This window comes from Acrocarpospora sp. B8E8, from assembly GCF_039871605.1.
Taxonomy (GTDB): Bacteria; Actinomycetota; Actinomycetes; order Streptosporangiales; family Streptosporangiaceae; genus Acrocarpospora; species Acrocarpospora macrocephala.
Genome location: NZ_JBDPLV010000059.1, coordinates 1 through 57,518 on the forward strand (window position 1 = coordinate 1; position 57,518 = coordinate 57,518).

General features: G+C 68.9%; 51 protein-coding genes, 1 tRNA gene and 2 rRNA genes (1 of these 54 running past the window's edge). 48 read left to right on the plus strand and 6 right to left on the minus strand.

Annotated features, from left to right (window positions below; genetic code table 11):
- Positions 1–124 (plus strand): 23S ribosomal RNA (locus tag ABGB08_RS40075); the annotation flags it as partial.
- A 166-nt stretch (positions 125–290) separates the two neighbouring features.
- Positions 291–407: ribosomal RNA gene (gene rrf / locus ABGB08_RS40080) — 5S ribosomal RNA — on the plus strand.
- A gap of 89 nt (positions 408–496) precedes the next feature.
- On the opposite strand, the gene ABGB08_RS40085 is transcribed toward rrf, so the two are convergent.
- A complete protein-coding gene (locus tag ABGB08_RS40085) occupies positions 497–1,339 on the minus strand; it encodes a hypothetical protein (protein ID WP_347601668.1) in 843 nt (280 codons plus the stop codon).
- A 747-nt stretch (positions 1,340–2,086) separates the two neighbouring features.
- On the opposite strand from ABGB08_RS40085, the gene ABGB08_RS40090 reads away from it, so the two are divergent.
- The 20 genes from ABGB08_RS40090 to ABGB08_RS40185 all read left to right on the plus strand — a co-directional run bounded on the left by ABGB08_RS40090 (position 2,087) and on the right by ABGB08_RS40185 (position 24,901).
- Positions 2,087–3,322 (plus strand): folylpolyglutamate synthase/dihydrofolate synthase family protein, encoded by a 1,236-nt coding sequence (locus ABGB08_RS40090; protein WP_347601768.1) that lies wholly within the window; start codon positions 2,087–2,089, stop codon positions 3,320–3,322.
- Positions 3,323–3,324: 2 nt separating this feature from the next.
- Complete coding sequence (locus tag ABGB08_RS40095; protein WP_347601670.1) at positions 3,325–3,663, plus strand: DUF4233 domain-containing protein; 339 nt, start codon at positions 3,325–3,327, stop codon at positions 3,661–3,663.
- An 11-nt stretch (positions 3,664–3,674) separates the two neighbouring features.
- Entirely contained in the window at positions 3,675–5,192 is a 1,518-nt protein-coding gene (locus tag ABGB08_RS40100; protein WP_347601672.1) for a hypothetical protein, read from the plus strand.
- Positions 5,193–5,275: 83 nt separating this feature from the next.
- Positions 5,276–5,686, plus strand: coding sequence for a nucleoside-diphosphate kinase (gene ndk / locus ABGB08_RS40105; protein WP_155347590.1), 411 nt, complete (start codon positions 5,276–5,278; stop codon positions 5,684–5,686).
- Positions 5,687–5,860: 174 nt separating this feature from the next.
- Positions 5,861–6,892: a rod shape-determining protein gene (locus tag ABGB08_RS40110; protein ID WP_347601674.1), complete on the plus strand. Its 1,032-nt coding sequence runs from the start codon at positions 5,861–5,863 to the stop codon at positions 6,890–6,892.
- A gap of 9 nt (positions 6,893–6,901) precedes the next feature.
- Positions 6,902–7,816: a rod shape-determining protein MreC gene (gene mreC, locus ABGB08_RS40115; RefSeq protein ID WP_347601676.1), complete on the plus strand. Its 915-nt coding sequence runs from the start codon at positions 6,902–6,904 to the stop codon at positions 7,814–7,816.
- A 1-nt stretch (position 7,817) separates the two neighbouring features.
- Entirely contained in the window at positions 7,818–8,321 is a 504-nt protein-coding gene (gene mreD / locus ABGB08_RS40120; protein ID WP_347601678.1) for a rod shape-determining protein MreD, read from the plus strand.
- 5 nt (positions 8,322–8,326) lie between these two features.
- Positions 8,327–10,363, plus strand: a complete 2,037-nt coding sequence (gene mrdA / locus ABGB08_RS40125; RefSeq protein WP_347601770.1) for a penicillin-binding protein 2 — start codon at positions 8,327–8,329, stop codon at positions 10,361–10,363.
- On the plus strand, positions 10,360–11,532 hold the full coding sequence (gene rodA / locus ABGB08_RS40130) for a rod shape-determining protein RodA (protein WP_347601680.1): 1,173 nt from the start codon (positions 10,360–10,362) through the stop codon (positions 11,530–11,532). The genes mrdA and rodA overlap by 4 nt, the downstream gene beginning before the upstream one ends.
- Positions 11,533–11,672: 140 nt before the next feature.
- The gene (locus ABGB08_RS40135; protein ID WP_347601682.1) at positions 11,673–11,918 is read left to right on the plus strand and encodes a hypothetical protein; all 246 of its coding nucleotides are present in this window, start codon (positions 11,673–11,675) and stop codon (positions 11,916–11,918) included.
- A 54-nt stretch (positions 11,919–11,972) separates the two neighbouring features.
- On the plus strand, positions 11,973–13,385 hold the full coding sequence (locus ABGB08_RS40140) for a hypothetical protein (protein ID WP_347601684.1): 1,413 nt from the start codon (positions 11,973–11,975) through the stop codon (positions 13,383–13,385).
- Positions 13,382–14,266 carry an aminoglycoside phosphotransferase family protein gene (locus tag ABGB08_RS40145; protein WP_347601686.1) on the plus strand — a complete coding sequence of 295 codons (885 nt, stop codon included), beginning with the start codon at positions 13,382–13,384 and terminating at the stop codon, positions 14,264–14,266. Before ABGB08_RS40140 ends, ABGB08_RS40145 begins: the two co-directional genes overlap by 4 nt.
- A 19-nt stretch (positions 14,267–14,285) precedes the next feature.
- Entirely contained in the window at positions 14,286–16,211 is a 1,926-nt protein-coding gene (locus ABGB08_RS40150) for a TIGR03960 family B12-binding radical SAM protein (protein ID WP_347601688.1), read from the plus strand.
- Positions 16,212–16,352: 141 nt separating this feature from the next.
- The gene (locus tag ABGB08_RS40155; RefSeq protein WP_246268843.1) at positions 16,353–17,087 is read left to right on the plus strand and encodes a TIGR03936 family radical SAM-associated protein; all 735 of its coding nucleotides are present in this window, start codon (positions 16,353–16,355) and stop codon (positions 17,085–17,087) included.
- A gap of 103 nt (positions 17,088–17,190) precedes the next feature.
- A complete protein-coding gene (locus tag ABGB08_RS40160; protein WP_347601690.1) occupies positions 17,191–20,019 on the plus strand; it encodes an Rne/Rng family ribonuclease in 2,829 nt (942 codons plus the stop codon).
- Between the two features lie 394 nt (positions 20,020–20,413).
- Entirely contained in the window at positions 20,414–20,728 is a 315-nt protein-coding gene (gene rplU / locus ABGB08_RS40165; protein WP_155347580.1) for a 50S ribosomal protein L21, read from the plus strand.
- 6 nt (positions 20,729–20,734) lie between these two features.
- Entirely contained in the window at positions 20,735–20,992 is a 258-nt protein-coding gene (gene rpmA / locus ABGB08_RS40170) for a 50S ribosomal protein L27 (RefSeq protein ID WP_155347579.1), read from the plus strand.
- Positions 20,993–21,157: 165 nt separating this feature from the next.
- Positions 21,158–22,507: a GTPase ObgE gene (gene obgE / locus ABGB08_RS40175; RefSeq protein WP_347601693.1), complete on the plus strand. Its 1,350-nt coding sequence runs from the start codon at positions 21,158–21,160 to the stop codon at positions 22,505–22,507.
- Positions 22,508–22,549: 42 nt separating this feature from the next.
- Positions 22,550–23,638 (plus strand): glutamate 5-kinase, encoded by a 1,089-nt coding sequence (proB, locus tag ABGB08_RS40180; RefSeq protein ID WP_347601772.1) that lies wholly within the window; start codon positions 22,550–22,552, stop codon positions 23,636–23,638.
- A gap of 15 nt (positions 23,639–23,653) precedes the next feature.
- Positions 23,654–24,901 carry a glutamate-5-semialdehyde dehydrogenase gene (locus tag ABGB08_RS40185; protein WP_347601695.1) on the plus strand — a complete coding sequence of 416 codons (1,248 nt, stop codon included), beginning with the start codon at positions 23,654–23,656 and terminating at the stop codon, positions 24,899–24,901.
- A 125-nt stretch (positions 24,902–25,026) separates the two neighbouring features.
- Here the strand turns inward: ABGB08_RS40185 and ABGB08_RS40190 are convergent, their stop codons facing one another.
- Positions 25,027–25,677 (minus strand): response regulator transcription factor, encoded by a 651-nt coding sequence (locus ABGB08_RS40190; protein ID WP_347601697.1) that lies wholly within the window; start codon positions 25,675–25,677, stop codon positions 25,027–25,029.
- A gap of 129 nt (positions 25,678–25,806) precedes the next feature.
- On the opposite strand from ABGB08_RS40190, the gene ABGB08_RS40195 reads away from it, so the two are divergent.
- From ABGB08_RS40195 to ABGB08_RS40205, 3 genes are read left to right on the plus strand one after another with little or no spacing between them, the layout of a single operon-like run.
- Positions 25,807–25,989, plus strand: coding sequence for a hypothetical protein (locus ABGB08_RS40195; protein ID WP_155347574.1), 183 nt, complete (start codon positions 25,807–25,809; stop codon positions 25,987–25,989).
- A complete protein-coding gene (locus tag ABGB08_RS40200; protein ID WP_347601699.1) occupies positions 25,986–26,429 on the plus strand; it encodes a DoxX family protein in 444 nt (147 codons plus the stop codon). Before ABGB08_RS40195 ends, ABGB08_RS40200 begins: the two co-directional genes overlap by 4 nt.
- 54 nt (positions 26,430–26,483) lie before the next feature.
- Positions 26,484–28,379 (plus strand): serine/threonine-protein kinase, encoded by a 1,896-nt coding sequence (locus tag ABGB08_RS40205; RefSeq protein ID WP_347601701.1) that lies wholly within the window; start codon positions 26,484–26,486, stop codon positions 28,377–28,379.
- Positions 28,380–28,406: 27 nt separating this feature from the next.
- Here ABGB08_RS40205 and ABGB08_RS40210 read toward each other — a convergent pair whose 3' ends face one another.
- Positions 28,407–29,426, minus strand: coding sequence for a M48 family metallopeptidase (locus tag ABGB08_RS40210; protein WP_155358062.1), 1,020 nt, complete (start codon positions 29,424–29,426; stop codon positions 28,407–28,409).
- Positions 29,427–29,502: 76 nt separating this feature from the next.
- Here ABGB08_RS40210 and nadD point away from each other — a divergent pair, with 76 nt between their 5' ends.
- From nadD to yjfF, 20 genes are all read left to right on the plus strand, one after another.
- Entirely contained in the window at positions 29,503–30,126 is a 624-nt protein-coding gene (gene nadD / locus ABGB08_RS40215; protein ID WP_155358063.1) for a nicotinate-nucleotide adenylyltransferase, read from the plus strand.
- A 229-nt stretch (positions 30,127–30,355) separates the two neighbouring features.
- The gene (locus ABGB08_RS40220; protein WP_347601774.1) at positions 30,356–30,823 is read left to right on the plus strand and encodes a recombinase family protein; all 468 of its coding nucleotides are present in this window, start codon (positions 30,356–30,358) and stop codon (positions 30,821–30,823) included.
- Positions 30,820–32,784 carry a zinc ribbon domain-containing protein gene (locus ABGB08_RS40225; protein ID WP_347601704.1) on the plus strand — a complete coding sequence of 655 codons (1,965 nt, stop codon included), beginning with the start codon at positions 30,820–30,822 and terminating at the stop codon, positions 32,782–32,784. The genes ABGB08_RS40220 and ABGB08_RS40225 overlap by 4 nt, the downstream gene beginning before the upstream one ends.
- 101 nt (positions 32,785–32,885) lie before the next feature.
- Positions 32,886–33,290, plus strand: coding sequence for a ribosome silencing factor (gene rsfS / locus ABGB08_RS40230; RefSeq protein WP_155358064.1), 405 nt, complete (start codon positions 32,886–32,888; stop codon positions 33,288–33,290).
- Positions 33,287–33,907, plus strand: a complete 621-nt coding sequence (locus ABGB08_RS40235) for a histidine phosphatase family protein (RefSeq protein ID WP_347601707.1) — start codon at positions 33,287–33,289, stop codon at positions 33,905–33,907. The genes rsfS and ABGB08_RS40235 overlap by 4 nt, the downstream gene beginning before the upstream one ends.
- A 238-nt stretch (positions 33,908–34,145) precedes the next feature.
- A complete protein-coding gene (locus tag ABGB08_RS40240) occupies positions 34,146–35,804 on the plus strand; it encodes an ABC transporter ATP-binding protein (protein WP_347601709.1) in 1,659 nt (552 codons plus the stop codon).
- Positions 35,801–37,621 (plus strand): ABC transporter ATP-binding protein, encoded by a 1,821-nt coding sequence (locus ABGB08_RS40245; RefSeq protein WP_347601711.1) that lies wholly within the window; start codon positions 35,801–35,803, stop codon positions 37,619–37,621. The genes ABGB08_RS40240 and ABGB08_RS40245 overlap by 4 nt, the downstream gene beginning before the upstream one ends.
- Before the next feature lie 386 nt (positions 37,622–38,007).
- Complete coding sequence (locus ABGB08_RS40250; RefSeq protein ID WP_347601713.1) at positions 38,008–39,102, plus strand: glutamate--cysteine ligase; 1,095 nt, start codon at positions 38,008–38,010, stop codon at positions 39,100–39,102.
- 122 nt (positions 39,103–39,224) lie between these two features.
- Positions 39,225–40,415, plus strand: coding sequence for a histidine kinase (locus ABGB08_RS40255; RefSeq protein ID WP_347601715.1), 1,191 nt, complete (start codon positions 39,225–39,227; stop codon positions 40,413–40,415).
- Between the two features lie 312 nt (positions 40,416–40,727).
- Positions 40,728–41,345, plus strand: a complete 618-nt coding sequence (locus ABGB08_RS40260; protein WP_347601776.1) for a response regulator transcription factor — start codon at positions 40,728–40,730, stop codon at positions 41,343–41,345.
- Between the two features lie 307 nt (positions 41,346–41,652).
- Positions 41,653–42,006, plus strand: coding sequence for a hypothetical protein (locus ABGB08_RS40265; RefSeq protein WP_347601717.1), 354 nt, complete (start codon positions 41,653–41,655; stop codon positions 42,004–42,006).
- An 83-nt stretch (positions 42,007–42,089) separates the two neighbouring features.
- A complete protein-coding gene (locus tag ABGB08_RS40270; protein ID WP_347601719.1) occupies positions 42,090–42,446 on the plus strand; it encodes a hypothetical protein in 357 nt (118 codons plus the stop codon).
- A 199-nt stretch (positions 42,447–42,645) separates the two neighbouring features.
- On the plus strand, positions 42,646–43,959 hold the full coding sequence (locus ABGB08_RS40275; protein WP_347601721.1) for an MFS transporter: 1,314 nt from the start codon (positions 42,646–42,648) through the stop codon (positions 43,957–43,959).
- Positions 43,960–44,211: 252 nt separating this feature from the next.
- Positions 44,212–45,249, plus strand: a complete 1,038-nt coding sequence (locus tag ABGB08_RS40280) for a LacI family DNA-binding transcriptional regulator (protein WP_155358073.1) — start codon at positions 44,212–44,214, stop codon at positions 45,247–45,249.
- 148 nt (positions 45,250–45,397) lie between these two features.
- Entirely contained in the window at positions 45,398–46,051 is a 654-nt protein-coding gene (locus ABGB08_RS40285; RefSeq protein ID WP_155347550.1) for an L-ribulose-5-phosphate 4-epimerase, read from the plus strand.
- On the plus strand, positions 46,048–47,529 hold the full coding sequence (araA, locus tag ABGB08_RS40290) for an L-arabinose isomerase (RefSeq protein WP_347601724.1): 1,482 nt from the start codon (positions 46,048–46,050) through the stop codon (positions 47,527–47,529). Before ABGB08_RS40285 ends, araA begins: the two co-directional genes overlap by 4 nt.
- A 20-nt stretch (positions 47,530–47,549) precedes the next feature.
- Positions 47,550–48,533 (plus strand): ABC transporter substrate-binding protein, encoded by a 984-nt coding sequence (locus ABGB08_RS40295; protein ID WP_347601726.1) that lies wholly within the window; start codon positions 47,550–47,552, stop codon positions 48,531–48,533.
- Positions 48,534–48,592: 59 nt separating this feature from the next.
- Complete coding sequence (locus ABGB08_RS40300; RefSeq protein ID WP_347601778.1) at positions 48,593–50,092, plus strand: sugar ABC transporter ATP-binding protein; 1,500 nt, start codon at positions 48,593–48,595, stop codon at positions 50,090–50,092.
- Positions 50,089–51,123: an ABC transporter permease gene (locus tag ABGB08_RS40305; RefSeq protein WP_347601728.1), complete on the plus strand. Its 1,035-nt coding sequence runs from the start codon at positions 50,089–50,091 to the stop codon at positions 51,121–51,123. The genes ABGB08_RS40300 and ABGB08_RS40305 overlap by 4 nt, the downstream gene beginning before the upstream one ends.
- Complete coding sequence (gene yjfF, locus ABGB08_RS40310) at positions 51,120–52,229, plus strand: galactofuranose ABC transporter, permease protein YjfF (RefSeq protein WP_347601730.1); 1,110 nt, start codon at positions 51,120–51,122, stop codon at positions 52,227–52,229. The genes ABGB08_RS40305 and yjfF overlap by 4 nt, the downstream gene beginning before the upstream one ends.
- Here yjfF and ABGB08_RS40315 read toward each other — a convergent pair.
- The 3 genes from ABGB08_RS40315 to sigJ are packed head-to-tail and all read right to left on the minus strand — an operon-like array spanning position 52,180 to position 55,023.
- On the minus strand, positions 52,180–53,364 hold the full coding sequence (locus tag ABGB08_RS40315; RefSeq protein WP_347601732.1) for an FAD-dependent oxidoreductase: 1,185 nt from the start codon (positions 53,362–53,364) through the stop codon (positions 52,180–52,182). The genes yjfF and ABGB08_RS40315 overlap by 50 nt on opposite strands.
- Entirely contained in the window at positions 53,357–54,139 is a 783-nt protein-coding gene (locus tag ABGB08_RS40320) for a DUF429 domain-containing protein (RefSeq protein WP_347601734.1), read from the minus strand. The genes ABGB08_RS40315 and ABGB08_RS40320 overlap by 8 nt, the downstream gene beginning before the upstream one ends.
- Entirely contained in the window at positions 54,136–55,023 is an 888-nt protein-coding gene (gene sigJ, locus ABGB08_RS40325; protein WP_347601780.1) for an RNA polymerase sigma factor SigJ, read from the minus strand. Before sigJ ends, ABGB08_RS40320 begins: the two co-directional genes overlap by 4 nt.
- 89 nt (positions 55,024–55,112) lie before the next feature.
- On the opposite strand from sigJ, the gene ABGB08_RS40330 reads away from it, so the two are divergent.
- The 3 genes from ABGB08_RS40330 to ABGB08_RS40340 form a co-directional block, all read left to right on the plus strand.
- Positions 55,113–55,185: transfer RNA gene (locus ABGB08_RS40330), tRNA-Ala, on the plus strand.
- Positions 55,186–55,430: 245 nt separating this feature from the next.
- Positions 55,431–56,462, plus strand: a complete 1,032-nt coding sequence (locus tag ABGB08_RS40335) for an AraC family transcriptional regulator (protein WP_347601736.1) — start codon at positions 55,431–55,433, stop codon at positions 56,460–56,462.
- 102 nt (positions 56,463–56,564) lie between these two features.
- Positions 56,565–57,518, plus strand: the 5' portion of a protein-coding gene (locus tag ABGB08_RS40340; protein ID WP_347601738.1) for a styrene monooxygenase/indole monooxygenase family protein. Its footprint extends 270 nt past the window's final position; 954 of the gene's 1,224 nt are visible here — the first part of the coding sequence; it begins with the start codon at positions 56,565–56,567; the stop codon falls past the right edge of the window.

Below are 57,518 nucleotides of genomic sequence, written 5' to 3' on the forward strand. Positions count from 1 at the left end.
AGATGAGGTCTCCCACCCTGTGAGGGGGTAAGGCTCCCGGTAGATGACCGGGTTGATAGGCCGGGTGTGGAAGCGCGGTAACGTGTGGAGCTGACCGGTACTAATAGGCCGAGGACTTGACCATAAAGCAGTCTTTTGCTGCGAGTGGGTTGTGCTGCGTCTTGAAGGTGTTGTGTCTTCGAGGCTGCGCGAACTTTTTGTAGCGATGTTTTGCTCGCGTCCACTGTGTGATTCTGAGACAACAAGCAGATACGCGTGCATGTGTGTGTTGGTTGTTTGTTTCATAGTGTTTCGGTGGTTTTAGCAGTGGGGAAACACCCGGTTACATTCCGAACCCGGAAGTTAAGCCCTCCAGCGCCGATGGTACTGCACCGGGGACGGTGTGGGAGAGTAGGACGCCGCCGGACAATCTTTATCGAAGGGCCTCAGCCGAATGGTTGGGGCCCTTCGTGTTTTCGGCCCAGGAATCACCCGAGGAAATCACCCGAGTTCCCTGTCAAGGAACAAAGAGACGTTCCGTCGGGGCGTTCAAGACGTTCAGCATCATGCCCGAGAAGAACACCGTTCCCAGGCTGAGCACACGTTTACCCAACCCGCTCAAGAACGTCGGAGTGATCTCTTCCTCGTCGACGATCGGCCATTCGTCGGGGAGCGCCTTGGTGAAACTGAAATGCGCGTCGGAGAGCCGTACAAATGTGACCGGATAGTCGGCGAGTTCGATGATGGCTCCCTCCACGTCCTTGTGGTCGGGCAGGCACAGCAGAACGTGGTCGATGGTGTCCCAGCGCTGGTGCGCCATTGTCAAAGCGGTGGCGATTCCCACACGGCTGATGGCTGAGTCAATATAGACCTCCGTTTCGCTGTCCGGGACGACATGGTGGGACAGTCGCCCAGGCAGTCGCACGGATTCGAGCACCCGCTGGAGATCCCCCGGAGCTGGGGATTCCCTGCCCAGGAGCGACACCATCGTGCTCGCCGCCGCGCAGCCGAGTTCGGCATTCCATCTGCCGTACGAGGGGGGCAGCAACTCCGCCGAAAGGGCACCCGCGGCGAGGACGTCGAGTTTCAGGTTCGCCTTTTGCCGGACGACCATCTCGATGGCTTCCCGCACCGAGGGCTGCTGGGGTAGCGACACGACCGCCTTGGTCTGACTGGACACGACGGAGGCCTTCTCCTGAGCGATTTCCACGGGCGTGTCGCCGAGCACGCCCACATGCTCGGCGAAGATCTCCGCGATCGCCACCACCATCGGGGGAAAGATCGATACCTCATCCGACCCGCCACCCATTCCGGCTTCCAGCACGAGGTAATCGGCTTCGACCTGCTCCGCGAACAGCACACCGGCGATAGTGAACAGCCCCGCGGGGGCCAGATAGCCAGGGAGGCGGTCCCGCCCAGGCAACCGCTGGAGGCCGTGACCGATTCGATCCCCGAGTGAGGTGAGTTCCGCGGCGGAGATCGCGGCTCCGTCCAACCTGATCCGTTCCCGGTTGGACCGGAGGCCGGGACTGGTGACCATGACAACGCGGGAGCCCGACGCGGCCAGGAAAGCGGACGCGTAGGTCGCCGCCGTGCCCTTTCCTTTCGAGCCGACCACCGTGAGAACGGGCATGCCGGCGCCAGAAAGGCCGATCAGGCGGAGCAGGTGTCGCGCTCGCTCCAGACTTCGACGCGAGGCGTCGGGACGCGACCGCCAGTCCGCGAAGAAGGCACTGTCAGAGCTCACCGCGCGAGTCTACGCGGTCCATCAGCGGCGACCTCCGAGCACGCGACGTATGCGTAGGGGGCTGATGATCATCGATAACTGCTCAGAGCGCCAAACAGAAGGAGCAGGTCGCCGAGGTGCTCGCCGTTATTCGGCGCCGTTTACGCGGGTGGTGCTCCTCGCCGCACCGGCGCCAAGTGCGGTAGCGGCATTGCTGTCTGATGATTCTTCACCGGGAGGCCGGGGAGACACGGCCGCAGGGGAGGGCGGTTGGGGCGGCATTAAACTGGCTCGGTGACAGCAGCGCAGGACATCCACACAGTCGAGGCCGCGATCCGTGCGCGCGGTGTCGAATGGGACATCGACCCGACCCTGGATCGGATGGTCGGCCTGGTCGACCTTCTGGGCCAGCCGCAGGCGGCGTTTCCTGTGATCCACATCGCCGGCACCAACGGCAAGTCGAGCACGGCCAGGATGGTCGAGGCGCTGCTGCGGGAACGGAACCTCCGGGTCGGGCGCTACACCAGCCCTGAGTTCGCCTCCATGCGCGATCGCATCTGCGTGGACGGTGCCCCCCTGGACGAGGACCGGTTCGTCGAGCTGTTCCACGAACTGGAGCCTCACTTCGGGATCGTGGACCAGAAGTACGGGCAGTTGAGCTTCTTCGAAGTGCTCACGGCGATGGCCTTCGCCGCATTCGCCGATGCCCCCGTGGACGTGGCCGTCATCGAGACCGGCATGGGCGGCACGTGGGACGCGACCAATGTCGTGACCGGGGCGGTGGCCGTCATCACCGCCATCTCGCTGGACCACACCGACTACCTCGGTCCCGACGTGGAAACGATCGCGGCGGAGAAAGCGGGCATCATCAAGCCGGGCGCGACGGCCGTGCTGGAGCAGCAGGTGATCAGCGCCGCCGAGGTGCTGATGCGGCGGTCGGCCGAGGTCGGGGCGACCGTGGCGCGCGAAGGGCTGGAATTCGGGGTGCTCCACCGCGAACTGGCCATGGGCGGTCAGCTCATCCACCTCAAGGGACTCAAGGGCTCCTACGAGGAGGTCTTCCTGCCCCTCTACGGGGCGCATCAGGCGAGCAACGCCGTAACCGCGCTGGCGGCGGTGGAAGCCCTGACCGCGGGGGATGATCCGCTCGCCGACGACCTCGTACGTCAAGCCTTCGCCCAGGTGACCAGCCCAGGACGCCTGGAGGTGGTCCGCAGAGGCCCGACCGTCATCATCGACGCCGCGCACAACCCCGGCGGCATGGAGGCCTCGGCGGACGCGATCACCGAATCATTCGGCTTCACCCGGCTCATCGCCGTGGTGGCCGTCATGGCCGACAAGGACGTCGACACCATCCTCGAACTCCTGGAACCCATCGTCGAAGAGATCGTGATCTCCAAGAACTCCTCGCCCCGATCGATGGACCCCGAAGAGCTGGCGCAACGCGCGGAGAGCGTTTTCGGCCAGGACCGCGTCCATCTGGCTCCCCGCCTGGACGACGCGATCGACCTCGCGATCAGCCTCGCCGACCAGGGCGACGAGTTCGGCGCCGGCGTGCTCATCACCGGTTCCGTGGTCACCGCCGGCGACGCCAGGCTTCTGCTGAAGGTCGGGTGAACATGTTCGACGTCACCCCCGGCATGCGCCGCCTGGGCGCCACCGTTCTCGGCATGGAAGCGATCGTCGTCGCCCTGGCCACCCCGGTCGCGATCACGATCCAGAATGTGGAGCCCGGCGTCGCGGCCACGATCGGCATCGGGATGGCGGTGCTCTGCGTGATTGTCGCGGGCCTGCTCAGATACCCGGCCGCCTTCATCGCGGGCAGCTTGCTGCAGATCCTGGCGATCGCGACAGGTTTCCTGGTCAACACGATGTTCTTCCTTGGGGCAATCTTCGCGGCTCTATGGATAACAGCGATATTCGTCGCTCGCCGTGTCGAGGGCGCGACGAAGCGCTAAAGTCGGCCACCATGGCCGTCCCTCCAATTCAGCCGCTGCACCCTCCGCTGGACGTCGTCCGCGCGCCCGCGGTGGCCATCGTGGTCGACATCCTGGTGGCCCTTCTGATCGTGGCCACGCTGCCGCTGGCGATCTTGGCGATTCCGAACACGATCTCCGTCGTCGCGGCGCTGCTGCCGCCGGACGTGTCGCAGATCGCGATGATGCGCGCCCACGGCCTGGCCCTGCCCGCCATGCTGCTCACGGTCCCGGCCGCCGCGCTGGCGGTGCGCCGGTTCCGGGCCGCGCCCGTGCTGGTCGCCGGTCTGACCGTGCTGGCTCTGGCGGACGCAGGGGGTGGATTCGCGGACGGCCCGGTGACGGTGGGCGTGCTGCGGGTGCTGCATGGCGTGGGTGCGGGCCTGCTGGTCCCGGCGACGCTGGTGGCGGCGATGGAGCGGCCGTCCCGGCGAATCCTGCTCCCGGTGTGGGCCGGCTCGCTCGCGGTGAGCCTGCTGGGCGGTCAGGCGCTGGCGCTCTGGCCGCTGGACGCGGTCTCCTCCTGGCAGGTCACGCTCCAGCCGTACCCGCTGCTGACCGGGGTGGCGCTCGCGCTGGCCGCCGTCTTTCTGGTGTTGTGGTTGGTGAGCGACAAGAAGGGCGCCGGGGGTCCGCGGCTGTCGGCGACCGAGCGGACGCGGCTGGTCATGGCGGCGGTTCCGTCGGCGGGGATCGCGCTGCTCGCGGTGGGGACGACGTTCGACTGGCCGCCGCTGATGGTGATCGCGGTCGCGTCGGTCGCGGTGGTCGCGATGCTCGGTCTGGGCTCGGTGGCGACTTTCGACGGTCCTGGTGGCCGGGTGCTGGCGTTCACCAATGTCGGTGTCGGGCTGGTCGTGTTGCCGACCGCCGCGCAGATGACGTATGTCGAACTCGGCGGTCTGGGCGGGCCTGGGCTGACGGGCATGTGGGCGCCGTTCGGGGTGGCCGCCATCGTCGCCCTGCTGGCCGCGCACGCGGCGATGCGCGTGAACGAGGAGCTGGCGGCTCGGCTGGCCGCCGCCGGGCTGGTGACGGTGGTGGTCGGTCTGTGCGCGGTGCGACTGCTCGTGCCCACCATGGGCGGCTCTCTGCTGCTGGTCCCGTTCGTTCTGCTCTCGACCGGAGCGGCGGTCGCCATGGTGAGCGCGCTGCGCCTGGCGGGGCAGGTGGCCGCCCTGTTCGGCCTATCCCTGCTCTTCCCCGCGGTCCTGGCCGGGTTCCTGCTCGGCACCGGCATCCAGGTGACCCGGCTGCGCGCGGTCAGCGAGGCGGAGGACACCACCCGTCAGGCCATGGTGGATGGGTTCGTGGGAGCTTTGCACCTGTGGGCGCTCATCGGTGGGTTCGTTCTCGTGCTGGTGCTGCTGCTCGCGTCCTTTCTGGCCCGCCGGTCCGCGCTGGCCGTACGGCCGGAGGAGCCGGCAGCGGGCGAGCCGGAACCGCCGGTGGTTCCGGCGCCCACGCCCTCTCCGGAGGACAGGAGCGATGACGCGGGAGCCGACCGGTAAACTGCGGCTTGCGCGCGTGCGCGCCCCGAGTCTTCCTTCCGCGGCCGTCCCTGCGCACGCGGATCGCATCAAAGGAGAAACCCGTGTCCGAGCGTACGCTTGTCCTGATCAAGCCGGACGGTGTCCGTCGTGGCCTCGTCGGCGATGTCATCGGCCGCATCGAGCGTAAGGGCCTCAAGATCGTGGCGATGGAGCTGCGCACGCTGGACGCCGACACCGCCAAGGCGCACTACGCCGAGCACTCCGAGCGCCCGTTCTTCGGCGAGCTGGTGGAGTTCATCACCTCCGCGCCGCTGGTGGCCATGGTCGTCGAGGGTCCGCGCGCGGTCGAGGCGTTCCGGGCGCTGGCGGGTCTCACCGACCCGGTGAAGTCGGCTCCCGGCACGATCCGCGGCGACCACGCTCTGGAGATCGGCGAGAACGTCGTGCACGGTTCCGACTCGACCGAATCGTCCGCCCGGGAGATCAAGATCTTCTTCCCCGACCGTTTCTAAGAGCCGCACCCGCGAAAGCCCCGGGAAACCCGGGGCTTTTCGTGTTTCCGCAGGTAGATGTGGATAAACGTGAGAAATCTGAGGGTCAGCGTGCTCGGCCATGGGTACAACACGTTACGATTCGAATGCGATGCGTTATCACCTGCGGACCACCTGAAGGGAGGCCTCCTTCCCATGGGCAGTAAGCTTGCGTTTCTCGGCCGCGACATGGCTGTCGATCTCGGCACGGCCAACACGCTGGTCTATGTGCGCGGGCGTGGCATCGTGCTCAATGAGCCGTCGGTAGTGGCTATCAACACCACCTCGGGCAAGATCGTCGCCGTTGGCATCGAAGCCAAGCGCATGATCGGCCGTACGCCAGGAAACATCGTGGCGGTCCGCCCGCTGAAGGACGGCGTGATCGCCGACTTCGACGTCACTGAGCGCATGTTGCGCTATTTCATCCAACGTATTCACAAGCGCCGTCATTTCGCCAAACCGCGCATCATCGTCGCCGTGCCCAGCGGGATCACCGGCGTCGAGCAGCGCGCGGTCAAGGAAGCCGGCTACCAGGCCGGCGCCCGCCGCGTTTACATCGTCGAGGAGCCGATGGCCGCGGCCATCGGGGCGGGCCTGCCGGTGCACGAGCCGACCGGCAACATGGTCGTGGACATCGGCGGCGGCACCACCGAGGTCGCGATCATCTCGATGGGCGGCATCGTGACCAGCCAGTCCATCCGGGTCGGCGGCGACGAGCTCGATCACGCGATCATCACGTACGCGAAGAAGGAACATTCGCTGATGCTCGGCGAGCGGACCGCGGAAGAGGTCAAGATCGCGATCGGCGCCGCGTGCGCGATGCCGGAGCAGTTCCACGCCGAGATTCGCGGCCGTGACCTGGTCAGCGGCCTGCCGAAGACGATCGAGGTGTCCGCCGACGAGATCCGCGCCGCCATCGAGGAGCCGCTCAACTCGATCGTCGACGCGGTCAAGTCGACCCTGGACAAGTGCCCGCCGGAGCTGTCCGGCGACCTGATGGACCGGGGCATCGCGCTGACCGGCGGCGGCTCGCTGCTGCGGGGCATGGAAGAACGCCTCCGCGACGAGACCGGCATGCCGGTGCACCTGGTCGACAACGCGCTCGACTCGGTCGCGCTCGGCACCGGCCGGTGCGTGGAGGATTTCGACGCGCTCCAGCAGGTTCTGGTCCCCGAACCGAGGCACTGAGGCACGGCGATGAAGGACACACGGCGGACGCGGATCGTGGTGGGCTCGCTGCTGGCGACGGCGCTGCTGCTGATCACGCTCGACCACCGCAGCGGGGACAGCCCGGTGCTCGGGCCGATCCGGGGGGTCGCCGCCGGGGCGTTCGGGGCCGCGGAACGGGCCGCGGCCTCGGTCACCGAGCCGGTCGGCTCGTTCTTCCGGGCGCTGGCGGGCGCGTCGGGCGCGCAGCGGAAGATCGCGGAACTGTCCGCCGAGAACGGCAGGCTGCGCGGCGAGCTGACCGCGCAGCGGCTGGACCGGCAGCGGTCGGCGCAGCTGAACGGCATGCTCGGCCTGGCCGGCCGGGGCGGCTACCGGGTGGTGCCGGCGCAGGTGATCGCGCGAAGGTCCGCGCCGGGGTTCGAGGACGCGGTGGAGATCGACGCGGGCGCCAGGGACGGCATCCGCGCCGAGATGACCGTGCTCAACGCCGACGGCCTGGTCGGCCGGGTGGTGCGGGCCGAGGAGCACACCGCGACCGTCGTGTTGTTGTCGGATCCGGCCTCCTCGGCGGGGGCGCGGCTGGAGGGCGGCAACGAGCTCGGCGTGGTCAACGGCCTGGGCGAGAACGGCAGCGCCGGGCGGTTCCTGCGGTTCCGGCTGCTGGACTCCTCCGCGCCGCTCACCGTCGGGCACCGCATCGTCAGTTTCGGGTCCATGCGGGACACGCCCTATGTGGCGGGAGTTCCCGTCGGGGTGATCGAGCGGGTGGAGGCGACCCCCGGCGAGCTCACCCGTACGGCGTATGCGCGGCCGTTCGCCGATCTGACCTCGCTGGACGTGGTCGGCGTGGTGGTGAAGGCGCCGACGCGGCCGCCGCGTGACTCGGTCCTGCCGGGCGGGCGGCCGGATCCGAAGCCGCTCAAACCCGTCCCGAGTGTCTGACATGGCGCGGAATCTGGGCACCGCCGCGCTGATCTTCGCCGCGCTCGTCGTGCAGATGACTGTGATCAATCGGATGGGTTTCTCGGTGACACCCGATCTGGTGCTGCTGGTGGTGATCGCGCTCGCCACGCTGCGCGGCGAGACCGCGGGCGCCGTCATCGGGTTCCTGGCCGGGCTCGCCGCCGACCTCACCCCGCCCACCGACCACGTCCTGGGGCAGTACGCGCTGGTGATGTGCCTGACCGGTTACCTGGCCGGGCGGTGGGCGGCCCGGGTGCCGCTGCTGTCGGTGGCCGCGTGCGCGGTGGGCGCGCCGGCGTTGGCGGTCGGGGTGGGGTCGTTGCTGGGCGACCCGGGCGTGGACTGGTCGACTTTCATGGCGATCTGGCCGGGCACGGCGGTGTGCAACCTGCTGGCGGCGCCGATCGTGGTCTGGGCGGTGCGCGGGCTGTTCCGGCCGGCCCGATCCAGGGACGTGCTGTTCGTGGGAAGGAGACGGCCGTGAACCGGATGCGGACCCGTTTCGTGGTGTTGCACGTGCTGGTGTTGTCGTTGCTGGCGGTCCTCGCCGTCCGGCTGTGGCAGGTCCAGGTGGTGCGCGGGCCGGAGTTCGTGGCGGTGGCGACCGAGACGCGGACCAGGGATGTGGTGGTGCCGGCCATCCGGGGGCAGATCCTGGATTCGGCCGGGCGGCCGCTGGTGCGCAACCGCACCGGTCTGGTCGTGTCCATCGATCGCACCCGCCTGGATCGGATGCCGGACGCGGGCGACGCGGTGCTGAAGAAGCTGGCGGCCGTGCTCGGGTCGACCCCGGAGTCGTTGCGGGAGCGGATCCGCTCGTGCGGGCCCGGGGTGGCGCGGCCGTGCTGGACAGGCTCGCGATACCAGCCGATTCCGGTGGACGACGCGGTGACGACCCGGGAGGCGCTGCAGATCCTGGAGCGCCAGGAGGACTTTCCCGGGGTGACGGCCGAGGTCCAGGCGGTGCGCGACTATCCCGGCAAGACGCACGCGGCGCAGGTGCTCGGGTATCTGCAGCCCGTGACCCAGCAGGAGCTGGAGCGCCGGCAAGGGCTCAAGGCCAGCTATTCGGGCGTCGACCTGGTCGGGCGGGACGGGCTCGAAGAGATCTACGACCAGGCGCTGCGCGGCAAGTCGGGCCTGCGCCGGGTCCAGGTGGACCGGATGGGCAAGGTCATCGGGGTCGAGCAGCAGGTCGCACCGATCACCGGGGACACGCTGATCACCAGCATCGACGCGAAGGTGCAGGCCATCGTGGAGAAGGCGCTGGAAGGGGCGATGCAGCGGTCGCCGCAGGCGGACGGCGCGGCGGGGGTGGTGCTGGACGTGCGGACCGGGCGGGTGATCGCGATGGCCAGCATGCCCACCTACGACCCGTCAGTGTGGATCGGCGGGATCTCCGAGAACGAATACCAGCGGCTGCTGTCGGACAAGTCCGGCCGACCGCTGGTGTCCCGCGCGATCAAGGGCACGTTCGCGCCCGGCTCGACGTTCAAGGTCACGTCGGTGTCGGCGATGGTCAAGGACGGCTACCCGCTGAACGGCACCTACGACTGCCCGGGCGCGTTCATGGTCGGCAGCCGGCCGTTCCACAACTTCCGGGGGATCGGGCTCGGCCCGATGAACCTGCACACCGCGCTGGTGAAGTCGTGCGACACGATCTTCTACCGGGCGGCGTACGAGATGTGGCTGCGCGACGGCGGCATGAAGCCCAAGCCCAAGCCCAAGGACCCGATGGCGGCGATGTCCCGGGCGTACGGATTCGGGAAGCTGACCGGGATCGACATTCCGGGGGAGTCGGCGGGGCGTATTCCGGACCGGTACTGGAAGAAGAACCTGTGGGCGGCCACCCGGGCGACCAACTGCATTCGCGCCAAGAAGGGGTATCCGGAGGTCAAGGACGGGAACAGGGCGGCGTTCCTGAAGCAGCTGGCCTACGAGAACTGCCTGGAGGGCTTCCAGTGGCGGGCGGGTGACGCGGCGAACTTCTCGATCGGGCAGGGCGACGTGCTGGTGACGCCGCTGCAGCTCGCCAACGCGTACGCGGCGCTGGTCGGGGACGGGAAGGTGCGCAGCCCGCGGATCGCCTGGGCGCTGGTCCGGCCGGACGGCACCAAGGTCAAGGAGATCGTGCCGCCGGTGATCGGCAAGCTGCCGATCGACGAGACCACCCGCGCCTACATCAAGAACGCGCTCAGCCAGGTGCCCTCCGACGGCACCGCGGCCGGGGCGTTCGGCGGCTGGCCGATGAACCTGGTCAGCATCGGCGGCAAGACCGGCACCGCCGAGGTGTACGGCAAAGCCGACACCGCCTGGTTCGCATCGTTCGCCCCCACGGCCAAACCCCGCTTCGTGACCGTCGTCATGGTCTCCCAGGGCGGCATGGGCGGCTCGGCCGCCGCCCCGGCGGTCCGCGAGATCTACGAGGGCATGTTCGGGTTCGGCAAGGACCACGCGCCCGCCGCGCTCACCGAACCCGCCAAACGCCTGCCGGTGATCAAGCCCGATGGCACGGTGAACCGGTGATCCCCGCTTCGGCGGTGCCCCGGCGCAGGTCGCTGGCCAGCCGCGCGGTCGGCGAGGGCTCCGCGATGCGCCGGATGGACGGGGTGCTGCTGATGGCCGTGGGCGCGCTCTGCGTGCTCGGCACCCTGCTGGTCTGGTCCTCCACCAGGACCTGGATGTCGGTGGAGCCGACCGGCCTGGTCAAGAAGCACGTGCTCAACCTGGGCATCGGCGCCGTCCTGCTCAGCGCGGTGGCGATGGTGGAGCCGCACCGGCTGCGGGCGTACGCGCCGGTCGTCTACCTGATCGCCATGCTCGCGCTGATCCTGGTGGTGACCCCGGTGGGCACCACGGTGAACGGCTCGCACTCCTGGATCATGCTCGGCGGCGGCTTCGCCATGCAGCCGTCCGAGCTGGCCAAACCGGCGCTGGTGCTGCTGCTGGGCATGCTGCTGGCCGAACCGGCGGAGGGCACCGACCGGCCCAGGACGCTGGATCTCCTGCTGGCGCTGGCCGCGTCGGGGCTGACGATGGCGCTGGTCATGCTCCAGCCCGACCTGGGCACCACCATGGTGCTCTCGGTGATCACCGGCGGGGTGCTGATCTTCGCGGGGGTGCGGAAACGCTGGATCGGCGTGGTGGCGGGGGCCGCGGTGCTCGGGGCCGGTCTGGTGTGGTCGTTCGGGCTGCTCCAGCCGTACCAGGTGGCGCGGTTCACCGCGTTTCTCAACCCGGCCAGCGACCCGCGCGGGGTCGGCTACAACAGCACCCAGGCGCTGATCGCGATCGGCTCCGGCGAGGTCTTCGGCAAGGGCCTGTTCCACGGCGGCCAGACCACCGGCCGGTTCGTGCCGGAGCAGCACACCGACTTCATCTTCACCGTGGCGGGGGAGGAGTTCGGGTTCCTGGGCGCGCTCACCGTGATCGCGCTGCTCGGCGTGGTGCTGCTGCGCGGGCTGCGGATCGCCCGGTACTGCGAGGACCGGTTCAGCGCGCTGGTCGCGAGCGGCATCGTCTGCTGGTTCGCGTTCCAGATGTTCATTAACGTTGGGATGACAATCGGCATCATGCCGATTACGGGATTGCCCCTGCCTTTCGTCTCGTACGGCGGGACGGCCACGTTCGCCAACATGATCGGGATCGGGTTGCTGCAGGCCATCCACATCAAGGAGCGAAGCTTCGCGGGGTGAGAGCCGCCCGCAGGATCCTGCGGAGCGCTCTCACTGGCGCGACTTTCGTCAAGCGAACAATCTGGGAACGTACCTTGAATGTGCGATGACGGATGAACTCAGGACGCCATCCCCGAAGATCCCCCGAAGACGGAGGAACGGTGACTCCGGACGACGAGGCGCAGGAGCGCGGGCGCGCTTTGGACCTGCTCCGAAAGGCATTTCCCGACTACCGGATCGTGTACGGCGGCGGCCGATGGGCGGCGGCGGCAGCCGGGAACCCGCCCACGGTGTGGTTCGCCCAGACGGCGAGCAGCCTGTGCGGGCAGCTCTTCCTCGCCCAGCTGCGCAATGGCGGCTCGGTGGGCCCGTTCCGCACGGAGAGCGACTCGCAGTGCGCACGGTGACCCTTTCGTAACGAGTGCCGGGCTAGCGTGGTATCGCCCCCTCTTGGAGAGTCAATGACCTATTCCGCCCGTGACCGTTCGGCCATTCAGTTCGCCGGTGCCATCCGGGACCGCACGCTCGCGGCCCTGGGCGAGGCGCCGTCGACCGCCGTCATCCATCAGATCGCCGAGGAGATCCACCTCAGCTCCCCCCAGACCTCCCGGTTGAAGTGCATGCGGCTGGCCAACGGCTGGACGGTGGAGGAGGCGATCGAGCGGTTTCACGACATGTGCGACCGTTCCCAGATCAAGCGCCGGGGCCTGTCCGAGCGCTCCTGGCGGGAGTGGGAGGCGGGCGCGCGGCCGGACCGCGAGTACACCGACCTGCTCTGCCGCCTGTTCGAGACCGGCCCGGTCCAGCTGGGCTTCGCCCGCGACTACACGCCGGAGGAGGCCCGCCGGGCCCAGGCGGGCGCGGGCGACCCGATCGCGGACGCCGCCACCGAGGCCAGCGAGCACGCCGAGGAGGCCGAGACCAGCGAACTCGGCACCGGCGCGCTGGAACGCCTGCGCACCCAGGTGATCTGGGTGGGCCGCCGGTACGTGTGGGAGACACCGCTGCCGCTCTTCGTGGAGATGCGCGCCCTCCAGGAACAGACCAGGAAGGCGCTGGAACGCCGCATCCACCCGACCCAGGCGGGCGAGCTGTACTTCCTGACCGGCGCGCTCTGCGGTCTGATGGCCAACGCCAGCATGGACATGGGCCGCCGGGTGCCCGCCGACACGCTGGCCAGGGCCTCCTGGACGTACGGCCGGATCTCCGGGCATCCGTCGCTGATGGGCTGGGCCCGCGGCATGCAGGCCTCGGTCGCGCTGTGGGACCGCCGTTACGAGGACGCGGTCAGATACGCCGGCGACGCCCTCACCCACCTGTCCACCGGCAGCGGCGGGGCCAGGCTGCACATGCTCAGAGCGCGGGCCTGCGCGATGCTGGGCCGCTCCGCCGAAGCCAGGGACGAACTCCACCGGGCCTCGCAGGCCCGGGCGTCCGGCGGCCCCGACGAGCTGCACGACGAGATCGCCGGGGAGTTCGCCTTCCGGCCCGCCAAGGAGCATTACTACGCGGCCGTGACCCACCTGCATCTGGGCCAGGCGCCCCGGGCGATCGAGGAGGCCAGGGCCGCCATCGCGCTCTACTCCGCCGACGAGCGGGAGAACCGCTCCTACGGCTGCGAGGCGATGGCCCGCGCCCACCTGGCCATCGCTTACGTGCTGGAGGACGACCAGGAAGGCGCGGAACAGGCGGTCGCGCCGCTGCTGGAACTGCCGCCAGAACGCAGGATCGACAGCCTGGGCGCCACCCTGGCGGCCAGCAGATCGCTGGTGTCGGACCGGATGGCCCGCCAGATCGAGGGCTTCTGCTCGGTCGGCCTGGCGCAGACCCGTGACCTGAGTTTCGAAACCCCGGCCAGGGCGCTGAACCCATGACCGCTCCCACCGTCGCCGGAGTTCCCGCGACGCTCGCGCAAGCCTGCCATGCCGCCGGTCTGGACCCGGCGGGCGCGCGCCTGCTGCGCAGCTTCGCCAACATCGTCTACCTGCTGCCCCGCGAGTCGGTGGTGGTACGGCTTTCCGACGCCAACGCCCTCGGCAAGTACGACCGCCTGGTCGTCTCGCTCAAGGTCACCCGCTGGCTGGTGGAGCAGGGCTTCCCGGCCACCATGCCGTTGGATGTCAAGCAGCCGCTGGCCGTCGACGGCGCGCTGGCCACGTTCTGGCACTACGAGGAGCACGCCGGGCCGCCCCCGGACCCGGCGCCGCTCGGCCTGATGCTCCGGCGGCTGCACGCGCTGCCGCCGGTGCCGTTCGACCTGCCGACCTTCGACCCTTTCGGCACGATCCGGCGGGCCATCGCGGCCAGCCGGGCCATCGACGAGGAGGAGCGCGAGTGGCTGACCGAACGGTGCTCGGCGCTCTCCGACGCCTACTACGAGCGGCTGGAGTTCGCTCTGCCGTACGGGCTGGTGCACGGTGACGCGCACCGGGGCAACCTGCTCCGTACACCTGAGGGACTGCTGCTGTGCGACTGGGATTCGGTGAGCGCCGGGCCTCGCGAGATCGACCTGGTGCCCACGCTGGTGGGGGCCAGGTTCGGGCTGACCGAGGCGGAACGGGACGGGTTCGTCGAGGCGTACGGGTATGACGCCAGGAACTGGTCCGGGTATGGGGTGCTGCGCGACACCCGGGAAATGCAGACGCTGACGGCCGTGCTCAGGAACGCGCACCGGGATCCGGGGTCGCGGGCGGAGTTACGGTTCCGGCTCGCTTCGCTACGGGCCGGTGACGACCGTACCTGGCACGCCTTCTGAAGCGGATACCCTTGGGAGCATGTCTGTCGAGTCCTTGTTCCCCCGCCTGGAACCGCTGCTGCCCAAAGTGCAGAAGCCGATCCAGTATGTGGGGGGTGAGCTGAACTCGACCGTCAAGGATTGGGACGAGGCCACGGTCCGCTGGGCGCTGATGTATCCGGACGCGTATGAGGTGGGCCTGCCCAACCAGGGCGTGCAGATTCTGTACGAGATCCTCAACGAGCTCCCGGACACCATGGCCGAGCGCACCTACGCGGTGTGGCCCGACCTGGAGGCGCTGATGCGCGCCGAGGGCGTGCCCCAGTTCACCGTGGACGCGCACCGGCCGGTGCGCGCCTTCGACCTGCTCGGGGTGTCCTTCTCCACCGAACTCGGCTACACCAACCTGCTGACCGCGCTCGATCTGGCGGGGATCCCGCTGCACGCGGTCGATCGGACCGACGACGATCCGATCGTGCTGGCCGGTGGGCACGCCGCGTTCAACCCGGAGCCGATCGCCGACTTCCTCGACGCCGCCGTGCTCGGCGACGGCGAGCAGATCGCGATCGCCATCTCCGAGGTGATCCGCGAGTGGAAGAACGAGGGCGAGCCGGGCGGCCGGGACGGGGTGCTGCTGCGTCTTGCCGAGACCGGCGGCGTCTACGTGCCCAAGTTCTACGACGTGGAGTATCTGCCGGACGGCCGGATCAAGCGGGTCGTGCCCAACCGTCCTGGGGTTCCCTCGCGGGTGTTCAAGCACACCGTGATGGACCTGGACGAGTGGCCGTATCCGAAGAAGCCGCTGGTGCCGCTGGCCGAGACCGTGCACGAGCGGTTCAGCGTGGAGATCTTCCGCGGCTGCACCCGGGGCTGCCGGTTCTGCCAGGCGGGCATGATCACCCGCCCGGTCCGGGAGCGCTCGATCACGGTGATCGGCGACATGGTGGCCAACGGCATCAAGGAGTCCGGCTTCAACGAGGTCGGCCTGCTGTCGCTGTCCAGCGCCGACCACTCCGAGATCGCCGAGGTCGCCAAGGGCCTCGCCGACCGGTATGAGGGCACCAACACCTCGTTGTCGCTGCCGTCCACCCGGGTCGACGCGTTCAACATCGACCTGGCCAACGAGTTCTCCCGCAACGGCCGTCGCTCCGGCCTGACCTTCGCGCCCGAAGGCGGCTCCGAGCGCATGCGCAAGGTGATCAACAAGATGGTCACCGAGGAGGATCTGATCCGCACCGTCACCACCGCCTACACCCAGGGGTGGCGGCAGGTGAAGCTGTATTTCATGTGCGGCCTGCCCACTGAGGAGGACATCGACGTCCTCGGCATCGCCGACCTGGCCAAGAAGGTCATCAAGGCCGGTCGCGAGGCCACCGGTTCGCGGGACATCCGCTGCACGGTCTCCATCGGCGGGTTCGTGCCCAAGCCGCACACCCCGTTCCAGTGGGCCGCCCAGTGCGACCACGAGACGGTGGACCGGCGGCTCCGCGAACTCCGCAACAGCCTGCGCAACGACAAGCAGTACGGCAAGGCCATCGGATTCCGCTACCACGACGGTAAGCCGTCCATCGTGGAGGGGCTGCTCTCCCGGGGGGACCGGCGGGTCGGCGCGGTGATCGAAGCCGTGTGGGCGGACGGCGGGCGGTTCGACGGCTGGAGCGAACACTTCTCCTACGAACGCTGGATGAAGGCGTCCGCCGAGGTCGGGGTGGACGTGGACTGGTTCACCACCCGGGAGCGCGAGGAACACGAGGTGCTCCCGTGGGACCACCTCGACGCCGGGCTCGACCGGGAATGGCTCTGGCAGGACTGGCAGGACGCCGTCAACGACGTCGAGGTCCACGAAAAAGAGGTCGAGGACTGCCGCTGGACACCGTGTTACGACTGCGGCGTCTGCCCCACCATGGGGACCGAGATTCAGATCGGGCCCACGGGGCGGAAGTTGCTGCCGCTGACCGTCGTGTGAACGACGCGTGAGAGCGGCATATGCTGAGAGAAGAATTTCTGACTCGAAGAGTATCGATTCAACATCAATAACAGAGATTGACGACACCGGAAGGACGACGGAGCACTGAAACCCGTTCCCGATGGGCCCCCGCCCGCGCCCGTGGTGCAGCGCCTTCGTGTGCGTTACGCCAAGCGTGGACGGTTGCGCTTCACCAGTCACCGCGACATCTCCCGCGCGCTCGAACGAGCGGTCCGGCGGGCGGGTATCCCGGTGGCGTACAGCGCGGGGTTCAGTCCACATCCGAAGATCTCTTACGCCGGAGCCGCCCCGACCGGGGTGGCGAGCGAGGCCGAGTACCTGGAGATCGGGGTGAGCCGCGCGTGTGATCCGCTCCGGCTCCGCGCCGACCTGGACGCCTCGCTTCCGCCGGGCCTGGACGTGCTCGACGTGGTCGAGGCGCACGCGGGGAGCCTGGCCGACCGGCTGGAGGGGTCGATGTGGGAGGTGCGGCTGACCGGGGTGGACCCGGCCGAGGCCGCATCGGCGGTGACGGCGTTTCTGGCTGCCGCGCGTGTGGATGTGGAGCGCCTGACCAAGAAAGGCTTGCGTGCGTTCGACGCACGTCAGGCGGTCCAGACCCTCACCGTGGCGGAGAACGCGGATGGAACGGCAGGTCAGGAGCCGATTCAGTCGTGTGTCATACTTCGCATGGTCGTTCGGCACGAAACTCCTGCCGTCCGGCCCGATGACGTGCTCATGGGATTGCGTCTCGTGGCAGGCCTCGCGCCGCCGTCACCCCCCGCGGTGACCAGGCTGGCGCAGGGGCCGCTCGACGCGATAACCGGTGAGCCCGCCGACCCGCTCGAAGCCGACCGGGTTGGTGACCACCTATAGGACTTGCCGCCGCGGCCCCGTGAGGAGGCCAGGCGGACCGCGAGAGACGAATGCTCCCGCGCGGCGCGGAAACGCGCCCGGGAGCTGACGGGAGAGCGCCCGCATGCTCGACAACGAGCCCACTGTCGGCGATACGACAACAGAGACCACACAACTGAACACCAACGAGACCAAGACCGTGCGCCGTCGCGCCAGCCGCCCCGCCGGGCCTCCGCCCGAGCCGGACGACATCCCGCCGGCTCCGGCGATCCAGGCCGCCGCCGCCCAGGCGCTGGCCAGCCCTGCCGTGGGTACGGCTGTCGCCGAGAAGCCCAAGCGCACGCGTACGAGCAGGCGTGCGGTGGCCGAACCGGCGGAAACGGCGGCACCGGCCGAAACGACGGTGTCGGCGGAGACGACGGCCGAGGTGGCCGAGGTCGCCGAGAAGCCGAAGCGTGTCACCCGCCGCCGGACGAAGGCCGCCGATGCGGCTGAGGCCGCTGAGACGCCCGAAGCGGTCGTGGCCGATGCGCCTGTCGCGGCGGAGAAGCCGGCCCGGCGGACCAGGACCCGCAAGAAGGCCGAGCCCGTCGAGGAGCCCGTGCCTGGAGTCGACGAGGCTGTCGTCGAGGCTGAGATCGACGCGGTCGTCGAATCGGCGGCCGAAGCCCCGGTGAAGCGTCGCCGTACCCGGAAGAAGGACGACGACGGAGATCATCGTGGGGAACGATCCAGCGCGATGAGCGCCGCCGAGGCCCAGGTGGCCGCCGCGATGCTGCTGGCCATGCCCGCCGAGGAGCCGCTGGACGACGAGCCCGCAGGGGAGGACCTGGACGAGGATCTGTCCCCGCAGGCGCGGGTCGTGGCCGACCCGTTCGGGCTGTCGGCCGCCCGGCAGGCCGATGTGCCGTCGGTGACCTTCCAGCCGCCCGCCGCCGTCTTCCAGCCGCTGTTCCAGGCTCCTGATCCGTTCGCGGCCAAGCAGGTTCCGGTGAAGCAGGCGCCAGCCAAGCCCGCCGTACCGGCCGAACCGGTGGAGGAGCCGGAGCCGGTGACCGCCGAGGCCGAAGAGGCCGAGGAGAGCGACGAGGAGGCCGGCGAGGACGGTTCCCGCCGCCGGCGTCGCCGCCGGGGCGGCCGTGGTCGCGGTCGGGCCCGCGAGAACGACGAGGCCGGCGAGGACGAGAGCGGCGAGGAAGAGCCCGCCGAGGAGGAGGACGCGCAGGCCGCGTCCGCCGAGGAGGAGGGCGAGACGACCGGTTCCCGGCGTCGCCGCAGGCGGCGCAGGCGCGGGACCGACGACGCCGAGCCGATCAGCGACGATCCGCCGAACACGGTGGTCCGGATCCGCGCGCCGCGCGCCGGGCGGACCGCCCTGTCCACCACCACCTCCGTGGACGAGGTGCAGGGCTTCCGCGGCTCCACCCGCCTGGAGGCGAAGAAGCAGCGCCGCCGCGAGGGCCGCGAGATGGGCCGCCGCCGCCCGCCGATCATCACCGAGTCGGAGTTCCTGGCCCGGCGCGAGGCCGTCGAGCGGGTCATGGTGGTGCGCAGGCACGGCGGCCGCACCCAGATCGCCGTGCTGGAGGACGGCGTGCTGGTCGAGCACTACGTGGACCGCGAGGCCAGCCAGTCCTACGTCGGGAACGTGTATCTGGGCAAGGTGCAGAACGTGCTGCCGTCGATGGAGGCGGCGTTCGTGGACATCGGCAAGGGCCGCAACGCGGTGCTGTACGCCGGTGAGGTGAACTTCGACACCGCCGGACTGGAAGGGCAGCCGCGCCGGATCGAGGCGGCGCTCAAGTCGGGCCAGCCGGTGCTGGTGCAGGTCACCAAGGACCCGATGGGCCACAAGGGCGCCCGCCTGACCTCGCAGATCAGCCTGCCGGGCCGCTACCTGGTCTACGTCCCCGACGGTTCCATGACCGGTATCTCGCGCAAGCTCCCGGACAAGGAGCGCACCCGGCTCAAGCAGATCCTGCGCAAGGTGATGCCGGAGAACGCGGGCGTGATCGTGCGCACCGCCGCGGAAGGCGCGTCCGAGGACGAGCTGGCCCGGGACGTGGCGCGGCTGTCGGCGCAATGGGAGGCGATCCAGCGCAAGGCCAAGTCGGCCAGCCCGCCGGAGCTGCTGTCCGGCGAGCCCGACCTGACCGTGCGCGTGGTCCGGGACGTGTTCAACGAGGACTTCGCCTCGCTGGTGGTCTCCGGCGAGGAGGTCTGGGCGGACGTGGAGGACTACGTCAGCCATGTCGCCCCGCACCTGGCCGAGCGGCTGTCCCGCTGGGACGAGCCCGGTGACGTGTTCGCCGCCTACCGGGTGGACGAGCAGATCTCCAAGGCGATGGAGCGCAAGGTCTGGCTGCCGTCCGGCGGCTCGCTGGTGATCGACAGGACCGAGGCGATGACCGTCGTCGACGTCAACACCGGCAAGTTCACCGGCCACGGCGGCAACCTGGAGGAGACCGTCACCAGGAACAACCTGGAGGCGGCCGAGGAGATCGTGCGCCAGCTCCGGCTGCGGGACGTCGGCGGCATCATCGTCATCGACTTCATCGACATGGTCCTGGAGAGCAACCGCGACCTGGTGCTGCGGCGGCTGCTGGAGTGCCTGGCCCGGGACCGGACCAAGCACCAGGTAGCCGAGGTGACCTCGCTCGGCCTGGTGCAGATGACCCGCAAGCGGGTCGGCCAGGGCCTGCTTGAGGCGTTCTCCACGCCCTGCGACTGCTGTCACGGCCGCGGCCTGATCGTCTCGACCGAGCCGGTCGAGGCCAAGCCGGAGCCGCGCGGCACGCAGGGCAAGATGGCCATCGAGAAGGCGGTCGCCGACAAGCTCGGCGACGGCTCGGCGGTCGCCGCCGACGACGGCCGGGACAGCGTGACCGACAGTTTCGACGAGGGACAGCCGCGAGGGAGGCGACGCTCCCGGCGGTCCAGATCGGCTGACTGAACAGACTTCTCATTAACCAGAAACCCGTCCCATAGATAGCCGCGGAGGCGCCGATCAGGCGACTCACCGTGTTGATGGCCGCGCCTCCGGCACGGCGGGCTTGGCCGCCTTCAGCCTGTGTCTTCCCTCGTCACTCCGGGCCGCTTCGCGACCCTGCGTTCCTCAGTCCAGACACAGGCGCGGCCAAACCGTGCGGCTATCCAGATCACGACTTTCTAATTAATAGCTCCGGTGTTCCGCCCGGTTCGACCTCGGTCCCGTTAATCCGGTACTCTAGTCAATCGGTGCGCCTGGTGGCGTGCCTGGCTTCGCGCGCTTCCCTGGTCCGCCGGCAAACGTATCCAGCGATCGGGTGTCGAGGCGCAGCATCCAGTAGACAAGAAGGGTTTCCGCGGTGTACGCGATCGTTCGTTGCGGCGGCAGGCAGCAGAAGGTCTCCGTGGGAGACGTCATCGAAGTGGACACGGTCCCTGGTGAGATCGGTTCCACGTTTGCGCTGCCGGCGATTCTCGTCGTCAACGACGGCGATGTCACCACCGACCCGGCCGTGCTCGGCAAGTTCCAGGTGACCGCCGAGATTCTCGGCGAGACCAAGGGTCCCAAGATCCGCATCCTCAAGTACAAGAACAAGACCGGTTACAAGAAGCGCCAGGGGCACCGCCAGCGGTACACCCAGGTGAAGGTCACCGGCATCAACCCTGGGAAGTAGGGAGTCATGGCACACAAGAAGGGCGCCTCGTCCACCCGGAACGGCCGCGACTCCAACGCCCAGCGGCTCGGAGTCAAGCGTTTCGGCGGGCAGCTCGTAAACGCCGGTGAGATCATCATCCGGCAGCGCGGCACCCACCACCACCCGGGCGACAACGTCGGCCGCGGCGGCGACGACACGCTGTTCGCGCTGGTCGCGGGCCACGTGCAGTTCGGCCGCAAGCGCGGTCGCCGCGCAGTGAGCATCATCCCGGTGGCGGAGTAAATCCCGCAAAATTAACGAGAAGCCGGGGTCTGGACGATCCGGCGGTGAACGCCTAGGTCGGCGGCCATGCGGCTGTCCAACGGACGGGTTTCTCGTTGATACCGGAAGGCGAGGCGGGTCGGTGAGTCCGATCCGCCTCGTTTCGTTTCTTAGGGGAAGCAGGCTATGGCTGATTTCGTCGACAACGTCATCTTGCACATCAAGGCGGGTGACGGCGGCAACGGCTGCGCTTCCGTGCACCGGGAGAAGTTCAAGCCGCTGGGTGGCCCCGACGGGGGCAACGGCGGCCCGGGCGGCAACGTGATCCTGGAGGTGGACGCCAACACCTCGACGTTGCTGGAATACCACCACCGGCCGCACCGCAAGGCGGGCAACGGGAAGCAGGGCGCGGGTTCGAACCGGGACGGCGGGCGCGGCGAGGACGTGATCCTGCCGGTCCCCAACGGCACTGTGGTGAAAAATGCGGAAACGGGGGAGGTGCTGGTCGATCTGATCGGCGTCGGGACCCGGTATGTGGCCGCGCAGGGCGGTTTCGGGGGGCTCGGGAACGCGGCGCTGGCCACCTCAAAGCGCAAGGCGCCCGGATTCGCCCTGCTGGGCGAGCCCGGCGATGTCGCCGATATCACCCTGGAGCTGAAGACCGTCGCGGACGTCGCGCTGGTCGGCTTCCCGAACGCCGGTAAATCCTCGCTGATCGCGGCGTTGTCGGCCGCCCGGCCGAAGATCGCGAACTATCCGTTCACGACGTTGATCCCGAACCTGGGCGTGGTCACGGCGGGCGAGGTCATCTACACGGTGGCCGACGTGCCGGGGCTCATCCCTGGCGCCTCCGAGGGCAAAGGGCTCGGCCACGAGTTCTTGCGGCACGTGGAGCGCTGCTCCACGATCGTGCACGTGCTGGACTGCGCGACCTTGGACCCCGGGCGTGATCCTGTCTCTGACTTCGAGGTCATCGAGGCGGAGCTGGCGGCCTACGGCTCGCTGCAGGACAGGCCGCGCATGGTCGTGCTGAACAAGGTGGACGTGCCGGACGCGCGCGAGCTCGCCGATCTGGTCAAGCCGCTGCTGGCCGAGCGCGGGCTGCGGGTGTTCGAGATCTCCGCGGCGTCCCACGAAGGGCTCACCCCGCTGGCGTACGCGATGGGGGAGATGGTGGCGCGGGCCCGCGCCGAGAAGCCGGTCGAGGAGCCCACCCGGCTCGTCATCCGGCCCAAGCAGCTCGGCGAGACCGGGTTCACGCTGCGCCGGGTCAACGAGACCACCTTCCAGCTCACCGGCGAGAAGCCGGAACGCTGGATCCGGCAGACCGACTTCACCAACGACGAGGCCGTCGGCTACCTGGCCGACCGGCTGGAGCGGCTCGGGGTGGAGGAGGCGCTCATCGAGGCGGGCGCGGACGTTGGCGTGGAGGTCGTGATCGGCTCCATGGAGAACGGCTATATCTTCGACTGGCGGCCCTCCGAGGCCGCCCAGACCCGCATCGGCGGCCCCAGAGGCTCCGACAGCAGACTGTAAAGGAGTCTCGTGGCCAGGGAGAGGGTCCGCGACGCGGCTCGCATGGTGGTCAAGGTGGGGTCCTCCTCGCTGACCACCCCGCAGGGCATGATCGACGTCGACCGGGTGGACGCCCTGGTCGACGTGCTCGCCGCCCGCCGCCAGACGGGCACGCAGGTCGTCCTGGTCTCCTCCGGCGCGATCGCGGCCGGGCTCGGCCCGCTCGGCCTGCGGGCCAGGCCCAAGGACCTGGCCACCCAGCAGGCCGCCGCCTCGGTCGGCCAGGGCGTCCTGATCGCCCGCTACACCTCCTCCTTCGCGCGGTACGGCTTGCGCGTCGGCCAGGTCCTGCTCACCGCCGACGACATGATGCGCCGCTCGCACCACCGCAACGCCCAGCGCACCCTGGCCCGGCTGCTCGAACTCGGCATCGTGCCGGTGGTCAACGAGAACGACACGGTGGCCACCGACGAGATCAGGTTCGGCGACAACGACCGGCTCGCCGCCCTGGTCGCGCACCTGACCCACGCCGACGCCATGGTGCTGCTCTCCGATGTGGACGCGCTCTACGACGGCGACCCGCGCAAGGCCGGTTCGGCCAGGATCGCCGACGTGCGCGGCCCGGCGGACCTGGACGGGGTCGAGCTGGGCAGCGGCGGCAGCGTCGGCACCGGCGGCATGGTCACCAAGGTGCAGGCCGCCAAGATCGCCACTGGCGCGGGCGTCCCGGTGGTGCTCACCGCCGCCGCGCACGCCGCGCAGGCGCTGGCCGGGGCGGACGTCGGCACCTACTTCCACCCGGGCGGGCGGCATCCGGGCACCCGCCTGCTCTGGCTGGCGCACGCCGCCACCGGCCGGGGGCGGCTGCACCTGGACACCGGCGCGGTGGCCGCCGTCGTCGACCGCCGCATGTCGCTGCTGCCCGCCGGGGTGCTGAAGGTCGAGGGCGACTTCGCCGCCGGCGACCCGGTCGACCTGTACGGCCCGCACGGCCATCCGGTGGCCCGGGGCCTGGTCAACTTCGACGCCGCGGAGATCCCCGAACTGCTCGGCCGTTCCACCCGCGAGCTGGCCAGCGCGCTTGGCCCGGAATACGAGCGCGAGCTGATCCACCGCGACGACATCGTCATACTCGAGCCGCACGTCCCTTGACGGAGGTATTCCGCGATGAGTGAGTTTCTGCAGGTCGCCCACGCGGCGAAGGACGCCGCCCAGCTGCTGGCTCCGCTCCCGCGCGCGCCGAAGGACCGCGCCCTGCGCGCCATCGCGGACGCCCTGGTGGCCAGGGCCGATGAGATCGTCGCCGCGAACGCCGAGGATGTGGACAAGGCGCGCGAGGGCGGCACCTCGGAGGCGATGATCGACCGGCTGCGGCTGGACGTGGCCCGGGTGGAGAAGATCGCGGGCGCGGTCCGCGAGGTGGCCGATCTGCCGGATCCGGTGGGTGAGGTGGTGCGCGGGAGCACCCTGCCCAACGGGCTCGAGCTGCGCCAGGTGCGGGTGCCGCTGGGCGTGATCGGGATCATCTACGAGGGCCGCCCGAACGTGACCGTGGACGCGGCGGCGCTCTGCCTGAAGAGCGGCAACGCGGTGCTGCTGCGGGGGTCTTCCAGCGCCTACGCGTCCAACACGGTGCTGGTGCGGATCATGCAGGAGGCGCTGGCGGAGACCGAGGTGCCCGCCGGGGCCGTGCAGCTGGTGCCCGGTCTGACCCGGGATTCGGTCAAGGAGCTGATGCGGGCGCGCGGCCTGGTGGACGTGCTCATCCCGCGTGGGGGGGCGTCCCTGATCAACAGCGTGGTGGAGGAGTCCACGGTTCCGGTGATCGAGACCGGCGTCGGGACCTGCCACGTCTACGTGGACGCCGACGCAGACCAGGAGATGGCGCTGTCGATCCTGGTCAACGCGAAGGCGCAGCGCCCGTCGGTCTGCAACGCGGCCGAGACCTTCCTCGTGCACGCCGCCATCGCCGAGGAGTTCGTGCCCAAGGCGCTGGCCACGCTGAAGAGCGCGGGCGTCACTGTCCACGGAGACCCGGCCATCGCCGCCTACAGCCCCGACGTGGTGCCGGCCACGGAAGACGACTTCTACGCCGAATACCTGTCCCTCGACATCGCCGCGGCTGTGGTCGCTTCCCTGGACGAGGCCGTCGCCCACATCCGCCGCTACGGCTCCGCGCACACCGACGCCATCATCACCCGCTCCCAGCCCGCCGCGCGCCGCTTCGTCGCCCTGGTCGACTCCGCGGCGGTCGCCGTCAACGCCTCCACCCGCTTCACCGACGGCGGCGAGTTCGGCTTCGGCGCCGAAGTCGGCATCTCCACCCAGAAACTCCACTCCCGGGGCCCGATGGGCCTGCCCGAACTCACCTCCACCAAGTGGATCTACACGGGCGACGGCCACATCAGGACGTAGCCGAAGCAGCCGCCGGAGCATTCGCGGGAAAGCCATGCCCGCCATGCTGCCAACGCCCACCGACAGAACAGCCGCCCATCAGGCACCCACCGGCAGAAGGCTGGAGTCACTGGTCTTCTGCGTTCCTAGACCCCTGCCGCGACCAGCCTGCGGGAGCCCAGACCCGCGTCGCGGGCGAGCAGGGCCGCGTCCACGCGGCTGGCCGCTTCCAGCTTCGTGAGGACGTTGCTGACGTGGTTGCGTACCGTCTTTGGGGCCAGGTGGAGTTCGCGGGCGATTTCGGCGTTGGAGCGGCCGTCGGCGAGGCGCTCCAGGACCTCGTGCTCGCGCTGGGTCAGGCCGGGAAAGGGGCTGTCCGGGGTTCTGGTGGTCATCCGGGTCAGCACGCTGGCGGCCAGTCCCCGGCCGAACACCATGTGGCCGAGCGCCACCGAGCGGACCGCGGCGGCGATCTCGCCGGGGTGGGTGCCCTTCAGCAGGTAGCCCTGGGCGCCCGCGCGCAGGGCTGTGACCAGGTCGGCCTCGCCGTCGGACTGGCCAAGCGCCAGCACCCGGACAGCGGGGCAGCGGCGCCGCAGGTATTCCAGCGCGTCCAGCATGCCCAAGTCGATGAGGACCACGTCGGGGTGCAGGCGGACGGCGAGCCGGAGCGCGTCGAGGGCGTCACTGGCGGTCCCCAGCACCGTGATGCCGGTCTCGCGCTCCAGCGCGAAACGCATTCCCTCCGCGTACAGCGGATGCTGGTCCGCCACGACAGCGGTGATGGTGCCGCTCATTTGTCCTCCAACCGACGACGCTCTGAGCACAGAGTGGCGCAGCGGTCTTGGGAACGACTTGGCGGTCACTAGCGCATCGGGGCGTGTCGCTCCCAGTGACGTTCTGTGGGGTCACCTTCACTTGTTGTTATGGATATTCTCATCGCGCTGGGCTTCGTGGCGGTGGTGCTGGTCGTGGCCGACCGGCTGTTGCTGCTGCTTGAGAGCCACGGCCATCTGAATTGGCGCAGGTCGGGCCGGAAGAAGCTGCCCGCAGAGCCGGGCGTCGGCCTGGAGCACCTGCTCGAAGAGCCGGTCAGGGAAGGCCGATGAAACGCGCCCTCTACGACATGGCGGCCCTGGTCGGCCGGCTCGCGCTCGGGGTCGTCTTCATCGCGCACGGGTGGGCCAAGTACAAGCGGGGCGTGGACGCGACCGCGCAGGGTTTCGCCGAATGGAACATTCCGGTGCCCCGGATCTCGGCCTGGTTCGCGATCGTCGCCGAACTGGGCGGCGGGATCCTGCTCGTGCTGGGACTGCTGACCATGCTGGCGGGCGCCGCCCTGTTCGTGCTCATGGCGGGGGCCCTCATGTTCGTGCACGTCGGCCACGGCATCCTGCTGGCCAACGGCGGCTTCGAACTGGTGCTGGCGCTCGGCGCGGTCGCGCTCCTGCTGGCGGCGGCGGGACCGGGCCGGATCAGCCTCGACTACGTGCTCTTCGGGCGTCGCCGGGAAGCCAAATCCGTGCCGTCTGTGGCGCAACCCGCCTGACAACGGCGTGCCTCCCGCGAATTGTCGGGGGGGTCCACTAACGTGGGCCACCCTATGGGTGGACGTCTGGGGCGGGTCGGCCCGTACGCGCTGCTGGAGCGGCTGGGCCGCGGCGGCATGGGCGAGGTCTACCTCGCGGCCACCCGGCGCGGGGAGCAGGTGGCCCTGAAGATGCTCCGCGATCCGATCGAGGATGACGCGGAGGCCCGATTACGCCTCGACCGCGAGGTCCGTGCCCTGCGCCGGGTCGAGAGCCCCTACGTCGCCCAGGTTCTGGACGCCGACCTGTCCGGCGATCGGCCGTACCTGGTGATGGAGCACATCAAGGGGGAGACCCTGCTCGACGCGGTACGGCGTCGCGGGCCGCTGGCCCAGGCCGAGCTGGTCATGGTCGCCCAGGGGCTGGCCACGGCGCTGGCCATCATCCACGCCGCCGGGGTGGTGCACCGGGATCTCAAACCGGCCAACGTGCTGATCGGCGAGGAAGGCCCGGTCCTGATCGACTTCGGGATCGCCCAGGTGATGGACGCGACGCGGGTCACCAGGACCGGCACCTTCCTCGGCACCCCCGGGTACGCGGCCCCCGAACTGTTCGCCGACGAGGTCGTGGGGGAGCCCGCCGACGTGCACGCCTGGGCGGCGACGGTGGCGTTCGCCGCGACCGGGCGTCCCACGTTCGGGCGGGGCACGGTCGAGTCGCAGATGTACGCGATCCTGCATGGCCAGGCCGATCTCAAGGGTGTTCCGGCGGCGCTGTTGCCGTTGGTCAGGGCGGCGCTCAACCGGGAGCCCGCCAAGCGCCCGACCGCCGCGCTGCTCGCCGACCGGCTGCACCGCCTGGCCCGGGCGATCGCCCCGGCCGAGCCGGATCACCCGCAGGCCGAGGAGCCCCCCGAGGAGGAGCCGCGGCGGGGTCTGCGCCTGTTCGGAGGGAAACCGAAGGACACCAAGAAAGTGTCAAGAGCACGCCAAGTCACGGTCGACGAGCCCCGGCAGCGCGGCGCGGAGGAGGGCGAACCGGCGGAGGACGATCGGAAGCCCGCGCGCAGTGATGATCTTAAGACGGGCCGGAAGTCGGCCGTGGAAGCGAGCCGGAAATCCCCGGCAGTTGGTGAAGCGGGGCGGAAGTCCCCGGTGGTCGGGGAAGCAGGCCGAAAGGCCCCGGCGGTTGGGGAAGTGGCGCGGAAGTCCTCGCCTTCCGCGGAAGCTGGCCGGAAGTCCGCGGCGGTCGGGGAAACGGGGAGGAAGTCAGCTTCCGTGGAAGCGGGCCGGAAATCTCCGGCAGTTGGGGAACGAAAGTCCTCAACTTCCGGGGAAGCCGGCCGGAACTCGTCCCCGGCTTCCGGGGAAAGGCGGAGAGCTTCGCGCGGTCAGGTGGCCGCGGAGGCGGAATCCGCGCTGGCCTCAGAGGCGGTCGTCGAAGCGGGCTCGGGGATTCCGACCGGAAACGCGGCGCTCGCCTTGCTGGCCACCTTCGCCGTGCCGTGTGTGGTGATCTCGGTCGTGTACCCCGTGGCCACTTTCGCGATCACCGGGGCCTTCGTGGTGCTGGCCAGGGCGTTGTGGAGTGGTCACTGGCTGGTGCGCAAGCGGCGTTCCGCGAAGGTCCGCAGCGTGCTCCGGGTGCTGTCGTTCCCGCTGACCCTGGCGGGGTCGCTGATCGCCGCCCTGGCCTGGCCGGGTATTCCCGCCGGGCTGGCCGCGTTCGCGGCGCTCTGGGCGACCGGGGGCGGCCGGTTGGCGCCCGACTGGTGGAATCAGCCGGTGCCGGTCACGGTCGCGGGGGTGGTGTTCGGCGTGGTGTGTGGCGCGATCATCGGCCGCGAGGTGGAACGCATCGGGGCCGAGTTGCCCGATCTTCGCAGGGAAGGACTCCGGGCACTCGCTGTTCTGGGCGGATTTGTGGCTTTGTGTGCGGCAGCCGTACGGGCTATCGCGCTGTTTGTCTAGGAGGGAGCCCCGGAGGGCCCCCTCCCGTTAATTCTCGCGGCGGGCGAAGCGGTTGAAGATGCGCTCGCCCGCGTTCACCGCGCCCTCGGCGACGTCGCGGAGCACGCCGATGAACGGGTCCTGGGACTGGGCCCACGACTCGCGGTAGGAGTTGGCGGCCGCCTTGACCTCCTCGGAGATCTTGGCGTTGGCGTCGTCCTCGCGGCGCGGGTAGTTTCCGGCCAGGATCGCGTCGTATTCGCCGCTCCGGCGCCAGCGGTCGAGCTCGGCCACCCGGGTGACCGCGAACGGGTGGGTGGTGCCGAGCAGGTTGAGGACCTTGAGCAGGCCGTCGCGGACGTCGCCGGCGGTGTCGTACTCCCTGGCCTGGTCCAGGAAGGCCTCGATGTTCATCTCGTGCAGGCGCGAGCCGCCCGCCAGCTTCATCAGGGCGCGGAGCGCGGCGTCAGGGTCCTGACCGGCGAGCAGGCCGCCGCGGTCGGCGGACATCTCGGCCTTGCGCGCCCATTCCTCCAGGGCGGCCACGATCACCCGCAGGCCGATGTAGCCGAGCGGGATCCAGGCCACGCGGGTGGCGAGCTGGGTGAGGATCTGCAGCATCGTGCCGTAGACGGCGTGGCCGGAGAGGATGTGCGAGGTCTCGTGGCCGACGACGAAGCGGAGCTCCTCCTCGTCCATCAGGTCGAGCAGGCCGGTGGACACCACGATGAACGGCTCGTCGAAGCCGATCGCCATCGCGTAGGCCCGGGGGCTCTGCTGGACGTAGACCTCGGGGATGCGGTGCAGGTCGAGGATGTAGGCGCTGTCGCGGCCCATGTCGTAGAGCGCGCGGAACTGGGTTTCGGACGTGCGAACCGCCGAGGCCAGGAACATCAGGCGCAGGCGGCGCTCGCTGAACAGTCCGGACATGCGCTTCAACACCGAGTCGAACCCGGACAGCGAGCGCATCGCGACCAGGGCGGACCGGTCCGCGGGATGTTCGTAGGCGCGGGAGCTGATTCCGGGCAGCTGGACGCGGTTGCGATCGGGAGTGGTCATGCTGGGCATGCTACGTCGGTGTTTCCCGTGATGCGCATGAACCCGCTTTCAGGTCGGTCCCAGCCCGCGCGTTAGGGTCCGTCCTATGAGGAACGGGGCCGCCATCCGGCGGCTTGGCATCATGGGCGGCACCTTCGATCCGATCCATCACGGGCACCTGGTGGCGGCGAGCGAGGTCGCGCACCATTTCGAGCTGGACGAGGTGGTCTTCGTCCCGACCGGGCAGCCCTGGCAGAAGGCCGACAAGACGGTCTCCGCCGCTGAGGACCGGTATCTGATGACGGTCATCGCGACCGCCTCCAACCCGCGCTTCTCGGTCAGCCGGGTGGACATCGACCGGCCGGGGCCGACCTTCACCATCGACACGTTGCGCGACATCCTCGGCATCTACGGGCCGGAGGTGGAGCTTTACTTCATCACCGGCGCCGACGCGCTGGCCCAGATCCTGGGCTGGCGGGACGTTGAGGAGCTCTTCACGATCGCCCATTTCGTCGGCTGCACCCGCCCGGGCCACACCCTGCACGATCCCGGCCTGCCCGAAGGCATGATCAGCCTGATCGAGATCCCGGCGCTGGCCATCTCCTCCTCCGAGTGCCGCGACCGGGTCGAGGCGGGACAGCCGATCTGGTATCTCGTGCCCGACGGCATCGTGCAGTACATCGGCAAGCGCGGCCTCTACCGCCCCGGAACTGTCGGTGGCGGGAAGTAGGGTCATGCCTCGACCGGGTACGGCCGTGCGGCTAATAGGCTCTCTGCTTTATTAGTGATCCCTAGCGTTGTATATGTATAGTTGTGCGTATGGAGTTGCCGTGTGTTCCAAGGCCGCGAAGCGTCTGGGTATCCACTCGATGACGCTTCGCCAGTGGGCTGTCGATGGCAAGATCCCTTTCTCCTGGGTCGGGCGGGAGCGCCGGTCCTTTCCGGTTGATGTGGAGAACATGAAGCGCGGGGCCGCAACCTCCCGCCTCGGGCCGGAGCTGCTGTGTGTGCGAGCGCCCGGTTCGTCTGTGCAGGATTGCTCTTTGGCCGCGCAGGAGGAGGAGTTGCGGGCCACGTCCACGGGCACGGTGGTCAAGGTCGTCAAGGATCGCGGTTCCGGGCTGGGGGAAAGCCGGCCTGGCCTCAACCAGGTGCTGGCGATGGCGTCCGATAGCGGCATGAGTGTGGTGCGGGTGACGCATGAGGATCGGCTGGCGCGGTTCGGTGTCGGCTGGCTCAAGCGCCTGTTCGCCGTGTACGGCGTCGCTTTCGACGTGTTGCACTCGAACAGGTCCGGGCACCGGGATGAACTCCTGGAAGACTTCCTCTCGCCGGCTACCAACTTCCCCGGACGCCTGTACAGCATGAGTGCTCGCACGCGGCTGCTCGCCGAGAGCGGCCAGTGCAGCGGGGAGTGTGCCGGGTGAGCCGGAAACTCCCGCTGGCCGAGGGCGAGACGTCCCGAACCGTCTGCGCCCGCGCCGTCCTGCGCAAAGCGGTTGATGAGAAGACCGGCGAGCTCCTGCTCGCCTCCGTGCTGGCCGAGCGTGTCGGATGGGCTGCCGATCTGGTGTCCGACATGGGCGGCGCGCTGACCGGCGAGCACTGGAATGCCACCGATGTGGATGTGCTCGCCGCCGGTAAGGATGCCGGGGGCCGGAAGCTGCCGTCCCATGCGTGGATGGCGCTGCGGCGTCTGGGCTGGAGCCTCACCTGTGACGCGAAGGTCAATGACCGCATCGTGCGCATGGCCCAAGAGCAGGCCGGGCGTGCCTTGCGGTCGGCCAAGTGGCGGGCCGACCTGACCGCCGCAATCGTGGCCACCTGGCCCGTTGATCCAGCCAAGCGCACCCCGAAGGAGTGGGATGCCGTCCGCGAAGCCATTCCCGGTGGGGAGTATCTGCCGTCCAGTGCGATCAGGTCCCGCACCCGGCAAGCGGCAGCCTTCCAGCGCGAGCACGGGCGGCTGCCGGTCGATGTGTTCGAACTGGAGCCCGCGCCCCGCACCGCGCGGATGCTGCCGCTGGCCGCGTGCGACGGTCAACAGGCCACGATCGAACGGCACGAGAGCGATCCGGGCCGGGCACTGCTGCGATTGCAGCTGCCCGCCCGCCCCGACCCGCAGTCCTACAAGGACTGGACGTGGGTGGCCTGCCCCATCGCGCTGCCACCCACCATCCCGCCAAGCGCACTGCTGCACCTGCCGACCCTGCGCATCCACCACGGCGCAGTGCGGGCCGACCTCGTCTTCACCCATGCGGTCCCGAAGGCGCGGCGATGCGGGCACACTGTTGCGCTCGGGGTGGACTGGGGCCTCAATACTCTGCTCAGTGCGGGTGCGGCCCGGCTGCACGATGACGGCACCATCGCCGCCTTGGGCGCCGGGGGCATGTTCCGGGCCGCCGGTGTTCTCGCGAAACAGCACCGTCTGCGGCGGGAGAGTGAGCATCTGCACGCCAAAGCCGACCGGTATCAGCGGCTCATCGGCGGCGCAGTCGATCATCGGCTCATCGGCAGGCATCAGATGCTCGCCGAACAGATCCGGCACCTCTGCGACCGTCGCTCGAATCTCAACGATGCTCTGGCGTGGGCTGCGGCCCGATGGGCCGTGGACCAGGCCATCGCCGCCGACGCGACGGTGATCTATGTCGAAGACCTCCGCTCCCTGGAGGCCAAGGACATGGGCCGCACGATGAACACCCGCGTGTCCCAAACGGTGCGCGGGCAGATCGTGGACCGGATTCGGCACCTGGCCGCTGAGACCGGTATCGCCGTCGTGACAGTCCCGGCGAAGGACACCTCCAAGCACTGCCCGCGGTGCCTGGTTCCGCTGCGGCACCGCAAAGCCCCCGACCGGCCCACCGCGCCCGGGTGGAAGTGGGCCATCTGCCGCTCCTGCGGATACCAAGGCGACCGCGACGCCGGAGCGTGCAAGCGCATCGCCGCACGCGGCCTCACCCACCAGACCACGACCGCCACCGACCGCGCCGGCGGCGCCATGGTGATCCGCGGCGTCGTGGACGAACTCGAAGCCAAAGCCGTGATCAAGCCGACCGCGGACACCAGCCGGAAAGACCGGTCCAAGACCGGACCCACCCGGCGCAGGCCAGCACGCCCCGCGCCCAGGCGACGCAGGGCACCCTCCCTCACCGGCCCCACGGGATCGGCGAGCAAGCGTCCGGAGGGACACGCTCACACGGGCCGGACCCAGCTGCCCCGCGCAGCCGACCGACACCAGGGCGTGCAGACGATCAGCACACCCACCAGCCGACACAGGCCACGAGGGGCTGCACTGGGCGCGGGCTTCCACCTGCACGCTCACGCTACCCCTCCTCGATGGGCAGAACCCACGCCAGGCACTATGTCTTGCATGGAATCGCATAGCTGATCAGAGACGCTTGAAGGGCCGCCATCTGGCACCCTGGGAAGGAGAGGGTCAGTGGAGACCAGATCAATGAAGACCAGATCAGTGGAGGACAGAACCGCATCGTGACCGCATCCGAGAGATCAATCCAGCTGGTCCGGGTCGCCGCCGAGGCCGCGGCCGACAAACTGGCCGACGACATCATCGCCTACGACGTCAGCGACCGCCTCGTCATCACCGACGCGTTCGTCGTCTGCTCGGCCGCCAACGACCGTCAAGTCCGCGCCATCGTGGACGAGATCGAGGAGCGCCTGCGGGTGGACGCCGCGGCCAAGCCGGTCCGCCGCGAGGGCGAGCGGGAGGGCCGCTGGGTCCTCCTCGACTACATCGACATCGTCGTGCACGTGCAGCACGAGGAGGAGCGCACCTTCTACGGCCTTGAGCGCCTCTGGAAGGACTGCCCCGCCATCGCTCTGCCAGAGAGCGTGACCAAAGTCGCGGCCCAGCGCGCCCGCGGGGCGGTTGAGTGACCAGAAGGATCGTCTGCCTCCGGCACGGGCAGACCCGCTGGAACGTCGAACACCGCTTTCAAGGCCACACCGACATCCCCCTGGACGAGGTCGGCGTGGCCCAGGCCGCGCGGGCGGCCTCGCTGCTGGCCGCCTTAAAACCCACGATGATCGTCTCCTCGGACCTGCAGCGCGCCCATCAGACCGCGCTCCCGCTGGCCCGCCTCACCGGCCTGACGGTCACCGTCGACAAGGAGCTCAGGGAGCGCGGCGGCGGCGACTGGGAGGGTCTCACCCGGGAGGAGATCCGCGCGGGCTGGCCCGCGGAGTTCAAGAGCTGGCGGGCGCCCAACGGGGAATCGGTCACCGACGTGGCCCACCGGGTCAATGTCGCGGTCCGCCGCTGGGCCGCGAGCCTGGCGGAGGACGGCCTCCTGGTGGTCGCCTCGCACGGTGCGGCCATCCGCCTGGGTATCGCTGCCCTGCTGGGCCTCCCGGAACCGCTGTGGCCCATTCTGGGCGGCTTGGGGAACTGTTCCTGGTCCATCCTGGAGGAGTCTTCCCGGGGCTGGCGGCTGACCGAGCACAACGCCGGCACCCTGCCGACTCCGGTCAGCAGCGACGACATCCAGGCGTGATCGCCCGTTTCTTGGGTCGCACTAAATGCGGATTTGGTGTGGGGCGCTTCGGCGTCCGCTGGAAAACCGGTTGAAGTGCATGCTTACGCTGGTAGGGGTCCCGTGCTTCCCCCAGCCGTGAGGAGTTGCCTGCCTGACGATGTCTGCAGACGGCGAACGATCTGGTCCTCAGTCAGTCTCTAACTCGCTTTGGCGGTTGAAGTCCTACCTTCGGCCGTACGTTGGCATCACGATTGTCGTGTGGGTCGCCGCGGTCGTGGGGATCGCGGCCGGGATCGTCGTCCCGCTGGTGAGCGCCAAGGTCATCGACGACGCGATCGTTCATCGTGATCTGGGAGCCTTGGTCGGTCTTGGCCTGCTGGCGCTGGCGCTCGGGGTCATCGAGGCGTTCCTGACGTTCCTGCGGCGCTGGTGCCAGGGGTCGGTGGTCTTCGGGGTGGAGACCGCGATCCGCAACGATCTCTACGCCCACCTGCAGCGGCTGCCGATGAGTTTCCACGACGAGTGGCAGTCGGGGCAGCTGCTCTCCCGGGCCACGACCGACTTATCCACGATCCGCAGGTTTTTCGGCTTCGGCGCGCTGTTCCTGGTCATGAACATCCTCCAGCTGATCACGGTCACCATCCTGCTGCTGCACATGTTCTGGCCGCTCGGCCTGCTGGTCGCCGGGTCGGCGCTGCCGATCGTGTACGTCTCGATCAAGTTCGAGCGCCGCTACATGGTGGTCTCCCGGCAGGTTCAGGACGAGCAGGGCGATCTCGCCACGACCGTGGAGGAGTCGGCGCTCGGGATCCGCACCATCAAGGCGTTCGGCCGGGGCCGCCACGTCTTCGACGGCTACGACGAGGTGGCCGTGAAGGTGCATCGCACCTCGATGACCAAGGTGCGGCTGGCCTCGCGCTTCTTCACCTTCCTCGAGGTGATCCCCAACGTCACGCTCGGCCTGGTGCTGCTGCTCGGGGCGACCGCGGTCGGCGGGGGCGCGCTGACCGTGGGCACGCTGGTGGCGTTCACCACGTTCGTCCTGCAGCTGGTCTGGCCGGTGGCCTCGCTCGGCTACATCCTGGCCATGGCGCAGGAGGCGATGACCTCGGCCGACCGGGTGATGGAGGTCCTCGACACCCCGCCCTCGATCGTCGGGGGCGTCGCGGTGATCGACCGGCCGCGCGGGCATCTGCGGTTCGAAGGGGTGGAGTTCCGGTTCCCCGGCGCCGCGGAACCCGTACTGCGGGACGTCTCCCTCGACGTACGGCCCGGGGAGACGGTGGCGATCGTCGGGGCCACCGGCTCCGGCAAGACCACGCTCACCGCGCTGGTGCCCCGGCTGGTCGACGTCACCGCCGGGCGGGTCACGATCGACGGGCAGGATGTCCGGGATCTCACGCTGCCCGCGCTGCGGTCGGTGGTCGCGACCGCGTTCGAGGAGCCGACGCTGTTCTCGATGAGCGTGCGGGAGAACATCACGCTGGGGCACGGCGACGCCGGCGACGACGAGGTCCGGGCCGCGCTGGAGATCGCCCAGGCCACTTTCGCGTACGAGTTGCCCTGGGGTCTGGACACCAGGATCGGCGAGCAGGGCATGTCGCTGTCCGGCGGGCAGCGGCAGCGGCTCGCGCTGGCCCGCGCGGTGCTCGGGCGGCCCAAGATCCTGGTGCTGGACGACACGCTGTCGGCGCTCGACGTGGAGACCGAGGCCCTGGTCGAGGAGGCGCTGCGGCGGGTGCTGGCCGACGCGACCGGCCTAGTGGTCGCGCATCGGGCTTCGACCGTGCTGCTGGCCGATCGGGTGGCGATGTTGCGGGACGGGACGATCGCGCACGTCGGCACCCATCACGAGTTGCTCGGCGGGGTGCCGGAGTACCGCGCGTTGCTGGCCGCGGAGGAGGTGCTGCGATGACGGTCCGGGAGTGGCGCGGGGTCGCCGCCGAGAACCAGGACGACATGCCGGAGCGGATCTCGCTGCTGTTGCGTGAGCGGTCCCGGCGGTTGCTGGGTGATCTGATGCGGCCGCATCGCCGTGCCATCGCCGGGATGATCGCGGTTATCGTGCTGTCCAACGCCGCCGGGCTGGCCATTCCGTACCTGGTGAAGGTGGGTATCGACGACGGTATCCCGCCGATGGTGCGCGGCGAGGGCCCGCGCACGCTGATCGTGATCGTGGCGGCGATCCTGGGCGCGGCGCTCGCGCAGGCGCTGACCCGGCAGGCGTTTCTTCGTACTTCCGGCCGGATCGGGCAGGACATCCTGCTGGAGTTGCGGCGGCGGGTCTTCGTGCACTTCCAGCGGCTGTCGTTGTCGTTTCACGAGAAGTACACCTCCGGACGGGTGATCTCGCGGCTGACCTCGGATGTGGAGGCGATCGCCGAGTTGCTCGCGGCCGGGTTCGACGGCCTGGTGACGGCGGTGCTCACGCTGGTCGGGACCGCGGTCGTGTTGATGGTCCTGGATGTGCAGCTGGGTCTGGTCGCGCTCGCGCCGTTGCCGGTGTTGCTGCTGATGACGCGGTGGTTCCGGCGCGCCTCCAGCGTCGCGTACAGGCGGACTCGGGAGACGGTGGCACTGGTCATTGTGCATTTCGTCGAGTCGATGACCGGGATCAGGGCGGCTCAGACGTTCCGCCGCGAGCCGCGTAATCAGGAGATCTTCGAGGAGCTCAACGAGGATTATCGGGCCGCCAACCATCGCAGCATGCAGCTGGTCGCGATCTTCATGCCGGGGATCAAGCTGATCGGCAACGTGACGATCGCGCTGGTTCTGGTGTACGGCGGGTGGCTGGCCTTCCATGGCGAGGTCACGGCCGGGGTGATGGCGGCCTTCCTGCTGTACCTGCGGCAGTTCTACGAGCCGATGCAGGAGATTTCGCAGTTCTATAACGCGTTGCAGTCGGCGGGGGCGGCGCTGGAGAAGCTGTCCGGGGTGCTGGAGGAGCCGCCGGAGGTCGCCGAGCCGGAGCGGCCGATCCCGCTGACCGCCGCCCGGGGCGCGGTGCGTTTTGACGGGGTACGGTTCGCTTACCAAGCCGATATTCCCGTGCTGCATCGCCTGGATCTGGATATTCCGGCTGGGCAGACGATTGCCGTGGTCGGGGCGACCGGGGCGGGGAAGACCACCCTGGCGAAGTTGATCTCCCGTTTTTACGACCCGGTCGCGGGCCGGGTGCTGCTGGACGACGTGGATCTGCGCGATCTTGACGAGGCTACGTTGCGGCAAGCGGTTGTCATGGTCACGCAGGAGAACTTCCTGTTCAGCGGGACGGTAGCGGAGAACATCCGGTTCGGGCGGCCGGGGGCGCCGATGAGTGATGTGATCGCCGCGACTACGGCCATCGGGGCGCATGATTTCGTGTTGAGCCTGCCTGGGGGGTATGACGCCGAAGTGGGCAAGCGCGGGGGGCGCATGTCGGCGGGGCAGCGGCAGCTGGTCGCGTTCGCGCGGGCCTTTCTCGCCGATCCGGCGGTGCTGATCCTTGACGAAGCCACGTCCAGTCTCGATGTGCCGAGTGAGCGGCTGGTGCAGCGGGCGTTGCGGACCATCCTGGCCGGTCGGACGGCGCTGATCATCGCGCATCGGCTTTCCACGGTGGAGATCGCCGATCGGGTTCTGGTCATCGACGATGGGCGGGTGGTCGAGGACGGGCCGCCCGATCAGCTGATCTCGGCGGCGGGGCGGTTCGCAGGGCTGCACAACGCGTGGTTGGACAGCCTTTCGTCGTAGATCTGGCGTGCTGAGTTTTGACCCAGTTCTGCCGGGCGAACTCGAACTGGGCCTCGACGCTGGAGTTGATGCTCTCCCGGAAGACCAAATCCCCAAATTTCCGTAAATCCGAAATATCGTGTTCATGTACGTGGAGGATGTTGGGGTTTCCCGTGGTGCTGCAGGTGGGGAAGCGGACCGAGGTCGGGGAGTTCGGAGATTCCGGGTGGCGGCGTCCAGATGGGCTGAATCTCACGCGAGAGGTTTGGTGTTGAACGGCTCAACTGCCCGTTTCCTCCGATAGATAGCCCCCACTCCTTTGAGTCGGGGGAAGTGGGAAATGTTTCGTTTGTCGGTTGAGGGAATTTGAGCGCTGTTATACCGGGACAAGTGGGTAAGTCCCCTTCATGACTCACAAGGTGGCACTAGGCGTCGAAGAGGAGTTCCACGTCGTCGATCTCGTGAGCCGGAGGCTGACCCCACAGGCGCACGTGGTGCTGGACGGGCTACCCGAGGCCGGATTCTCCCGCGAACTGCAGCGGGCCGTGGTGGAGAGCAACAGCGAGCCCACCACCGACCTGGCCACGCTCCGCGCCGACCTGGTCGATCTCCGGCGTCGCCTCATCGCGTCCGCCGAACCCCACGGGCTGGGCATCGCCAGCGCCGGGACCTCACCCTTGCACGGGCCCAGTGGTTTCGTGATCACCGCGGACGATCGGTACCAGTACCTGCACGACACCTATCAGTTCATCGCCAGGGAACAGCTCATTTGCGGAGCCCAGGTCCATGTGGACATCGACGATCGCGATCTGGCGGTTATGGTGGCGCAGCGGGTCGAGCCCTGGCTGCCCGCGCTGCTCGCGTTGAGCGCCAGCTCGCCGTACTGGTTCGAGGCCGACAGCGGGTATGCGAGCAGTCGTGCGGTGGCCTGGCAGCGGTGGCCGACGGCCGGCATGGTCGGGCCGTTCGCGGGGGCCGCCGAGTATGACCAGGCGGTCGCCGACCTGGTCACCTCCGGGGTCATCGACGACGCGGGCATGGTCTACTTCGATATCCGCCTGTCCGCGCACGTGCCCACCATGGAGTTGCGGATCTGCGACGCCTGCCCGCTGGTCGACGACGTCATCCTGCTCGCGGGCCTGTTCCGGGCTCTGGTCATCAGGGAGACGGCCGCGATCCAGGCGGGTTCGCCGCCGCGGGGCGACATCCGTCCTACTTTGCTCCGCGCGGGGCACTGGCGCGCGGCTCGTTCCGGGCTGGAAGGCGACTTGATCTCTCCCGTGGACGGCAAACCGGTGCCCGCGCCCGGCCTGATCGAGTGGCTGCTGGAAGATCTCCGCCCGACGCTGGAACAACTCGACGACTGGCCGACCATCGCGGGCCTCGCCGCCGACGCCCTGGCCCGCGGCAGCTCAGCCGCCCGCCAACGCGCCGCCTTCAACAAACGAGGCCAACTCAGCGACGTAGTCGACCTCCTCCTCAAGGAAACCGCCGGAGGCTGATCATCCTCAGCGTCTTGGAGCCCCTCGGCCGGGTCTCCGGATCGGTTTTCCCCCGTGGTTTCCGCGCGGTCTCCTCCAGGTGGAGGAGGTTTCTGTCGGGGGTGGAGTTTACGCTTCGTGGCGTGGCGTGGATCGAGCGCATCTTCGAGCCGGACTACATCCTGGTCCGGCTGGCGATTCTGCTCGCCGCACTGGTGGGCGATCTGCTCTGGATTGTGCCGGGAGTGGGCGTGCGTGACTGGGCGCTCGCGCTCGTCGCGCTGGTGCTCAGCGCGGTCTGCCGCTGGTCGCAGCTGTGGGCCCTGCTCATCCAGTCGGGCCTGCTCCTGCTCGCCGATGAGTACGGCTTCGCGGCCACGCCCGTGCTCAAGGTGCTGGCCTGCGTGCTGCTGTTCGAGCTCGCCGTGCGGGGGCGGGGGCAGCAGGTCGCGACGGGGGCGACGGTGCTCGGGGTGGTCGTCTGCTTCAACCTGCTCGACAAGCTTCCCGCCACCATCGGCGCGGCCGGATTCCGCATGGTCATCGTGGTCGGCGTGCCGCTGCTCCTAGGCGGATATGTCCGGCTCGCCCGTGACGCCGCCCGGCGCGAACGAGACAGCGCCGCCGAACGCATCGCCGCCGCCCGCGCCGCCGAGCGCACCGCCATCGCCAGAGAGCTCCACGACCTGGTCGCCCACCACGTCTCCTCCATGGTCCTGCGCGTCGGCGTCGCCCGGCACGTGCTGTCCGCCGGAACCGACCCCCGCATCACCGAGGTCCTCGACGACCTGCACACCTCCAGCACCGCAGCCCTCGCCGACCTCCGCAAACTCGTCGGCGTCCTCCGCGACCCCGCCCCCTTCCCCACCACGGCGTTCGTCGACCCCGGCGGCCTCCCCGACGCCCTCACCGTCGTCATCGACCGAGCCAGAGCCACCGGCCTCCACGTCAAGGCCACCATCGACCCCTCCGCCACCCACCTGGACCCACTCCGCGGCATCACGGTCCTCCGCCTCACCCAGGAAGCCCTCGCCAACACAATCCGTCACGCCGGCCCTTCAGCTCAGGTAACCCTCAACCTCACCCTGGAAGCCGACAACTCGGTCCACATCCAAATCGAGGACGAAGGCCGCCCCTCACAAGAAAACCCCGAACCACCCACCGCCCGTGGAGCCGGATCGCGCGTTGGCCACGGATTGATCGGAATGCGCGAGCGAGTCGACCTCCTGGGCGGCGCACTCTCCGTTGGCCCGGTAGGAAAGGGCTGGCGCCTCAGCGCCGTCTTACCCGCCGAACAAAAGAACTTCCGGGAAAGACAGGAGGCCAGGGTGTGATGTGGAGTTCTACGGGATGGGCCTCCGCCTCAGTGCCGCGCTGGATACGGAACGAAGGATTCCGCTGGGAGGCCAGGTGCTGCTCCTGGCACCGATGTGGCGAGAATCACCACCCTCGTGAACGGCGCCGGATAACGGCGAGCGCCCCTGCGATCTGCCGTTTCTGTTGGGCGATTTTGCGTCGTGTCGCTGCGCTAACCAGGGGATTTCAGCCGGCGGAGGCAAGAGTGAACTGTGGGGATGGGTTGGTGACTTGGGATGGGGTGCGTGGTGGAGGAGACGGGAGGTTGAGGGGTGATTCGGGTTCTGCTTGTGGATGATCAGCATTTGGTGCGGATGGGGTTGCGGATGTTGTTTGATTCCGCGCCGGATATCGAGGTGGTGGGGGAGGCGGCGAACGGGTCCGATGCGGTGCGGCTCGTGGATGACACCGTGCCCGATGTGGTGCTGATGGATTTGCGGATGCCGGGCTTGGACGGCGTGGCCGCGACCAAGCGGATCATGTCGGCGAGGCCGTCCACGCGAATTCTCGCGCTCACCACATTCGACGACGACGACCATCTCTACCCGGTGCTCTCCGCCGGAGCCTGCGGCTTCCTCGTCAAGGACACCGCCCCCGCCGACCTCCTGGACGCCGTCCGCCGCGCCGCTGAAGGCGATCACGCCTTCAGCCCCAACGCCCTCGCCCGCCTCGTCGATCAGGCCCTGTCCACCCGGTCAACCACCTCTCCACCCCCGCTCCCGTTGACCCGCCGAGAACACGAAATCCTCGCCCTGATCGGCGAAGGCCTCTCCAACCCCGAAATAGCCGACCGCCTCAAGGTCGGCGTCACCACCGTCAAAACGCACGTTTCCAGCGTCATGATCAAAACCGGCTGCCCCAACCGCATCCGCCTGGCCATCCTCGCCTCCCAGCACAACCTGACCTGACCGAGACCTCGCACACCCGGGCCGCCGACGGTGATGAGGGGCAGGCCGAGGGTCGATGGTGGTGACTGGATCGAGCCGTGCAGGCTTTGAGCATCGAGCGGAATGAGCGGTCGCTTGGTTGCTCCCCGTTATCCGGCGCCGTTTACGCGGGTGGTGGTTCTCGCCGTGTTGAGCCGTAGCGGCGCCAAGAGTGGCAGCGTTCTCGGGCTGCGGGTCGATGGTGGTTCGAGTCTTCCGGCTGACCGGGATTAGGGGCGGGGTGGGTGGGGGGTAGCCTTCTGGCCATGTCTCCTAGGGATGGTTGGCGGTGACCGGGGCCTACTCGGGGTGGGTTATCGGTGGGGCGTTGGTTTTGGCGTTGGGGTGTCTTGTCGCGGCTGTGCGTGATCGTCGTATGGGGATTGGGCTGCTGGTGGGGCTCGCGGTGCTGGAGATCGCTCTGGTCGTTCAGGCGGTGATGGCGTTTGCTCAGGTGGAGAAGGTGACTGAGCGGGCGACTTTCATTGGCTATCTGGTGGGGACACTGGTCATTCCGCTGGCGGCGTTGTGGTGGGGGAAGGTGGAGCGTACTCGCTGGGGGCCTGGTGTTATCGCGGTTGGGGCGCTCACGGTCGCGGTTATGACTGGTCGGCTGCTTCAGATTTGGAACGGCGCGGCATGAATCGGGTCGGTGGGTCCGATGGGGCAAATCGTCAGGCTGAGGGTGCAACCAAGGCGCCAGCGCTGGGTGGTGGCCCTGGGCGGGTGTTGGTTGCGGTTTATGCGGTCTTCGCCATAGCCGCCACGTCCCGGGCAGCGGTGCAGATCGCGACTCGATTCGCCGAGGCGCCGCTCGCGTACCTGCTGTCGGCGTTCGCGGCGCTTGTGTACATCGTGCTGACTGTCGCGCTGGCGAGAGGGCACCGGCGACTCGCGTTTCTTGCCTGCGGGATCGAACTGGCAGGCGTGCTGATCGTGGGAACGCTCAGCGTCCTGGATCCGGAGGCGTTCCCGCACGCCACCGTATGGTCGGGATACGGCAGCGGTTACCTGTTCATCCCACTCGTATTGCCGGTCATCGGGCTCGCCTGGTTGCTGAGACATCGAACCCAGCGCACCTGAACTCCCGTAGATCCACCGCACCGTAGCCGGGTTCGATGGAGGCGATCCTCGGCATGGGCTTGTGCTCGCCCTGCGTCCACTGCCAGTGGACGGCCGGGAGGAGTGGACTACTCGGGTGGTCTTTGGTGTTTTCTCCCATTGTGGGTGGTGTGAGTGATGTGGTGGACTCATCCGATGATTTGGTGAGTGGAGGTTTTTGGTGAGTGGGGTTGGGCGGGGGCGGTGGGTGGCCTGGCTGGTTGTGGTGGGGGTGGTGCTGGCCGCGCTCAATCTGAGGGCCGCGGTTACGAGTACGGGGGCCGTGCTGCACGAGATCAGTGCGGGGCTGGAGATGTCGGGGGCGCTGTCGGGGTTGCTCACGACGTTGCCGGTGGTGTGTTTCGCGGTGTTCGGGGCGGGAACGCCGTGGCTGGCCAGGTGGGTGGGGGAGCAGCGGCTGCTCGTGGTGGCGCTGGGGCTGATCGGGGTGGGGCTGCTGGCGCGGGCGGTGGTGGGGTCGGCGTGGCTGTTCCTGGCCTTCAGCGTGGTGGCGCTGGCGGGGATCGCGCTGGGGAACGTTCTCATCCCGACGCTGATTAAGCGGCACTTTCCCGCCAAGACCGGCGTCATGATGACCGTCTACGCCACCTCGCTCGCCGTGGGGACGATGCTCGGGGCGGCGCTCACCCTGCCGATCGAGCGGGCGGCCGGCGGGAGCTGGCGGGTGGCGCTCGGAGTCTGGGCGTCGATGGCGTTGATCGCGGCGGTGCCGTGGCTCGCCGTCCTCCGCGACGACCCGAAGCAGGACCAAGAGGGCGCGTACGCGGGGCCGCGCACGCTGGTCCGCAGCCGGTTGGCCTGGGCGATAGCCGGATATTTCGGGAGTCAGGGTCTCCTCGCCTACGTGCTGTTCGGCTGGCTCCTCCAGGTGCTCCTGGACGGCGGCTACGCCGAGGATCAGGCGGGCCTGGTCCTCGGCGTGTTCACCGCACTCTCCATCCCGAGCTCGCTCGTGATTCCGGCCCTGACCGCGCGAATGAGGAACGTCCGCAAACTCGTGGTCCTGTTCTGCACCCTGTACGCCGTGGGCTTCACCGGCCTGCTCACCGGCCACGCGCTCTGGGGATCGGCGATCGTGGTCGGCATCGCGATGGGCGGATTCCCGATGGCGCTGGCGCTGCTCCCGCTGCGCACCCGCACCGCCGAGGGCACGGCCGCGCTGTCCGGGTTCGCGCAGAGCGTCGGATATCTCATCGCCGGGGTCGGCCCCCTCATGATCGGCCTGCTCTACGACGCCACCGGCGGCTGGACGTGGCCGTTCGCCGTGCTGTTCGCCGTGGTCGCGGCCCAGCTGGCCACCGGCTGGTACGCGGGCGCCGACCGGGTCCTCGAAGACGAGATCCAGGCGCATGCCGTACCAGACGAAACCGGCGAGGAGCCGGAGACCCCGCGGGGGCACATCGACCGGTCTCAGACAAAGGTGGCCACCCGAGGCGACCTGACCTCGCCTCGGGCGACCACAGATCAAGAGTAGGCCATCTCGCCTCAAACCGGTGAAGCACCCCACCCAGCGCCAGGTAAAAGCTCGGTCATGAGTTGAAGCTGTTAGCGCTATCAGGCGGTTTGGTCAAGGCGTAGACCCCATAACGATCCGGTTTCAGCTGTGGGATCGTGGGTTCTTCGTGATAGCAAGTACCGAGGTATTGACAGAGGCAGTGTTATCGCAAACACTCGGAAATCTCCCCGCAACACACCTACGACGGAGCACAAGGACGGATCGCGGCCGATGATATCGAGCAACCCGACGGCTGACCCCCCCGCCGACCGCCCCAGGGCGGCGGTCATGGAGGATGTCGCCGGGCTCGCCGGAGTGTCGGCGATGACCGTCTCCCGGGTGCTCAACGCGCCGGAGAAGGTGCGGCCGGAAACCCGGGCCCGCGTGCTCGCGGCCGTCCAGGAACTCGGCTACCGCCCCAACTTCGCCGCCCGCTCCCTCGTCACCGGCCGGTCCGGCGTGCTCGGCGTGGTCAGCTTCGACACCACGCTGTACGGCCCGGCCTCCACCCTCTACGGTATCGAGCGCGCCGCCAGGCAGCACGACTACCTGGTGAGCATCGCCAGCCTGCAGGCACTCACCCGCCGATCCATCGCCGAGGGCGTCGAACGCCTGCGCTCCCAGTCGGTGGACGGCGTCATCGTCATCGCCCCGCACGAGTCGGCCGCCGAGGGCCTGCGGCACCTGCCGAAGGACCTGCCGGTGGTGGACGTGGGCGGTGGCGAGGGCGTCCCCGTCCCGGTGGCCGCCGTCGACCAGCAGTCCGGAGCCGCGCGCGCCACCCGGCACCTGCTCAGTCTCGGACATCAGACGGTGTGGCACCTGTCCGGACCCGCCAACTGGATCGACGCCAACGGCCGCGTGCGCGGCTGGCGGTCGGTGCTGGAGGCGGAGGGCCGCGCGATCCCGGAGCCGCTGGCCGGCGACTGGAGCGCGCAGTCCGGTTACGAGCACGGGCGGCGGCTGGCCCGCGACCCCGAGGTCACGGCCGTGTTCGCCGCCAACGACCCGATGGCGCTCGGCCTGCTGCGCGCGCTGCGCGAAGCGGGCAAACGAGTGCCGGAGGACGTCAGCATCGTCGGGTTCGACGACGTTCCGGAGGCCGCGTACTACTGGCCGCCGCTGACCACGGTCAGGCAGAACTTCGGCGAGGTCGGCGGGCAGGCCCTGCAACTTCTCCTCGACCGCATCGCGGGGGTCGAGGAGGACGTCCGGCGGATGGTCGAGCCCGAGCTCGTCGTCCGCGAGTCCACCGCGCAACGCCGATAACAACGCAAACAACACAGCCGACAACGAACGACAGCAAGACCGGCGGTTTCGCCGGAGCACTCAGACCACGTTTGGAGCAGGAAGGGCCTCTTGGGTTCTCTGAGGTCTGCAATGTTAACGCAATCACGAACTATCGCTAGGTTGGGAAATGATCGAACTCCGGCAGGAACTGGCTGACCTGCACCGGTTACTCGTGACCGCCGGTCTTGTGGTCTGGACGGCGGGCAACGTGTCCGCCCGGGTCCCCGGGGCCGACCTTCTGCTGATCAAACCGAGTGGCGTGCCGTACGAGGAGCTGACGGCCGAGTCGATGGTGTTGTGCGACCTGGAGGGGAAACCCGTACAGGACGGGTTGAAGCCCTCCAGTGATGTGTTCGCGCACGCGTACGTGTACCGGCAACGTCCGGATGTTTCCGGAGTCGTGCACACCCATTCCACGTACGCGACCGCCTGGGCCGCGCGCGGGGAGGCGATTCCGTGCGTGCTGACGGCGATGGCGGACGAGTTCGGCGGGGAGATCCCGGTCGGCCCGTTCGCGCTGATCGGCGGTGACGACATCGGGCGGGGCATCGTGGCGACGCTGGAGGGTCACCGCTCGCCCGCCGTACTGATGCGCAGCCACGGGGTCTTCACCATCGGCGGCACCCCGCGCGAGGCCGTCAAGGCCGCCGTGATGTGCGAGGACGTCGCCAGAACCGTGCACATCGCCCGCCAGCTCGGCACCCCCGAGGAGATCGCGCCGGCCGACGTCGACCGGCTGTACGACCGCTACCAGAACGTCTACGGGCAGGGAGTCCGATGAAGCAAGTGTGGTTCCTCACCGGAAGCCAGGGGTTGTACGGCGAGGACACCCTGGCCCAGGTCGCCGACCAATCCCGGCTCATCGCCGAGACCTTGGACGGCTCCGGCCTCCCGGTCCGCGTCGTCTGGCAGCCCGTGCTCACCGACGCCGGCGCCATCCGGCGGATCTGCCTGGACGCCAACGCCGCCGACGACTGCGTCGGGGTGATCGCCTGGATGCACACCTTCTCGCCCGCCAAGATGTGGATCGCCGGCCTCGACGCGCTCCGCACCCCGCTGCTGCACCTGCACACCCAGGCCAACGTCGCGCTGCCCTGGCACTCCATCGACATGGACTTCATGAACCTGAACCAGGCCGCGCACGGCGACCGCGAGTTCGGCTACGTGCAGTCCCGCCTCGGCGTGCCCCGCAAGACGATCGCCGGGCACGTCACCGACCCGGCCGTGGTCGCCGGCACGGCCGCCTGGGCGCGGGCCGCGCTCGGCCTGGCCGAGATGCGCTCGCTCCGGCTGGCCCGCTTCGGCGACAACATGCGCGACGTCGCCGTGACCGAGGGTGACAAGGTCGAGGCGCAGCTGCGGTTCGGCGTCTCGGTCAACACCTACGGCGTGAACGACCTGGTCGCGGCCGTGGACGCGGTGGCCGACGCCGAGGTGACGACGCTGGTCAAGGAGTACGCCGACAGTTACCAGGTGGCGCCCGCGCTGCTGGGAGAGCGCCTGGACTCGCTGCGCTACGCGGCCAGGATCGAGCTCGGCCTGCGCGGCTTCCTCACCGACGGCGGCTTCGGCGCGTTCACCAGCAACTTCGAAGACCTCGGCGGCCTGCGCCAGCTGCCGGGCCTGGCCGTGCAGCGGCTGATGGCCGACGGGTACGGCTTCGGCGGCGAGGGCGACTGGAAGACCGCCCTGCTGGTCCGCACCCTGAAGACGATGGCGGCAGGCCTCCCGGGCGGAACCTCGTTCATGGAGGACTACACCTACCACCTCGAACCAGGACAGGAACGCGTGCTGGGCGCGCACATGCTGGAGGTCTGCCCGAGCATCGCCTCCGCCGTACCGTCCTGCGAGATTCACCCGCTCAGCATCGGCGGCCGGGAAGACCCGGTGCGGCTCGTCTTCGACGCGGCGCCGGGGGACGCCGTCGTGGTCGGTCTGGCCGACATGGGGGACCGGTTCCGGCTGGTCGCCAACCGGGTGGAGCTGGTCGCGCCCAGCGAGCCGTTGCCGAAGCTGCCGGTGGCCCGCGCGGTGTGGAAGCCGCTGCCGGACTTCCGTACCGCCACGGAGGCCTGGCTGATGGCGGGCGGGCCGCACCACACCGCGCTGTCGGCGGCGATCGGCCCCGAGGAACTGACCGACCTCGCCGACATGGCGGGGACCGAGCTGCTGCTCATCGACGAGACCACCACGACCAGGCAGTTCACCAAAGAGCTCCGCTGGAACCAGGCGTACTACCGGCTGGCCCAGGGCCTCTGACACCCCCCAAGGAGATAGTTATGTTGAAGAAGCTGTCGGCGGCGCTGGCCGTCGGATTGCTGGCCTCCGTCCTCGCCGCCTGCGGCGGTGGCGGCGAGGACACCGCGTCCGGCGGGGAAGCCGGATCGGGCAAGATCGTCCTCGGCTTCTCCCAGGTCGGCTCGGAGAGCGGCTGGCGCGCCGCCAACACCAAGTCGGTCAAGGATTCGGCGGCCACGGCCGGGATCGACCTGAAGTTCTCCGACGCTCAGCAGAAGCAGGAGAACCAGATCGCCTCCATCCGCTCCTACATCCAGCAGAAGGTCGACGTGATCGCCTTCTCGCCGGTGGTCGTCACCGGCTGGGACGCGGTGCTCAAGGAGGCCCAGGCCGCCAAGATCCCGGTCATCCTGACCGACCGCGCGGTCGACTCCGACGCCTCCCTCTACGCCACCTTCATCGGCTCCGACTTCGTCAAGGAGGGCGAGGAGGTCGGTAAGTGGGCACTTGAGGAGTTCAAGTCCGCGACAGGCCCGGTCAACATCGTGCAGCTGGAGGGCACGGTCGGCTCGGCGCCCGCGATCGACCGCAAGAAGGGCTTCGAGGCCACGATCGCGTCGAACCCCAACCTCAAGGTCATCGCCTCGCAGAGCGGCGACTTCACCCGGGCCAAGGGCAAGGAGGTCATGCAGGCGCTGCTGCAGGCCAACCCGAAGATCGACCTGCTCTTCGCGCACAACGACGACATGGGCCTGGGCGCCATCGAGGCGATCAAGGCCGCTGGCCTCAAGCCCGGCACCGACATCAAGATCGCCACGATTGACGCGGTCAAGGACGGCATGACCGCCCTGGCCGCCAACGAGATCAACTTCATCGCCGAGTGCAGCCCGCTCCTGGGCGAGCAGCTGATGGAGCTCACCAAGAAGGCCGCCGCCGGGGAGCCCCTGGAGAAGCGCATCGTCACCAAGGAGACCACCTTCACCCCGCAGCAGGCCGCCGAGGTCCTGTCCACCCGCCAGTACTGACCCCTGTGCCGGGCGGCCTCGCGCCGCCCGGCCCCTAAGGAGGGCCCGCCGTGTTGCGAATGACGGGCATCACGAAAGACTTTCCGGGGGTACGGGCGCTGAACGGCGTCGACTTCCGGCTACTCCCCGGCGAGGTGCACGCGCTGATGGGGGAGAACGGGGCCGGCAAGTCCACGCTCATCAAGGTGCTCACCGGGGTCCACTCCGCCGACTCCGGCGAGGTACGCCTGGACGGCGCGCCGCTCACGATCGGCAGCCCCAAGCAGGCCCAGGCGGCCGGGATCAGCACCGTCTACCAGGAGGTCAACCTCTGCCCCAACCTCACGGTGGCCGAGAACGTGTTCATCGGGCGGGAGCCGTACCGGCTGGGCCGGATCCGCTGGAAGGAGACCCGGCGCCGGGCCGCGGAACTGCTGGCCCGCTTCCAGCTGGACATCGACCCGGCCGCGCCGCTGGCGTCCTATTCGCTGGCGGTGCAGCAGCTGGTGGCCATCGTCCGGGCCGTGGACATCTCGGCGAAGGTGCTCGTCCTGGACGAACCCACCTCCAGCCTGGACCGCGACGAGGTGGAACGGCTGTTCACGGTCATGCGCCGGCTGCGGGACGACGGCGTGGCCGTGCTGTTCGTCTCGCATTTTCTCGACCAAGTGTTCGATATATCGGATAGGATGACGGTGCTGCGCAACGGGCGGCTGGTCGGGGAGTTCGAGACGCGGGCGCTGAGCCGGGTAGAGCTGGTCGGGCATATGACGGGGCGGGTGCTGCGCACGCTGGAGGAGTTGCACGCGCCGCGGGAGGACGTGCGGGAGGCGATCGCCAGCCGGGAGCCGGTGCTGGCGGCGCGCGGTCTTGGGCGCAAGGGCGGGATCGCGCCGTTCGATCTGGATGTGCATCCGGGGGAGGTGGTGGGTTTCGCCGGGCTGCTGGGGTCCGGGCGGACCGAGGCGGCCAGGTTGATGTTCGGGGCCGACGGGGCCGACAGCGGAACGGTGCGGGTCGGCGGGTCGGCTTCGGCGCTGCGCACCCCCGGTGCGGCCATCGGGCGCGGCGTGGCGTTCTGCCCCGAGGATCGCAAGACCGAGGGGCTGATCGAGGAACTGACCGTGGGGGAGAACATCGTGCTGGCGCTGCAGGCCGCTCGGGGCTGGCTGCGGCCGCTGTCCGCCGCGCGTCGCGCCGAACTGGTCGGGAAGTACATCACGGCGCTCAGCATCAATCCGGCGGATCCCGATATTCCGGCTCGCAACCTCAGCGGGGGCAATCAGCAGAAGGTCCTGCTCGCCCGGTGGCTGATCACGCAGCCGCGGCTGCTCATCCTCGACGAGCCCACCCGGGGGGTCGACGTCGGGGCCAAGGCCGAGATCCAGAAGCTGGTCGTCTCGCTCGCCGGTGACGGCATGGGCGTGGTGTTCATCTCCGCCGAACTGGAGGAGGTCCTGCGCATCAGCCACAAAATCGAGGTGCTCCGGGATCGCGCCGTAATCGCGGAGATCGCCAACGAGACCGACGTCACCCCCGAACGGCTGCTGGAGATCATCGCCAACGGAGTCGCGTCATGACCGCCATCACCAAGCACCGCCTGTTCTGGCCAGCCGCGATCCTCGCCGTCATGCTGCTGGCCAACCTGATCTTCACGCCGACCTTCTTCCGGATCGAACTGAAGAACGGCCACCTGTACGGGAGCCTCATCGACATCCTCCTGTACGGCGCCCCGCTGATCCTCATCGCCCTCGGCATGACCATGGTCATCGCCACCGGGGGCATCGACCTGTCGGTGGGCGCGACCGTGGCGATCTCCGGCGCCCTCGCCTGCTCGATCATCGCCGACCAGCCGGATCAGGAGGCGGTCGGCGGGGTGCTGACCGCGGTCGCCCTCGCCCTCGGCCTGTCCCTGGTCCTCGGCCTGTGGAATGGATTACTCGTCGCCCGCGTCGGCATCCAGCCCATCATCGCGACTTTGATCCTCATGGTCGCCGGCCGCGGTGTGGCCCAGCTGATCACCGACGGCCAGATCATCACCATCAACAGCGCCCCCTACGAACTGATCGGCGGCGATTACCTGTTCGGCTTCCCCTTCGCCGTTCTCATCGCCGTCGTGGTCTTCACCGGAACAGCCGTCCTCACCCGGAGGACCGCCCTCGGACTGCTGCTGGAGGCCGTCGGAGGCAATGCGGAGGCGTCGCGTCTGGTGGGCATCCGGGCTCGGCGGTTGCTGGTGCTCGCGTACGTTTTCAGCGCGTTCTGTGCCGGGATCGCGGGGTTGATGATCAGCTCGAACATTCGCGCGGCCGACGGCAACAACGCCGGCCTGTGGATCGAGCTGGACGCCATCCTCGCGGTGGTCATCGGGGGGACCTCCCTGATGGGAGGTCGCTTCTCGCTCGCCGGGACGGTCCTCGGGGCCTTGATCATCCAGACCCTGTCGACCACGATCTACACCACCGGGGTCCCGCCTCAGGTGACGCTGGTGTTCAAGGCGGTGGTGGTGACAGCGGTGTGTCTGATCCAGTCTCCCGCGTTCCGGGCGAAGGCGTTCCGGCGCCGACGACCATCCACTCCCGCTCCGGCTGAAGCGGAGGTGCCGGCATGAAACGCAGTCCCAGGGAAACCGAGCACATCCAGGGACGAGACGAGGCCACGGTGGCGAGCGGCGAACAGGAAGTCCTGGCGATGAATGCCCGCGAGGAACGGGGCCCGGTAGGAGTCCGGGGGCGCGGGAGAGTCCCCGCCATCCTCGAAGGCCGCCTGCGGCGAGAGTATCTGCCGGTCCTGGTGACCTTGGCGTTGTTCGTGGTGCTCTTCGGGACAGGTTCGGCGATCTATCCGGCCTTCGGATCGGGTCAGGTCATCATCGATCTGTTCATCGACAACGGCTTCCTGCTGGTCGCCGCGATCGGGATGACGTTCGTCATCCTCACCGGGGGGATCGATCTCTCGGTGGGCGCGGTGATGGCGTTGTCGGCGATGTTGTCGGCTTCGCTGGTCGAGCACGTGGGCTTGGCGACCATTCCGATCGTGCTGGCGGTCGGCGCGACACTCGGCTTCCTGATGGGCTACGTGATCCACCACTTCGAGATCCAGCCCTTCATCGCCACGCTGGCCGGAATGTTCCTCGCCCGAGGCCTCTGCTTCGTCATCAGCATCGACCAGATCTCGATCAAACATCCCCTCTTCGCCGAATGGCCGCACATCCCCATCCCGCTTCCCGGGGACATGTTCGTCAAGCCGACCGTCTTCGTGGCGCTCGCCGTCCTGGGGCTCGCCTTCTGGACCCTGCACTACACCAGATTCGGCCGGGGGATCTACGCCATCGGCGGCAACGAACAGTCCGCCCTCCTGATGGGCCTCCCAGTCGCGCGTACCAAGATCGGCGCTTACGTGGTGAGCGGCACCTGCTCCGCGCTGGCGGGCATGATCTTCGCCACGTACACGCTGTCCGGGACCGGTGTGCACGCGGTCGGCATGGAACTCGACGCGATCGCCGCCGTGGTCATCGGCGGCACCCTGCTGACCGGCGGCTCCGGCTACGTTCTCGGCACCCTGCTGGGTGTGCTCCTTCTCGGTTCCATCCAGACGCTGATCCGTTTCGAGGGCACCCTCAGCTCCTGGTGGATCAAGATCGTAACCGGAGCTCTGCTGTTCGTCTTCATCGTCCTGCAGCGGGCGATCTCCTCGAAGCGATCCCCGGACGGCTGACCGAGGACATCGCCCGGTCGGCGGCGATGAGCGCACTGTGCATCGACACCTCACTGAGCAGGCCGGGGGCGGCGACACTGTCCCCGGCCAGCCAGACCCCGTCCCCGCGCTCGATGGCCGGCCGGTCCCGCCAGCTCAGCCCCGGCAGGTCCAGCGCGCCCGTTCGCCCGTTCGCGAGAGCCTCCCGCCGCCAGGTGACCCGATCCCGCCAGCCCGGCAGACCGAGATCGGCCACCCGTTCCAGCCGTGCCAGCGTGTCGGCTTTCGACTCGCCGGGCCGCATCGGCATCTGGAGCTGGACGAGGCTCTCCCCGTCCGGCGCCACCGACGGATCGGGGGACGAGTAGCGCTCAAGGAAGCCGCCTTCGTCCAGGTCGGACACGAGGAACAGGTCGCGCGGGTCCTGCCGTACCCCGAGATCGAGAAGGACGGCGCGGCCGCTCTCCCAGCGCAGCGATTCGTCGGCGAGCAACCGGCGAGCGGCGTCGAGCGAGGTGGCGACGATGGTGGGTCCCGCCGGCAGGGTGTCCGCGTGGGTTCCGGTCTCGATGCGTACGCCAAGGTCGCGCGCGTGTGCCGCCATCCGGTCGATGACCCGGCCCCAGCCGCCCACGACGTACCTCGGCGCCGGGAACTGGGGCGCGACGCCGCGCCTGAACCGCTCCCACACGAATGCCGCCGACAGCCGCCCCGGATCCGCGTCATAGGTGACGACTCCGAGTATCCCGGCCACCGCGTCGGTGGCGTCGGCCCCCAGCCGCCTGACCCCCCAGGAACGGAAGTCCTCATCTACGGGCGCGACCAGCCCGCGCTTGATGATCGCCGCCAGCAGCGGCCGCGGAATCCGCGCCTTCAGCTTGCCCCGATGCCGGACCCGCGCCTTCCGCCCCTCTTTGAGCCCCAGCCGCCGGTACGGCTGCACCAGCCCGCGCCGCGCCAGCCACCGGAACGGCTCCCCATCCGAGTAGAAGACGTGCGTTCCGTCATTGGCGATGTACGGCGCCGCGGACGACCGTGCCCGACCGCCGAGCGTGTGGTGCCCCTCGTACAGGACGACCCGCGCGCCCTCTTCGGCACAGGCGATCGCTGCCGTCAGCCCGGCGAGCCCGCCTCCGATTACTGTGATTTCATCCATGCACCCCAGGACGCGGGCCATCCTCGAAACGTGACATCAGCCCATCCAGCGACGTGGTCGGAATCGCGATCCACCCTTCCGTACGGGCCGCCTCGGCCTGTCCGGGCGACGGCGCCGTGACCAGCCCCAGCGCGGCGGCCCGCGCGGTGAGCGCGGCGACGACGGCGTCAGCGGCGTCATCCGATGCCCGGCAGACTCCCTCAAACGCCCCCAGGTCCAGCCAGGGCGCGGCCCTGCTCAGCCCATCGACCAGCCGGTTCAGCTCACCCACGTTCGCGGCCCGCTTGTAACCCTTGAACGGCAACCCCCACCGTTTGAGCGACGCGGCCGGATATACCTCGACCACCACCCCGCCCCCGCGCCGGTCGATGATCTGGCCACGCCGCGCCAGCTCGGCCATCACCCCGGCACACCGCATGGCGACATATCCGATACGGTCGGCCGCCACGCTCAACGGCCGCTGCCCCGTCAGCTCCCGCACCACCAGATCGGTGACCCGGTTCGCCAGATCCCTGCGCCACAGCCGCCCGACACCCTCCAACGGCAAGGCGACCTCCCCGCCCCGATGCGCGACCAGGAAATCCACGAATCGATCCGGCCACCCGAGCGGACAGTCGACCCCCGCCTTCCCCGCGGCCATGATGGCCTCAACCACGAGCCCGTCATCCGCCCGAGTCTCCACCCTGGTGACCCGCGCCCGACCCGCCGACCACTCGACCCAGGCGACCGCCGTATCGACCGCCTCGGCCGCCAGATCAATCCCAACCGTGATCACACATGCGCCATCTTCTCGGGATTGGCCATCAGATAGATGGTCTCGACCATCCCATCGGCGACCAGCAACGACATCACCGTGCGGACCGTACCCTCCACCGAAACCACGATCGCCGGCGCACCGTTCACATCTGAGATCTCCACCTCGTACGAAACCCCCTCCGGCAGCCCCGCGTGCGCCAGGAACGACGCGATCCCCGCCTCCGAAACGACCGCGACCAGGAAGCGCGCCACCCGATCGGCCCCCACCAAGACCCGCCGAGGCGCCCGAGCCTTGCCCCCACTGTCCGTCACCAAGGTCACATCCCTGGCCAGCAACTCCATCAACCCGCGCAGATCCCCTCCCGCGCACGCCCCGAAGAACCGCTCGGTGACCTCCCGCCGCTCCCGCCGATCCACATCGAACCGCGGCCGCCGCTCCCGCACATGCTCCCGCGCCCGCCGCGCCAGCTGCCGCACCGCGGGCTCCGCCCGCCCGATCACCTCCCCGACCTCCGCGTGCGAGAACCCGAAGACCTCCCGCAACACGAACACCGCCCGCTCCAACGGCGACAAGGTCTCCAGCACCACCAACATCGCCAGCTCCACACTCTCCGCCAGCTCGGCCCGCTCCGCCAGCTCCGGCCCCGTACTCACCGGCTCAGGCAGCCAATCCCCCACATACGACTCCCGCCGCACCTTCAACCGCCGCAACCGATCAATAGCCAAATTCGTCGTCACCCGCACCAGAAACGCCCGCGCATCCGCCACCTCCCCCTCCGCCACCTCAGCCCACCGCACCCACGCCTCCTGCACGATGTCCTCCGCATCGGCCGCACTCCCCAGAATCCGGTACGCCACCCCGACCAGGATCTCCCGATGCTCCAGAAACGTCTCCACCCGCATCACCTCCAGACGCACCACGCCACCCCAACGTGACATCCCTACGGTTACCCCTTCACTCCCGAGGTCCGATACACTCAACACCACCGCAAGGGGCTATAGCGCAGCTGGTAGCGCACCTCCATGGCATGGAGGGGGTCTGGGGTTCGAATCCCCATAGCTCCACTCGGAGACGGGAGATCCGTGGTCGCGAGCCTGGGGCTCGCTTCGCGGGTCTCCTTCGTCGTTTACACGGGGGGACGACCCCCCGAACCCCCCGGGCGAAGGGGCTTTCGCCCCCTCGCGCTCCCCCTGGGCGCTTCGCGCCCGGCGTCGCTGCGCTCCTTGCGAAGGGGCTCCGCCCCTCGCGCTCCCTGGAAGCCAGGTGGTAGCCAGGCCATCGCTGGTCCCAGTGGTACAGGCTCTTTTGTGTGTACTTTTTCATGGAACGTCGGGGGTGGGAACGACGATCATTTGGTGTGCTTCTGAGTAATCGTGCCGTCTTCGCCAGCTCTGACCTTGACGAGGTTCGCGGTGAGGTTGCCAAGGTGTTCTGCCCGCACCGGCTGGATCTGGCTGGGGATGCGGATCTGCTGTCGGCTCGGTTTAACTCCGTTCAGCTTGGCTCGGTTCGTGTCAGTTATCTCGACTACGGGGCTGACGTGCGTATCGAGCCAGGGGACCTCGAGACGTTTTTCCTGGTCATGATTCCGCTTGCCGGACGCAGCTTGATCCGCGCTGGTGATAAGGAGATCGTTTCTAGCTCGTCGCTGGCCGCGCTGGCATCGCCGACCCGGTACCTCGACATGCGCTGGGCCGTCGGTTGCCCTCAGTTGGTGGTGAAGTTCGAGCGCGCCTCTGTTGAGCGGTCGCTGGAGCAGATGCTCGGTGAACAGCTCAGTGGTCCGGTTGTCTTTGGCCTTGGCATGGACCTGACGACGGGGTGGACGCGGTCCTGGCGGGATATGGCCGATCTGCTTGTCAGGGAGGCTGAACGCGACGATGGGCTGACCGGGCATCCGCTGGCCATCGCGCATCTGGAGAATGCCCTGATCACCCTGTTGCTGACCATGCAGCCGTCCAACTATCTGGAGCGGCTGAGGGCGCCTAGGCCGGCGGCGGTGCCGAAGGTTGTGCGCCGGGCGGTGGAGTTCATTGAAGGGCACGCGCATCTTCCGCTCACTACCTCCGATATCGCTGGTGCCGTCGCGGTCAGTTGCCGGTCTCTCCAGGAGGGCTTCCGGGCGCATTTCGGGCTGAGCCCGACGGCCTACCTGAGGCAGGTACGGCTGGCGCGGGTGCACGACGAGCTCAGGGCGGCCGATCCCGCTAGGGCCACGGTGACCACGGTGGCCGGCCGGTGGGGGTTCCTGCACCAGGGACGTTTTGCCGCCCAGTATCGCGAGAGGTATGGGTTGCCGCCGTCGGAGACGTTGCGCAGGGGTTCGGCGTCAGGTGGATGAGATCCGCGCTGAGCGGATAGCTCGGGCGGATGCGCCGGCCGTACCGTTCTTGTCAGGCGCCGATCGAAACCTCCACTCCTGACACTGAAGGGACACATCACCATGCGCGAAATCCTCATCGTCGGCGCCGGTCAGGCTGGCCTCCATCTGGCCATCGGCCTGCTCCAGCAGGGCTACGACGTCACCGTGATCTCCAACCGCACCCCCGAGGCGATCCGCGACGGCCGGGTGATGTCCGGCCAGGCCATGTTCGGCACCGCGCAGGCCCATGAGCGTGAGCTCGGCCTGGACTGGTGGGCCGACGTCTGCCCGCCCATCGAGGGCATCGCGCTCACGGTTCCGAGCCCGGAGGGCGGCAAAGCACTCGACTGGGCGGCGCGGCTGGACGTCCCGGCCCGCTCGGTCGACCAGCGGCTGAAGATGCCGGCCTGGCTGGGCGAGTTCGAACGGCTCGGCGGCAAGCTCGTCCTGCACGACGCCACCCCAGAGGACCTGGAGAGCTATGCCGCCCGGTACGACCTGGTCCTCGTCGCCGCGGGGAAGGGCCAGATCGCCTCGCTCTTCGAGCGGGACCCCGCACGCTCCCCGTACGCCGCTCCCCAGCGCGCGCTTGCGGTCACCTACGTCAACGGTCTCGCCCCCCGCCCCGATCACTCGGCGGTCTGCTTCAATCTGCTCCCCGGTGTGGGCGAGTACTTCGTCTTCCCCGCGCTCACGCACACTGGCCCCTGCGAGATCATGGTGTTCGAGGGCGTGCCAGGCGGTCCCATGGACTGCTGGGGCGACGTGCGCGGCCCCGCCGAGCATCTGGCGCGCAGCCGCCAGATCCTGGAAACCTTCTTCCCGTGGGAGGCCGAGCGCTGCGCCGGGATCGAGCTCACCGACGCCAACGCCGTCCTGACCGGCCGCTTCGCCCCCACGGTTCGCCGTCCTGTCGCCGTTCTGCCCTCCGGCGCACCGGTGCTCGGCGTCGCCGACGTCGTGGTGCTCAACGACCCGATCACCGGGCAGGGCAGCAACAACGCCGCCAAGTGCGCCGCCACCTACCTGCGGGCC

Excerpts from the sequence above, each read along its gene's own strand:
- ABGB08_RS40090 (WP_347601768.1), top strand. The coding sequence starts at position 2,087 with ATGGTCGGCCTGGTCGACCTTCTGGGCCAGCCGCAGGCGGCGTTTCCT.
- ABGB08_RS40095 (WP_347601670.1), top strand. The coding sequence starts at position 3,325 with ATGTTCGACGTCACCCCCGGCATGCGCCGCCTGGGCGCCACCGTTCTC.
- ABGB08_RS40100 (WP_347601672.1), top strand. The coding sequence starts at position 3,675 with ATGGCCGTCCCTCCAATTCAGCCGCTGCACCCTCCGCTGGACGTCGTC.
- ABGB08_RS40110 (WP_347601674.1), top strand. The coding sequence starts at position 5,861 with ATGGGCAGTAAGCTTGCGTTTCTCGGCCGCGACATGGCTGTCGATCTC.
- mreC (WP_347601676.1), top strand. The coding sequence starts at position 6,902 with ATGAAGGACACACGGCGGACGCGGATCGTGGTGGGCTCGCTGCTGGCG.
- mreD (WP_347601678.1), top strand. The coding sequence starts at position 7,818 with ATGGCGCGGAATCTGGGCACCGCCGCGCTGATCTTCGCCGCGCTCGTC.
- mrdA (WP_347601770.1), top strand. The coding sequence starts at position 8,327 with ATGCGGACCCGTTTCGTGGTGTTGCACGTGCTGGTGTTGTCGTTGCTG.
- ABGB08_RS40140 (WP_347601684.1), top strand. The coding sequence starts at position 11,973 with ATGACCTATTCCGCCCGTGACCGTTCGGCCATTCAGTTCGCCGGTGCC.
- ABGB08_RS40145 (WP_347601686.1), top strand. The coding sequence starts at position 13,382 with ATGACCGCTCCCACCGTCGCCGGAGTTCCCGCGACGCTCGCGCAAGCC.
- ABGB08_RS40150 (WP_347601688.1), top strand. The coding sequence starts at position 14,286 with ATGTCTGTCGAGTCCTTGTTCCCCCGCCTGGAACCGCTGCTGCCCAAA.
- ABGB08_RS40160 (WP_347601690.1), top strand. The coding sequence starts at position 17,191 with ATGCTCGACAACGAGCCCACTGTCGGCGATACGACAACAGAGACCACA.
- rpmA (WP_155347579.1), top strand. The coding sequence starts at position 20,735 with ATGGCACACAAGAAGGGCGCCTCGTCCACCCGGAACGGCCGCGACTCC.
- obgE (WP_347601693.1), top strand. The coding sequence starts at position 21,158 with ATGGCTGATTTCGTCGACAACGTCATCTTGCACATCAAGGCGGGTGAC.
- proB (WP_347601772.1), top strand. The coding sequence starts at position 22,550 with ATGGTGGTCAAGGTGGGGTCCTCCTCGCTGACCACCCCGCAGGGCATG.
- ABGB08_RS40185 (WP_347601695.1), top strand. The coding sequence starts at position 23,654 with ATGAGTGAGTTTCTGCAGGTCGCCCACGCGGCGAAGGACGCCGCCCAG.
- ABGB08_RS40190 (WP_347601697.1), bottom strand. The coding sequence starts at position 25,677 with ATGAGCGGCACCATCACCGCTGTCGTGGCGGACCAGCATCCGCTGTAC.
- ABGB08_RS40195 (WP_155347574.1), top strand. The coding sequence starts at position 25,807 with ATGGATATTCTCATCGCGCTGGGCTTCGTGGCGGTGGTGCTGGTCGTG.
- ABGB08_RS40200 (WP_347601699.1), top strand. The coding sequence starts at position 25,986 with ATGAAACGCGCCCTCTACGACATGGCGGCCCTGGTCGGCCGGCTCGCG.
- ABGB08_RS40205 (WP_347601701.1), top strand. The coding sequence starts at position 26,484 with ATGGGTGGACGTCTGGGGCGGGTCGGCCCGTACGCGCTGCTGGAGCGG.
- ABGB08_RS40210 (WP_155358062.1), bottom strand. The coding sequence starts at position 29,426 with ATGCCCAGCATGACCACTCCCGATCGCAACCGCGTCCAGCTGCCCGGA.
- nadD (WP_155358063.1), top strand. The coding sequence starts at position 29,503 with ATGAGGAACGGGGCCGCCATCCGGCGGCTTGGCATCATGGGCGGCACC.
- ABGB08_RS40220 (WP_347601774.1), top strand. The coding sequence starts at position 30,356 with ATGAAGCGCGGGGCCGCAACCTCCCGCCTCGGGCCGGAGCTGCTGTGT.
- ABGB08_RS40245 (WP_347601711.1), top strand. The coding sequence starts at position 35,801 with ATGACGGTCCGGGAGTGGCGCGGGGTCGCCGCCGAGAACCAGGACGAC.
- ABGB08_RS40250 (WP_347601713.1), top strand. The coding sequence starts at position 38,008 with ATGACTCACAAGGTGGCACTAGGCGTCGAAGAGGAGTTCCACGTCGTC.
- ABGB08_RS40280 (WP_155358073.1), top strand. The coding sequence starts at position 44,212 with ATGATATCGAGCAACCCGACGGCTGACCCCCCCGCCGACCGCCCCAGG.
- ABGB08_RS40285 (WP_155347550.1), top strand. The coding sequence starts at position 45,398 with ATGATCGAACTCCGGCAGGAACTGGCTGACCTGCACCGGTTACTCGTG.
- araA (WP_347601724.1), top strand. The coding sequence starts at position 46,048 with ATGAAGCAAGTGTGGTTCCTCACCGGAAGCCAGGGGTTGTACGGCGAG.
- ABGB08_RS40295 (WP_347601726.1), top strand. The coding sequence starts at position 47,550 with ATGTTGAAGAAGCTGTCGGCGGCGCTGGCCGTCGGATTGCTGGCCTCC.
- ABGB08_RS40300 (WP_347601778.1), top strand. The coding sequence starts at position 48,593 with ATGACGGGCATCACGAAAGACTTTCCGGGGGTACGGGCGCTGAACGGC.
- ABGB08_RS40305 (WP_347601728.1), top strand. The coding sequence starts at position 50,089 with ATGACCGCCATCACCAAGCACCGCCTGTTCTGGCCAGCCGCGATCCTC.
- yjfF (WP_347601730.1), top strand. The coding sequence starts at position 51,120 with ATGAAACGCAGTCCCAGGGAAACCGAGCACATCCAGGGACGAGACGAG.
- ABGB08_RS40315 (WP_347601732.1), bottom strand. The coding sequence starts at position 53,364 with ATGGATGAAATCACAGTAATCGGAGGCGGGCTCGCCGGGCTGACGGCA.
- sigJ (WP_347601780.1), bottom strand. The coding sequence starts at position 55,023 with ATGCGGGTGGAGACGTTTCTGGAGCATCGGGAGATCCTGGTCGGGGTG.